This window comes from Kitasatospora misakiensis, from assembly GCF_042656005.1.
GTDB lineage: Bacteria > Actinomycetota > Actinomycetes > Streptomycetales > Streptomycetaceae > Kitasatospora > Kitasatospora misakiensis.
On record NZ_JBHSOF010000021.1, the window covers coordinates 1 to 55,069 of the forward strand.

Here is a 55,069-nt window from a genome sequence, read left to right on the forward strand (position 1 = left end):
GCACCTGCATGCCCGGCTCGTCCGCGATGTCGTCCGGACCGTAGTGGTCCACGAATGCCCAGGCGCCGACCATCCGGCGGCCCAGGTTGGGGAGGAGGCGGCGGACGACCGTGCTGCCGCCGAGGGCGGTCTCGCGCGGGGCGAGGAGTTCGTGGACGGGGCCGCCCGGGGTGTCGGTGCGGCCGCCGCGGACCGTCGGGGCAGGGTCAGGCATGGTGGGCTCCGTTGGTGGCGCGCGGGGCGGCCGGGACGATGGGGGTGCCGGCGGAGACGGCCCGGGTGACGGGGGTCCGGTCGGCGATGTCGAGCAGGCGGGCGCGCTGGGCTTCGTCGAGGTCGCCGACGAGGTCGATCCGCCGGGTGATGCGGACGGCCTTCTCGGGGCCCTTCTCGTAGCCGAGGTGGACGCGCACGGTGGTCAGCGGCCACTGCTTGCGCTGGGCGTACATCCGCAGGGTGATCGCGGTGCACGAGCCGAGGGCGGAGAGCAGCAGGCCGACCGGGGTGGTGGCGGTGTCGGCGCCGCCGGCCGACTCGGGCTCGTCGGCGGTCAGCCGGTGGCGGCCGGAGCGGATGTCGATGCGGTAGTCGTCGGCGGTGCTGGTGGCGACGGCGGCCGCGGCGCGGACGAACTCGGCGGGCACGGTGGACTCGCCGGCCTCGGCAGCGTCCGGGGCTCCCCCGGCGGGCCCGGCGGTCTCGGCGGTCACAGGCCGAACCGCTCGTGCTGGGCGGCCGGGACGAGGTCGTGGTACTCCGGGTGCTTGGTCAGCCAGCCGCGGATGAAGGGGCAGTACGGGAGCACGGCCAGCTCGCGGGCGCGGGCGTCGTCGAGCGCGGCGCGGGCGAGGATGCCGCCGAGGCCCTGGCCGCCGAAGCGCGGGTCGATCTCGGTGTGGATGAAGGCGATCTCGTCGTCGTGGCGGAAGTACTCGGCGAAACCGGCGAGTTCACCGTCGGCGGTGATCTCGTAGCGGGACTTCTCGGGGTTGTCGGCGACGATGGTGGTCGTCATGGCGTACTCCTCGGGGGTCGATCCCTGGCGTCGGATTTAATTTAGCATTCAACTACCTGGGGATCAAGACCGCCGGACGAGGAGTCCGGCGGTCGCCGTACGGGCGGTCGGTGCCCGCACGAAGGGCCCGCACGAAGGGCCCGCACGAAGGGCTCAGGAGAGCGTGATCGGCGGGGGCAGCGGGTGGCAGCCGTCCCAGGATGCCGCCTGCCAGGGCGGGCAGGAGGTGGGACGCGCGGGGAGGGTCGGGAGCGGGCGCGGCGGCACGGTCCACTGGCTCGGGTCGGGGCCCTCGCCGGGGTCGGCGGGCGGCTTGGGTACGGCGGGCGGCGCCTTGGGACTGGCGGGCGCGGGCGGCGCGGGCGGAGCGGAAGCAGGCGGAGCCGCCGACGGCTGGGCGGGCGGGGCGGCCTTCGAGGGCGACGCCGGGCGCGGGGCAGCCGGCGTCGGCGGGCGGCTCGCGGGACGGGCGGGCGTCGGGGTACCGGACGGCGGCGCCGGCTCGGGGGCGGCGGGCGGCGGAACCTCCGCAGCGGCGGGCGCCGCAGTCTCCGGCGTGGGTGCCGACGGGGTCGTCGGAGCAGCGGTCGGAGTGGCGGTCGGAGCAGCGGCCGGCGAGGTGGTCGGCGAGCCGGTGGGGGCCGGTTCCGCGGCGCCGGAACCGCTCATCGCCCAGGCGCCCGCGCCGACGAGTGCGACGGCGCAGAGGCCCGCCGCCGCCACGCCGACCGCTATCCTCCGCCGCCGGATCGCGCCGTCCGCACCGGCGACTCCACCTCCGCCCCCGGTCTCGTCCTGATCCTGGTCCTGCTCCTGCTTCCGCAGTTCGTCCTGCACCGCGCCCGCCCACCTGTTCGATCATCGTTCGGAATGCGCGGATGCTAGCAGTGCCCACGAAGCGCTCCCGCCGGCATGTCAGTCCTGCGGGCACGGGGTGGCGGTGACACCGGCTCGCCCGGCGGCGGCGCGCCGCAGGCCCGGGGCGAGGAGGGCGGTGACGGCCAGCGAGGCCGCGGCCGTGCCCGCCATCGCGGTGGCGGCCGAGGTCAGTTCGGCGAGCGCGCCCGCCACCGCCGCGCCGACCCCCTGCGTCGCCAGCATCCCGGCACTGTGCAGGCCGAGCGCCTGCCCGCTCAGTTCGGGCGGGGTCAGCGCCACCAGCCGTTCCTGGAGCAGCAGCCCCGCCGCGTACCCGACGGTGGCCACCGCGACCAGGGCCGCCGCGACCGGCAGTTCCGGTTGCAGCGCGAATCCCAGGTACGGCGCGGCGAGCAGCACGCACAGCGGGACGGCCAGCCGCTCCCGCCACCGGACCGGCAGCACCCGGCCGGCGAGGACGTCCCCGACCAGCATGCCGAGCGCGCCGACCGCGAACAGCAGGCCCGCCGCGTCCGGCCGGTACGGCACGTAGAGCGCCTCGACGCCCACGACCAGCCCGTTCGGCACCCAGAGCGCGAGGTAGACGGACCGGCGCGGGGCTGAGGACCAGAGCCGCGCGTTGGCCCGCCACGTCCCAGCGAGGGACGGACGCCCGGCGGCCCGGGGCGGGCGCCGCCGCAGCCCGGCGCGGGCCACGCCGGCGGACAGCAGGTGCAGGGCGGTGGCCGCGAGCAGCGTGCCGGACGGCGAGAGGGCGGCCAGCAGGGCGCCGCCGAGCGCGAAGCCGTCGATCTGGACGAGGCCGGCGGCGAGGTTGAGGGCGGAGCGGCCCAGCAGGTAGCCGTCCCGGGTCAGCAGTTCGTGGAGCAGCCCGTAGCGCACCCCGCCGCCCGCCGCGCCCGCGACCCCGAGGGCGAGCAGCACCGGGAACAGTGCCGCCACCGGCAGTCCGGGCAGGGCCTGGACGGCCGTGCCGAGGGCGAGCAGCAGGCCGAGCCCGGCCAGCGCGGCGCGCGGCGGGAACCGGTCGGCCGAGGACAGGACGGTGGCCGCGCCGAGCAGTTGGGCGAACGCGGGGCCGAACATGGCGAGCGCGGCGAGCAGCGGCGAGTCGGTCCGCCGGAACACCAGGACGGCGAGCGCCAGTCCGGCGACCGTCTGGGCCGCAGTCTGGGCGGCGGCGTACAGGAACAGCGCGGTGAACTCGCGGTCGCGGAACAGCTCTCGGTAGGTGCGCATGCGGCGGAGTCTTTCCGGCGCGGGCGGCGGGGCGTTAGGTTTTCGCCGGGGTGCGAAAGGTGGCGGGGAGGTACGGGGAGCCACCGGGAAGGAACGGGGAGGTACGGGACATGGGCTGGTGGCGGGTGGACGCGGACACCCTCGCGGGGAGCCGGTTCGTGGTGTCCCCGCTGGCCGAGACGGTCGCCGCGCTGAAGACCCTGCACCGGGGCGCGGGCACCCACCCGGGCGAACGGCGGTGGCTCGCCACCGCGCTCCCCCGCTACCGGGAGCGACTGGCCGCCGACCCGGTGACCGCCGCGCTCGTCCGGGCCGCGTTGGCCCCGCGTTGGAACGCGACGTTCATGACGCCGACGCCGAAGCCGACACCGACGCCGGCCCCGACGCCGGACGATGTGGAGGGCCGAGCCGGTGGCGCCCTGTTCGCACGGGAGTTGGCGGAGGTCCGGGCGACGCCGCCGGCCGTCGTCCGGGCCGACCTGGTCGAGGCGCTGGGCGTCGGCACCGACGACGCCCTGCCGCCGCCGCTGCGGCGGCGCGAGGACCTCGCCGAGCGGGCGGCCGAACTGCTGTCCTGGGTGTGGTCGGAGACCGTCGAGCCGGACTGGCCGCGCCGCCGGCGGATCATCGAGGCGGACATCCTGGCCCGCACCGCCGTCCTCGGCACCGGCGGCTGGGCGGCGGCGCTGGGCGACCTGCGCCCGGGGATGCGCTGGCTCGGCGGCGACCGGCTGCGGATCGGCGGCGCGCCGGGCAGCGCGCCGCGCGAACTCGCCGCCGTCGAGCTGCTGTTCGCCCCCGTCACGCCGGACCAGAGCTGGCTCTGCTGGGACGTGCCGGCGGTCGACGGACGACGCGGGCCGCCCGGTCGCCGGTACGCGGTGGTCTACCCGTGCTCGGGCGTGCTGGTCGACGAGGCCCGCCGTCCGGTGCCGAGGGCGCTGGCCGCCCTGCTGGGGCCGGGCCGGGTCGAACTGCTCGCCCTGCTCGACACGCCGAAGACCACCAGCCAACTGGTGGCGCTGACCGGGCTACCGCTCGGTTCGGTCGGCCGCCACCTGCGGATCCTGCGCGAGGCCGGGCTCACCCTGCGCCGCCGGGCGGGCCGCTCGGTGCTCTACCACCGCACCCCGGCCGGCCAGGTCCTGCTGGACGCGGTGCCGGCGGTGCCACCCGGGTCTTAGGTCACCTCCCACGACGCGTCAGAGCACGGCGAGCCGGTCCACCAGCAGTTCCACCCTGTGCTCGGTGTACTCCGGCGGCAGTCGTCCCGCGCGGGTCAGGGTGGCCAGCCCGTGCAGGGCGGCCCAGAACGTCTCGGTGAACAGTGCCGGGTGGACCCCGTCCCCGGCGACCTCGCCGAGGCTCTCCAGCAGGGCGGCGAAGGCGTCCTTCAGCGGCTCGGGGGTGTCCTCGCGCGCGAACGCCAGGCCGCCGTCGAGTCGGAACATGGCGTCGTAGACCGCCGGGTTGCGTTCCGCGAAGTCGAGGTAGGCGCGGGCCAGGGCGGCGACCCTGGCGCGGGGGCCGTCCGCGGCGGCGGTGGCGGCCCGCAGCGCCGCGGCCATCTCGGCGGCACCCTCCAGGGCGACGGCGCCGATGATCTCGCGCTTGCCGCGGAAATGGCTGTAGAGGACGGGCTGGCTGTATTCGATGCGCTCGGCGAGCCGGCGGGTGGTGACCGCGTCCCAGCCCTGCTGCTCGGCGAGTTCGCGGGCCGTGGCCACGATGAGGCGCTCGCGGTCCGCGCGTTCGCGCTGCTTGCGTTCCTGTACCGACATGGGTCGATCCTAGCACCGCTAGACAATCGAGCGGCAGCAGGTCTAGCGTTGCCTCATCGGATAGCAGCGCTAGATCCCAGGAGGGGTCACCATGCTCAACGCACTTGAGGTCTTCACCACCGTGGTCGTCGGCGTGATGGTGGGCGTGGAGTTCTCCGTCGCCTTCGTCGTCAACCCGATCCTCGCCGGGCTGCCCGAGGAGGCCGGCGTGCTCGGCCGCGCCCACGGGGGTCGGATGCTCGGCGCCCTGATGCCGGTCTGGTACATCACCTCGCTCGTGCTGAGCGCGGTCTGGGCCGTCGCCGGTCGGCACGAACCCGGCGCCGGCCTGGTCGTCGTCGCCGCCGCCCTGCTGATCGTGAGTGTGCTCATGTCGGTGCTGCTGCTCGTCCCGATCAACAACCGCAGCAAGACGTGGACGGCCGAGAACCGGCCCGCGGACTGGAAGGAGCAGCAGAACCGCTGGGACCGCTTCCACTACCTCCGCGTCGCCGTCATCGTCGCCGCCTTCGCCCTGCTGGCCGCGGCCCTCGCCTGAGCCTGAGCCCACGGGCGACGGCGCCGGACCGCCCTACGCCCCGTCGGCGGCGCGGCGGGCCGCCTTGACCCGGGCGGCCAGGTCGGCGGCGGGGATGCGGCGGAGGATGGTGCCGTGGCGCGCGGCCAGCGCGTCGGCCGGGTCCGGGGAGGACTCGACGACGTCGAGCACCAGCATGCTGTGGCCGTCCTCCACCTCCTCGCTCAGCACGATCAGGCCGGCGCCGCCCTCCTGGTCGCGCCAGGTCTCGGCGGCGTTGCCGAGCACCGTCCCGGCCGCCCAGCCCAGCAGGACGCCGATCGGGCCGGCGAGCAGCCCGGCGAGCCCGCCGACCACCCCCGCGCCGACGGTCGGCGCGCCGGCGCCGCGCACCTGGCTGGCCGGGAAGTCCAGGGTGCCGTCGGCCTCGCGCTCGACGATCGCGGACTGCCGCAGGCCGGGCAGGTGCGCGGCCTCGTCGAAGGCGGCGAGGCAGTCGGCGCCGTCCCTGAAGTCGAGCAGCAGGACGTGGTGGTTCTCGCTCATGGTCGCGACGGCTCCTCGCTCGGGGGTGGGCCCGGGGCGGCCGGGGACGCCTCAGGACCAGTCCAGCATGGTCCGGGAACGGGCCGACCGCCCTGCGCTGGTCGACCGTCCGGGGTCCTCCGACTCCGGCCCTCCCTCGGGGAGCGGACTCAGTCGGCGGGGTAGGCGCGGCGCACGGTCCCCTTGTAGTCCGCCAGCAGGTAGCCGCTGTTGTGGTACTCGTCGGACAGGTAGACCCGGATGCACGCATAGCCGTCGGACCACATGTCGATCAGCAGGTAACGGCTGGTCGGGTTCTTGACGTTGAGGCTCTCGTCGGCCTTCTTCAGCAGGGCCGGGATGGTGTCCCAGTCGTACTGCGCGAGGTCGACCGGCTTGTCCTGGCCCATCGACCCACCGACGCGCTTGGCGATGTTGCCGTTGCGGTAGTCGTACCAGTCGTAGCCGCGCCCGTCGGCCGTGGGGACCTGGGCGCTCGCGTACTCGGGGTAGACGGAGAGCCGCTTGACCTTGGTGGTGCCGCTCTGCGCGGTGATCGCCGCGACGACGGTGCGCACACCGTCCGGGGTCAGCAGGTCCTTGGTGGTCTTGGGCGGCGTGCTCGGCGAGGGCTTCACGGTGGGCGCGGTGGGCGCGGTGGAGGTGGTGGCGGTCGCCGGCGGGTTGGCTCCCGGGCCGGTGGGCGCGGCCGTGCCGGGCGATGCCGGGGGGCCGCCCGGGTCGGTGGAGACGGTCGTGCCCTTGGGTGCGGCGCCCGGGTCCGTGACGCCGCCGTCCCCGCCCGGCCGGAGGTTCCAGGCCAGCACGCTCGCCAGGGCCACCCCGGCGACGGCGAGGGTGACGGTGGCGCCGCTGCGGCGGCGGGCCGGCGGCTGCGGAGGCTCGGCGGGGCCGGTCGCGCCCAGGTACTGCGTCCCGGTGCTGTCGAACTGCCCTCCCCCGGTGGCGGGTTCGGCGTGGTCGGGCTGCGGCCGGCCGAAGCCGGTGGCCGGCTCACCGTCGAACGTGGGCTGCGGCCGGCCGAACCCGGAGACGTGCTCCGGGCCGCCGGGCGGGCGGGCGAAGTCCAGGGAGGTCGGCGCCCAGGACGGCTGCGCCGACGCCGCGCCGGGACCGGCGGTCGCCTCGGCGGCGGCGAGCGCCTGGTCGAGCTGGACGGCGTCGGGCCGTACCGCCGGGTCCCGGGCGAGCACCGCGGCCAGCACCGGCCCCAGCGAACCCGAACGGGTGGGCGGCGGCAGCGGCTCGTCCAGGACCGCCGCGAGGGTCGCCAGCGTGGTGCCGCGGCGCAGCGGGTGGTGGCCCTCGACGGCGACGTACAGCAGCATGCCCAGCGACCACAGGTCGGAGGACGGGTTGCCCTCCTCGCCGCGGATCCGCTCGGGGGCTATGTACTCGGGCGAGCCGATCAGCGCGCCGGTGGCGGTCAGCGCGGTGGTGGCGTCCTGCATCGCGGCGATGCCGAAGTCGGTGAGGACGGGCGTGCCGTCGGCGCGGAGCAGCACGTTGCCGGGCTTGACGTCGCGGTGCTGGATGCCGGCCGCGTGGGCGGCGCGCAGCGCGGAGAGCACACCGCGGCCGATCCGGGCGGCCTCCGGGACGGTCAGCGGGCCCCGGGCGATCCGGTCGGCGAGGCTGCCGCCGGTGACCAGTTCCATGACCAGCCAGGGGTGGGGGTGACCGGGGGTGTCGACGATGTGGTGGATCACCGCGACGTTCGGATGCTGGAGGCGGGCGAGTGCGCGGGCCTCGCGGAGCACGCGCTCGCGCAGTTCGTAGGCGGCGGTGGGGTCCGCCGCGGCCATCGCCGGGTCCGGCGGGCGGACCTCCTTGAGCGCCACCTCGCGGTGCAGCATGGTGTCCCGGGCGCGCCAGACCAGGCCCATGCCTCCGCCGCCGAGACGTTCCATCAGTTCGAAGCGGTTGTCAATGAGCCGCGTCTCCGGCCCCCCAGTGTTCATGGCGGACATCGTAGGGGGCCGTCGGCCGGGTCGGGCCGACCGGCCGGGGCGGACGAACTGTCCGTGGACGCCCGGTCCTTACCGGAGTTGGGCTCGGCACCGCGGCGGGGTAGGGGGCAGGGGCGGTGAACGGGGATGGTGAACCGGGACGGGGCGGAGTGCGGGGAGGTGGGGCGCGAGCGGCGGGGCGGACGCCGGTGCGCCGCGCCGTCGCGCTCCCACTCCCTCCCGAGCGGACCGGCGGCGGGCGTTCCGCACCGGGCACGGGCGGGTAGGGGCCGCCGGGAGCGCGGGAAAGGCCAGGTCGGCGGGGACAGGACGGCGTGGTGGGCTCCTCCGACCCGGGGACGCCGACGAGTTGCCGCAGGTCGCGGTGCTGGACGGTGCCGGACGGTCCCGAACGGTGCCGGACGGTAGCCCGCTGACGCCCGGGCCGGTCCTCGCCGCGCCCCGGACCCGTTCATCCCCTCGTCGAAGGAGACCCCTCAGGTGCACCGCTCGTCCCTCCCCTCGCCCCTCCCCGAGACCCCGGTCGTCGGCAGAACCTCCGTCGGTGTGCCCGTCGGCGGCGCCCTCGTCACCGACACGCTCGGCCGGGTCCTGCTGCTGCGCCGCTCGGACGGCCGCTGGGAGCTGCCGTCCGCGGCCGTCCGGCCGGACGAGGACCCGGCGGAGGCCGCCGTCAGGGCGCTGGCCGAGGCCTGCGGGGTGGCCGCCTCGGCGGGACACCGGGTCGGGGTGTTCGAGGACGGGACGGAACCGGCGCTGCGCCACGTGTACGCGCTGTCGGCGCACGTGCCCGGCGCGCTGGACCGGCTCGTGCTCCCCCGGCACACCACGCACGGCTGGTTCTTCACGGACAACCTGCCCGGGATCACGCCCGAGACCGTGCGCTTCCTGCGGGCCCACGGCCCCGCCCGGCCGCATCTGCCGCGCGCCCAGTGGCTGGCCACCACCCCGCGCTCGTGGCTCTGCACGGTCGCCGTGGTGACCGCCCCGGACGGGCGGCTGCTGATGGTGAAACCGCGGCTGCGGAAGCCGAACCGGCGGCCGGACGCCGGACTGTGGAACTTCCCCGGTGGCGTCCTCGACACCCACGAGGACTCGCCGACCGGGGCGGCCCGCGAGCTGCGGGAGGAGACCGGGCTGGACCGGTCGGCCGGGCCGCTGCTCGCGGTGTTCTGGCGGCACCCCGCGCCGGGATCGGACCACCCGATCGTCCAGTTCTTCCACGACTTCGGCACCGCCGACCCCGGGACGGTCCGGCTCTCCTGCCAGGACGGGGAGGTCACCGACTGGGCCTGGTTCCGCCCCGACGGCGGGGAGTTGGACGCCGCGGCCGGCCCCGACCGCGCGAACCGGGCCCGGCAGGCACTCGCCGCCCGCACGACCGGGCGCACCGTCACGGGCACCCGGCCCGACGCGCCGGCGGCCACCGGCTGAGACCTCCGCCCGAACCGCCCGAACCGCTCGAACCGCTCGAACCGCTCGGGCCGCTCGGGCCGACCCCCCGGCCTCGGGCCGTCACACCCGTCCCACTCGAAGGAGTGAGCGATGCGTGGCGCACCGAACGGCGGGGTAGCGTCACCGGCCGTGGAGGAGATCCGACCGATCCGACCGTTCGTCAACCCGTCTCTCCTGGAGGCGTCGGCACCCGGCCCCGCCCCGGGCCTGGTCTGGTACGCCGCCTACGGCTCGAACATGCACGCCGAGCGGCTCGCCTGCTACCTGCGCGGCGGCCGGCCGGTCGACGGCGCCCGGGACTACCCCGGCTGCCGGGACGGCCGGGCGCCCGAGCGGTCGGTGCCGGTGCGGCTGCCCGGGCTGCTCTACTTCGCCCTGGAGTCCCGGGTCTGGGGCGGTGGCATGGCGTTCTACGATCCGCACGGGCGCGGCACGGCGCCCGCCCGCGCCTATCTGCTGACCGCCGGGCAGTTCAGCGACATCGCCGCCCAGGAGATGGGCGGCGGACCGGGCGCGGACCTCGATCTGGGCACCGTGCTGCGGACCGGCCGCGACCCGCAGGGGCCCGGCCGCTACCAGACCCTGGTCTGCCCCGGCACGTTGGACGGCGTGCCGGTGCTCACCTTCACCGCCCCGTGGGCGCTCGCCGAGGCCGAGCTGAACGCCCCGCGCGCCCGCTACCTGCGAAGCATCGCCGCCGGGCTGGCCGACGCGCACGGCTGGTCCGGGCGCCGGACGGCCGCCTATCTGAGCACCCGCCCGGGCGCCGCCGGGCACTGGACCGTCGACGCGCTGCTCGCCGCGCTCGCCTCGCGCACCGGAGGATGAGCCTCCACGACGGGTTCCGGCCGCGGTGTCATGACCATCCGTCATCATCTTGTGCTTATCGGCCAATTCGGTGGGCAAACGGCCGTTCGATGACGGATGATCGGCACGCGGGCCGCTTCGACCGGGCGGTGCCGGGCGAAAGGACGGGGGCAGGAACGGCATGGAGGCGATGCGGGTCTTCGCATTGGTGGCGGCGACCGTCACCACCGGACTGACCGCCGGACTCTTCTACACCTACGCCTGTTCGGTGACACCGGGGTTGGGCACCACCGGGGACCTCATGGTCGCCCAGGTGATGCAGCGGCTCAACGTGGCGATCCTCAACGGGTGGTTCCTGCTGGGCTTCGTCGGGGCACTGGTGTTCACGGCGGTGGCCGTCGTGCTGCACCTGCCGAGCGACGGGCGCCAGGTGCTGCCGGCCGCGGTCGGCGCACTGGTCTGCTACACCGCCTCGCTGGTGGTGACCAGGGTGGTGAACCTCCCGCTGAACCAGGCCCTGGCGGACGCCGGGCAGCCGGGGCGGTTCGGGCGGTCCGGACAGCCGGTGCGGATGTGCGGCCGGTTCCGCACCCGGTGGGTGCGGTGGAACGCGGCCCGGGCCCTGCTGTCCACGGCCGCGCTGGGCTTCCTCTGCTGGGCCCTGGTGCTGCACTGCCACATGCGGCCCAGCTAAAGCTCGGCAGGAGCGGCACGTTCCTGAACGCACGGTCCATGAACGCCCGCCCGCTCCTCAGCCGGCCGCCAGGACGACCGTGGTCGGGGGCGCCGTCCGCGCCGCGCCGCCCGTAGACTCGGCCCCGGCCACCTCCCCGACCGTCGGCTCGACGACCCCGAAGGTCTCGCCGGCCTCGGCGGAGGCCGCCAGTCGCCGGTGCTCCTGAGGCGTCAGCCCGCGCACCCGCTTGAACGCGGTGCTGAGCGCGAACGCGTCTCCGTAGCCGACCCGGCGGGCCACCGCCGCGACCGTCAGCCCCGGGTCGCGCAGCAGATCCGCGGCCACCGCCAGCCGCCAGTTCGCCAGGTACGCCATCGGCGGCTCGCCGACCAGGGAGGTGAACCGCCGGGCCAGCCCGGCCCGGGAGACCCCGACCTCGGCGGCCAGCGCCGCCACCGTCCACGACCGGGCCGGATCGTCGTGCAGCAGCCGCAGCGCCGGGCCGACCACCTCGTCGGCCTGGGCGAGCAGCCAGCCGGGCGCCTCGCCCTCCGGGGCGGCGAGCCAGCTGCGCAGCACCCCGACCACCAGCAGGTCCAGCAGCCGGTCCAGCACCACCTCCTGCCCCGGCTCGGCCCGGGTGACCTCGGTGGCGAGCAGCCGGACCAGGGTGTCCTCGGTGCTGTCCACCCCGGCGGGCCGCACCAGCAGCGTCGGCAGGTGGGCCAGCAGCCGGCGCCCGATCTCGTGCTCGGCCAGGTAGGTGCCGGACAGCATGACCGACGGGCGCTCGTCGCCCTGCCGGGTCTCGCCCCAGGTCCGCACGCCCAGTGCCATCGAGGTGGCGACGCTGACGCCGTCCCGGGAGCAGATCTGCCCCGGGCCGATCAGGATGTCCGGCTCGGTCGGCGGCTGGTCGGCGACGGTGTACGCGTCCGGTCCGCGCAGCAGGGCGAGGTCCCCGGGACGCACCAGCACCGGCTCCGCGCCGTCGGGAATGATCCAGGCCTCGCCGTCCAGCATGGTGATCAACGACAGCGGCGCGCGGTCCTCGATCCGCAGGGCCCACGGTGTGCTGAGGACCGAGCGCAGCAGGAACGCGCCACGGGCCTTGGGGCCGTCGAGCAGCCCGGTCAGGGTGTCCATGAGCGGACAGCCTAGACGGGACGGCGGTGCGATGATCAGTCTCATGTGACGCGAGGTCAGCGGGCGCTCGATCCGCGGTGGAGGAGGAGCGCGCGGGTGAGGGCGACGGCGGCGGCCGTGCAGAGCACCGTGCGGGCGATGTTGGCCGTGGTCCACGTCTGGGCGAAGGCCTCGCGGACGGCGGCGAAGTCGGTGATGGCGGCGGGGTCGCCGGCCGCGGCGAGCCGGTCGTTGAGCGGGACGTTGACGGCGGAGGTGAGGACGAGCGCGGCGAAGTAGAGCAGTGTCGCCACCGCCGCCCAGAGGGTGGCGGCGCGCCGGCCGGAGCGGTGCAGCAGCCACGTCCCGACGGCGGGCATCGCGAGGGCGCCGACGAAGACGGCGCCGAAGACCGGGTTGAGGATGGACGCGTTGATGTGCTGCATCGCGGTCACGAAGGTGCGGTCGTCGCCGGCGGCGAGGCCGGGCATGACGGCGACGTCGAAGGCGAAGAAGAGACCGGACATCAGACCCGTCGCGACGGTGGCGGTGGCCAGCACCGGGCCGATCGCGCGGGAGACGGTGGTGGTCGCGGCGGTCGCCGCGGCGAGGTCACGGACGGGGGCGGTGCCGAGGGCGGCAGACATCGGTGGGCTCCAGGTGGGGTGACGCGGGGGGTGGACCGGCGGCCCGGGGACCGCGCGTGGCGGGCGGATCCCCGGACCGGGAAGAGCGGCAGGGTTCAGACGTTCCAGACGCCGGAAGCCGCCGTGGCGCGGGCGTAGTCCGCGAAGTCGCGCGCCGGGCGGCCCAGCGCCCGCCGGACGCCGTCCGCCAGGTGCGCGTTGCGGCCGTCCAGGATCATCGTGAACAGGTCGGCGAACTCGCCCGGCAGACCGACCGTGGCCAGCACCGCGCGGTACTCCTCCACGCTGACCGCCGTGAAGCGGATCTCGCGCCCGGTCGCCGCCGACAGCTCGGCCGCGACGTCCACGAAGGAGAGCAGCCGCGGGCCGGTCAGTTCGTAGACCTCGCCGTCGTGGCCGTCCTCGGTGAGCGCCGCCACGGCGACGTCCGCGATGTCGTCCGCGTCGACGAAGGGCTCGACCGCCGCCCCGACCGGCAGCGCCAGTTCGCCCGACAGCACCGGCTCCAGGAAGAACGCCTCGGAGAAGTTCTGGGAGAACCAGGCGCAGCGGACCACGGTCCAGCCGGTGCCGGCGGCGGCGACCGCCTGCTCGGCGGCCTGCGCGGCCTCCTCGCCACGGCCGGAGAGCAGCACCAGTTGGCGGACGCCGGCCTTGGCCGCGTGCCGGGCGAAGGCGTCGACCGTCTCGACGGCGCCGGGGAAGGCGAGGTCGGGGTAGTAGGCGAGGTAGGCGGCGGTGACGCCGTCCAGCGCGGCGTCCCAGGTGGTGTCGTCCTCCCAGTCGAACGGGACCGGCGCGGTGCGCGAGCCGATCCGGGCGGTGTGGCCGAGCGCGGTGAGGCGCTCGGCCACCCGCCAGCCGGTCTTGCCGGTCCCGCCGGTGACCAGGACGGTGCGGGGGGCGCCGGCGGTACCGGCGGTGGTGCCGGTGGCGGCGGTCGAAGTGCGGGGCTGCTGGGTGCTGTTCGTGTTCTCGTTCATGGGCATCAGTCAACTCCGCGCGCCGCCGCCCCGACATGGTCGTCGCGCTCAGCCGCATGTGTGCGCGTCTACGGCCTCGCTTCGGCCTCGCGGCTGTTGCGGCTACGGCCTCGCGACCGGTGGCCGGACGGCCGTGACCACGGTGGCGTCGAGGTCCTCGTCGTAGCCGAGGACGGCGCTGAGGCCGGCCGCGGTGGCCACGCCGAGGGCGGCGTCGGCCTGCTGGTCGCTGGTCTCGAACAGCAGCGCGCCGCCCGGGGCCAGCCAGTGCGGGGCCTCGGCGGCCACCCGGCGCAGCACGTCGAGGCCGTCGGCGCCGCCGTCCAGGGCCGGGCGGGCCTCGTGCACCCGGGCCTCGGCCGGGAGGAGTTCGATGTCGGCGGTGGGCACGTAGGGGACGTTGGCGAGCAGCACGTCCACCCGGCCGCGCAGGTCGGCCGGCAGGGCGTCGAAGAGGTCGCCGCAGAACACCTCGGCGCCTGTCGTGGTGAGGTCGGCGAGGTTGCGGCGGGCGCAGCGGACGGCGGCCGGGTCGACGTCGGCAGCGAAGAGCCGGACGGGGTGCCCGACGGTGGCGGCGAGCGCCGCGCCGAGGGCTCCGCTGCCGCAGCAGAGATCGACGACCAGGGCGTTCGCGGGCGCGAGTGCGACGGCGGTGCGGACCAGGAACTCGCTGCGCCGGCGGGGCACGAAGACCCCGGGGTCGACGGCGATCCGCAGGCCGGCGAACTCGGCCCAGCCGGCGACGTGTTCGAGCGGACGGCCGGCGGCGCGGTCGCGGACCATGGCGGCCAGTTCGGCGGGGGTCGCGGCGGCGGCGAGCAGGATGCGCGCCTCGTCCTCGGCGAAGACGCAGCCGGCGGCGCGCAGCCGGGCGGTCACGGACGAGCGGAGGGAGGCGGACGGGTGGACAGACAAGGGAACCCCTAGGAGCACAGGTGGGAGGACATCGTCCGAACCCGGGGCTCTCCACGCGTACGTCGCCGGACGGCGGACGCTCTCGCGCGGTACGACCGGCACTAGGGCCGGGCGTGCACCTGCGCGAGGGCGTCGTGGTCGCGGCCGGGGAGCACCCGATCCGGCACAGCGGTCATGGGTTCTCACCTCCCCGTTCTTCGCGTTCCTCTACGGCGTCCGTCACCCTACCGCACCCGGTGCGGGCCCAGCACGGGCCCGGGTGCGGCCCACCGGCAGGGTCCGGCGGGCCGCACCCGGTCGCGGCTCAGAGGCCGGCCGTCGTCGGTCAGATGCCGTTGGCGAAGTTCTTGAACGCCGCCCGGGTGCCCTCGCCCGCGATGCCGTCGATCGCGCCGCTGTAGCCCCAGCCGCCGTCCCTCAGCAGGCGCTGCAGCGCCTTGACCGTCTCGGTGCCGGGGATGCCGTCGATCGCGCCGGGGTAGCCCCAGTTCTCCCTGAGGTTGCGCTGGAACGCCTTCCAGCTCTCGGTGCCGAGTTGGCCGTCGATGCTGCCGTTGTAACCCCAGAACTGCTTCAGCCAGTTCTGCACGTTCTTGGCCTGGGCGGAGCTCAGCCCGAAGTTCTGGACCGCGAGCACGCGCAGGGCGCCGTCGGCCGGCCGGACGGACGCGGCGGCCGGGGCGGCCGGGGCCGCAGCAGCGGTGCCCGCGGCGGCCACGCCGCCGATGGTGATGCCCAGGGCCACGCCGAGTGCGACGAGCGGCCTCGTCATCGTCATGGATCGCATGTGGTGTTCCCCCTTCGGGTGGTGGGGCGGCGTCCTTCGGGTCGGCCCGGGTCGGCCCGGCGCCGGCGGAAGGAGCCGGTTCGTCATCGCACCGCTGGTGCGCGCACTCCTGCACGCACCACGTGACCGTTCGGTCACTGACGGTGCGTATTCGACGCTAGCCCCCGGCGACGGGCGAGGTCGAGCGGGTATCCGGCCAGCCGGCCGCGGGCCGTGCGCGGGTCGCCCACCAGCAAGGACGCCGACCGACCCGCTCCCGCCCCGGGGCCGCCGGCCTCCCGGCAGCTCACCCCGCGTGGCTGGTTCGCACCCAGAGCGTCCGGCGCGCGAACGGGGCGCGAGCCCCGCGTGATACACCGATCAGATGACGACCTCCCGGGCGCCCGGCGCCGTGCTCTGCGACATCGACGGTGTGATCCGTTTCTTCGACCACCGCGAGGTGGACCGCCTGGAGGCGGCGGCCGAACTCGCCCCAGGCACGACCTACGGGGTGGCGTTCGCGGAGGAGTTGCTGCGTCGACTGGTGCTCGGCGGGCTGAGCCGGACGGAGTGGACGGCGGAGATCGCCCGGGGCCTGGGCCGTGACGTATCGGCCGAGCACGCGGCGACACTGGCGGCCGCGTTCACCGGATGCCCGGTCCGCGCCGATCCGGAGGTGGTGGACCTGCTGAGGCGCGCGAAGCGCCGGGCGCCCGTGCTGCTGGTGACCAACGCGACGCTGTGGCTGGAGGAGGATCTGGCAGCGCTCGGGCTGGCCGATCTGGCGGAGGGGGTCGTCAACAGCGCCCGGGTCGGGGCGGCCAAGCCGGATCCGGCGATCTACCGGGTCGCGGCGGAGCGGGCCGGGGCTGCGGCGGAGCACTGCCTGTTCGTGGACGACAGCGCGACCAATGTGGCGGCGGCCGGCCGGCTCGGCATGTCGGCCGTACACTTCCGGGAGGCGGCTGACCTCGCGAGGGCGCTCGCGCCGCTGTGGGACCAGCCACAGGACTGAGGACATGCGACGGCGCCGCCCGCCCCGCCCCTCACGGGGAAGGGACGGGCGGCGCCGTCGATGTGCGGCTGTCGGCTCGCGGCCGTCAGCGCGTGACGTCAGTGGATGACCGTCACTTCGCGACCGTCAGAAGTGGCGGCCGGACTCGCGCTCGGCCTTCTCCAGCTGGTTGATGCGGTTCTGGATGGCGTTGGCCTGGGCGCGCGCCTTGGCCGCCTCCGCGTGCGCACCGTAGTGGTCCAGCGTGTTGGCCTTCTGGCGCAGGTCGGCGACCTGCTGGCGCAGCTCGTTGATGTTCACGGTGATCGAGGCCGCCGAGGCGGGCTGGGCGGTGGCGACCTGGCCCACGGTGGCCAGGGCGCCGCCGGCCAGGGCCGCGGTCAGGACGAGGGCGGAAATGCGTCGACGCATGGTGCTTCCTTACGGTCGTACGTGGTTCACTGATGGGAAATCATGAGTTAACCCGTCAGTAACCATGATGACATGATCTTGCACCTCCGCCCCCCTGAGCCCCCCTGGGCCGCCCCCGCCAGCCCGGCGGCGGGCCCGGCGACGCACCCGGCGTCAGCCGGTCGTGGACGCACCGCCTTCCGGCTGAACGGCGCAGACCGCACTCGCGGCCGAGCCGGCGAAACCGAGGAAACTGCCGAGAACCTGACGACAGACGGCCGCCTCCTGCTCGTTGTGCGGGCCCTCGGCGGCGGCCGGCTGGGCGGCGGCCAGCGGCAGGGCCAGCAGCGGGGCGGCGAGCAGCAGAACGGAGCCGACGGCGCGGGCGACGGACTTGGCGAAGGTCATGACGGACCCCTTCCGGGTGGGCAAACGGGACGAGCCATTGCCTACCGGACGCGGCGCCCCGGCCGTCGGACACTGCGCCGTTGGTGAGCGTGTCCCGGACAAAACGAGCCGGGACCGGCTGCCCCGGACAGCCGCCCAGGCGGCTGCTAGGCAAGGTGCCTGTCAGGTGGTACAATTCGGACACAATGGGGCATTGCAGTTATGCCAACTGTCCAACTTCTGGCAGCTCAACAAGTTCTCCAGCGGGTCGCCGAGTATGCGCGGCTGTCGGACGACGACGCCAAGGACCCCGAACTTCGCGGCGAGAACGTCGCCATCCAGCTTGACGAGTGCGCCAACTTTCGCACCACCAGGTCGGATTGGCAGCACGTAGCCAGCTTCCACGACAACGACATCTCCGCCTCCTCCTACAGCAGCGAGGCGCGAGAGGACTTCGACAAGCTCATGGCGCTGGTGCGCGCCAGCGGTGTCGACGTCATCCTCTGCATCGAGGTAACTCAGCCATTCCGTAAGCCACTTGAGGCCGAGCAGCTCATCGACCTCGTATGGTCCAAGCAGACGAGCTTCCATGCGGTGGTGACCACCCGTGGTGGCTACTACGACCTCCGCACCAGCGTCGGCCGCAAGGCCCTGCGCGACGCAGTGAACACCGCGGCTGGCGAGAGCGACAACATCTCGGACCGCGTGAGGTCGAAGAAGGCTGCTCAGGCTCGCCAGGGCTTGCCGAACGGAGGCCCCCGGGCCTACGGCTTCGAGCCGGACGGCATCACCCACGTTCCACACGAGCGCGAGGTCTGGTTGGAGGCCCGCCGCCGCATCCTCCAGGGAGAGGGCCCGCGCTGGATCGTTGTCGACTTCAACGAGCGGGGCATCCCGACTACGCACGGCAAGAAGTGGCAGTGGGAGACGCTGGCGCGCCTGATGAAGAGTCCGCGGTACATGGGCAAGCGCGAGCACCGTGGCGTCCTGTACGACGCGGTGTGGGACGGGTTCGTGACCCCTGAAGAGTGGGAAGAACTCCAGCTCTGTCTGAGGCTGAAGCAGCGCTTCACCAACATCAACGGTGCCCCGTACAAGTACCTGCTGCGAGGTTTCGCGGTCTGCGGTAAGTGCGGCTTGAAGCTCTACGGCAAGAGGAAGTGCGACCCCAGGGAGACTGTCCCGAAGCCGCGCTACTACTGCAAGCACCTGAACGACGACGGTTCCAGGCGCGGATGCGGAGGAGTGCTGAGGCTTGCAGAACCGCTGGAGGACTTCGTCACCGAGGCGATCCTCTATCGCTTCGACAGCGAGGACTTCGCGCGCGCCTTGGCCGAGGTTCGGACGACTTGAAGGCGGCACTCGCGGAGCACCAGGCCAAGAAGCAGAAGGTGGACGTGCTCATAGCCGAGTACTACGGGGAGAACCCGGATGGATTGAGCCGTGAGCAGTTCGTCTTGGCGAAGGCGTCGGCAGAGGCGAGCCTCCAGGCCTGCGACCGGACGGTCGAAAAGCTCAGCACGAAGCACTCGATGGTGACGGTACCGGCGGGAACGGCACTACGCGAAGCATGGGCCAGAACGCCGGACCTCGGGTGGCGCCGCCAGATCGTCGGCCTGGCGTTGGATAAGGTGATTGTCCACCCAGGTGGCGGCAAGTATTGCTACAAGCGGTGGATTTTCGACAGCAGCAAGATTGAGATCACCTGGAAGGTGTGACTCGAGCCCTGGGGCCAGCGAAGATGGCCGCTCTTTGGAGTGCTGACTCATCGGCGATCTTCTCCGGCAATCCCTGGGCGCTTGTAGACTGGCAAACAAAGGCTTTGACTAGCTCGGACACATTATCCTGGTGTCGGAATTTTGGTTTGACTGTGCGGGAGCGCGCCATGACGGGGTTCCTCTTAATTAATTTTATCGCCATCTCGGTAATCTGCCTAGAGTTGGAACGGGCTCCATATGCGCGGATGGCGAATTGCCCTATAATGCCCAGTAATGAAACAGCTTCCCCCAGAGGACCCAAGAACTCAGCGCGCACCGGTCGGTCAGTACCGCGAGCCGCGGTCGGTTCGCCTGTCAGACCACCGGTACCGCCAACTCCAGGCGGAAGTGGAAGATCTGGGTGTCTCTCGCCAGGACATCATCGACGTTGCCCTGCGCGAGTACTTTGAGAGCCGATACAAGCAGGAGGGGTAGCCCGGCGGTCGCTGACTGCGCCCGGCTCGGTGGTGCGTCCGGGATGAGCAGTTGAGCGTGCCCCTGGTGGACTGTGCGCTGCTGGCGGGCCCGCCCCTCAGCCCAACTGCCGACCAGGGCCAGCTGCGCGCCGCCAAAATGCCTCGCGCTCTCCCCGCCGTCCTTGGTATAACTCTCCGTGAAGCCAAGCAGGGCGCGCGAGCGCACCTGCCGCTGCCGTACCCCTCCGGGCCAATCTGAGTGTTGAGCCAGTCGGGGTCGTGTCGATGCTCCTCTCCGCCACCGACAGCGGGGATGGCAGCTCCTCGTACACACGTAGGCGGATGAAGGCCATGATCAGGTGGGCACGATCCTGTGTGCCGGTTGCTCCACCCGTTTCTTACTGAGTTCCCGTGGTAGTCGGGCATTGGGACTCAGTCCAGACCACTTCGTCTGTGGTCGGACTGAGCCTGCCCTGTGCCTGCTGGTTCGACCACCCACCCCAAGGGAGCGTCGTACCGGTGGACTCCATCCTCAACAACTGGCTGCTGGCAGGTGCCGGCGTGCTGGGCATCCTCTTTTACGTCGTCAAGGGCGTGCTGGACCAGGTTCCGAGCGTCCTGGAGTCCTGGAGCACCGTTCGGCGGGCTTGGCGCCGCGCGAACGAGGATGAGGACGAGCAGGAGTAGGCAGCAGCCGTCGGCCGGGTAGCGCGAGCGCCTACCCGGCCCCGCTGCTCCACGTTGTCACGGCCTGCCCCGTGTCTGCTCCGATCGGTAACATCATCGGGCGAACACTGAGCTTGTGGAGGGGCGGGCGTGACGGACCAGTCAGCGCGGACACAGCAGATTCACCCAGCTGCCTTCGGTGCCCTGTACGAGGCGTTGTCGGTCATCTATCACTACAAGAAGGACCTGGAGAAGTTCCTCCGCACGCGCTCGGCCCGCTATCCCGAGCTGGTGGTTGGCCTCGACTTCGACGGCTACAAGCGGGCCTTCGCGGAAGAGTTCGTGGACCGGCTCCAAGCGGGCGAGGGAAAGTACCGGGACCTCACGCTTGAGATCATGATCGAAGTCGCCGAGATGGACAGCTTCCCTAAGGGCTGTCCCGTTACTCCGGAGTGGTGGCATCATGATCTGCATGACCGTAGACCGAAAGGCCCATACCGCGTAGGCGGCCCGGCAGGCTCCGCGCCTGTCAGCGACATGAGCCGCGCGCCTGGGGTGATCCGCCGCCACGCCGGATCCAATGGCTCTCGACTCGCACCAGCATGGCGATACATCGGCTTGAGAGACTCTCGGCTGACTACTACGTGTACCCCGGCGCCACGGATCGGGCGTTGCGGCGATACCGGGCGTTCTCCTTGCCAGTGGGGTGCCGCCCCTTGTATCCGCAGGACGCGGAGTGCTCGTGCCGTGGGTGTTCCTTCGACGATGTGCGGCATGCTCGGGATGTTCTCGACGAAGTTCTTCGGGAACTGCCCGCCCGCGCTCGTGAGGAGCTGAGACGCCGTGTGGCGGTGCTGGACGCGGCCTACGTCCAACGCACTCTGCCGGATCCCTTCGCTGATCAACGACAGTGGCGCTCCGACCTCTGGTGGCGTCGCCGTCTCGCCGGCGGCAGGGAGGGGACGTGAGTCGCCCACAGATCCCTTTCGCAGTGAGATGATCACTGCCATGGCTGGCGTGATCGCAGCATCGGACCCGTCCTGGATAGCCCCGTTCACGGGCCTGAGCCCACGAGTGTTCCGCAAACTGATCACCGTGCTGCGCCGCGAAGGGGCCGACCGGGCCCGACCGGGTCGCCCGTGGTCACTGCCGTTGGAGGACCGAGTCCTGCTGGTCGCCGCCTACTGGCGAACCAATCTGACGCTGCGCCAGCTGGCTCCGTTGTTCGGCGTCTCGAAGTCGGCGGCCGACCGGATCGTCGACCACGCCGGGCCTCTGCTTGCGCTCAAGCAGAGGCAGCGGTTTCGTCACGGCACTGTACTCATCGTGGACGGAACCCTCGTACCCACCCACGACCACAGCGTCGCCGAGCAGTCCAAGAACTACAGGTACTCCACCAACCACCAGGTCGTCGTCGACGCCCACACCCGCCTGGTCGTGGCGATTGGCCAGCCCCTCCCTGGCAACCGGAACGACTGCAAGGCGTGGGAGGAATCCGGCGCCAAAGCCGCCGTCGGCAGAACGACCACGATCGCCGACGGCGGCTACCCGGGTACCGGCCTGGTCATCCCGCACCGCAGACCGCGCGGCGGAGAGCTGACCGAGTGGCAGGTCGAGCACAACCGCGAGCACAAGCAGGTCCACGCCCGCGTCGAGCACGTCTTCGCCCGGATGAAGACCTGGAAGATCCTGCGCGACTGCCGACTCAAGGGCGACGGAGTCCACCACGCCATGCTCGGAATCGCCCGCCTGCACAACCTGCTCCAGGCAGCGTAGGGAGTTCACTGGCGGCCACAGCAACCCTGCCTCGATCTTTCAAAGATCAGTTACGGGACAGCCCTTAGTTGATGTCTTTTCGGGTCGAAGCGCACGGACTTCTGCGCGCCCATGGTGTGATGCCTTACTGGTCGGGAGAGCGGGATTGGGTCGCCGATCTATGGCGAAGATCAGCGCAGCGCCTACGATTGCGAAGCGACGATCCGGTTGGTCAGGTTGATCGTTGCGACGTACCAGTAGAAGACCCACTCCAGGTACAGCTCGGGGTCGTAGTCCTTCTGCTGCTTGGCGTCCTGGTGGCGGATGCCGAACTGGTTGGCGATCTGGAACAGCGCGCCCCCGTCCTTGCTTTGCAGTTGCTCCTTGATGAGCCCGCGCCGCCGCTCCAAGATGCCAGCGAGCGCGACAACAGCCAATCGGCGGTCCATCTCAGAAGCGCCCCGAGCCCTGAACTGGGTAAGGGCGTGCTCCAGTTCCATGCCATCCGCGTCGTGCACATTCTCGGCTGCGCGCACCGTCGTGACAAGATCCTCAATCGGGCCGGAAGCCGCCGTCTCCAACCGGCCGTTCTCCGTGAGGGTCAACCCCAGCGCGCTCTGGGAGAGCACTTGGTTGACCTGCCACCGGTAGATTTCCAAGCCGCGGTCGGCAGAGTATGAATGCTGGTAGTGGTATCCGCAGCCAGCGTGACCGTGAAGTGTGCGTCGCTTCGGCCGGCGGACTTGATCCGCCAGATATTCGATGATGTCGCACAGGTCATCAAGGCTGTAGTCCTTGATGTGTCCGAACAGCGGCCAGAGGCCATCGCGGCCAAGCTCTTGGTGAATTGTCTTGGCTGGATTCGGCCCGAGAGTGCCCTCATAGTCGTCATCGACGCACAGCTCACCGAACGCCCAGGAGAAGTACCCGGTACTGGCCAGTTTGTCGAAGACGGCGGCGAAGCGACGCGCAGTGGTCGGGAGATCGGTCAAGGAAGGCGTCTGAGGTGCAGTGCGCCGCTCGGACCAGTACGGGAGTCGGGGCGTGGGGATTGGAAACGCATCCACTCCCGTGCTCAGCTTCTTGATCCAGTCCCTGCGTGAGATCGAAGTGGACTTGTCCTGTAGGTCGATGAAGCCGCTGCGCGCGTGCTCCTGGATGCTACGGAACTCGTCCAGCGGCTCTGAAGACGTGAACGCCTCCAGGAGGAAGAGTTCACACTCGTCGCCCCAGTTGGTGACGTGGAAGCTGGGAGCCTCACAGGCCTCGATGAGGCGGTCGAGTTCGGTCTTGATGATCTGGCGTGGCCAGGCAGCCTCGAAGCGGCGGGAGCGAAAGCGGGAGTCGAGCGTCACAGGCGCAAGTCTGACAGAGCCGCCCAACTGGTACATCTGCGTTTCGAGTTGGGAGGCTGGTCGGGTGGGCTGATGTTGCTCGGCTGATCTGGATGAACTTCCGGTCGAAGCGGAAGTCGCGCCAGGTCTTCGAGCCGGTCGGCGACCCGGAGGTCCATCCACCCCCTCGACCAGTAGCTTCGCCACCGCCTGCCGCCAGCCGAGGCCCGGAACGAGGGCGGTCTGCTTCTGGACGATCCGAGCTTGGTAGGTAGTGGTTGGCTTACGCTGGTTGTGGGTGGCCGTGGTGGCTACCACCCTCTGATTTCAGAGGTACCTAATCCAGCAGTCGCCCAGCCGGCCGTCCGGGGCCCGTCCGGGCTCAGCCCATGGACTTGGCGCCGTCGATGGACTCGCGCAGGATGTCGGCGTGGCCCGCGTGCTGCGCCGTCTCGGCGATGAGGTGGAGCAGGACCCGGCGGGCGGACCAGCGGGCGCCGGGCTCGAACCACGGCGCCGTCGGCAGGGGGTGCGAGGCGTCGAGGTCGGGAAGGGCGGCGATCAGCTCGTCGGTGCGGCGGGCCGTCTCCTCGTACTCGGCGAGCACACCGGCGAGCGTCTCGCCGGGCAGCAGCCGGAACTCGTCGGCGCGCTGCTCCAGGTCGGCCCCGGTCATGTTCGCGAAGTCGGGCATCGCGGAGGGGCCCTCCAGGATAAAGCCCACCCAGACGCGCTCGCAGGCCGTGACGTGCTTGACGAGGCCCCCCAGACACAGCTCGCCGGCGGTGCTCCGCTGCCCGGCCTGCTCGTCCGTCAGGTCACGGGTGGTGAAGCGCAGGAAGTAGCGCACCCGGCCGATCTGCTCCAGCAGGTCGGCGCGCTCACCGGTGGCGGCGACGGTGGTGGTGGTCGTGGTGCTGTTCATGGTCTCCGCCTTCGTGGGTGCTTTGGTCCGCCGGGTCGTTCCGTCCGACGTGTTCCACGATAGAAGCCATGTAGGTCAGATGATGGCCTAGATGAAGACGGATTCCGAGCACACCGACACCGGGCCGGGCCGGGCCGGGCCGCCGGGGAAGTCGGCGGCCCGGCCCGGTGGTCCAACGGTGCGGGTACAGGAGGGTGACGGTGCGTCGGGTCAGTCCGCCGCGCAGGAGGCGCCCGGTGAGGCCAGCACCCGCGCGGCGCAGCGGTGGCCGCGCGCGGCGGCCTCGCGCAGACCGGCCGCGTCCGGGCCCGCGCCGGCCAGCCGCCCCGTCAGCCGCCCCGTCAGCCGCCCGTCCAGGAACGCCGCCAGGAAGCCGGCGGCGAAGGCGTCGCCCGCGCCGGTGAGGTCGCGGACCTCGCCGACCGGCGGGACGGGCACGGTGAACGGCTCCTCCCCCGGCACGTCGATCGTGGTGGCGTCCGCCCCGGACTTGGTGACCACCGTGGTGGCCGTCAGCCGGGCGCGCTCCGGACCGGGCCGGCCGTCGACGAGCAGCCCCAGGTAGGCGGACTCCGCCCGGTTGGCGAACAGCAGGGTGGGCGCGAGCTCGGCGGCCAGGGCCAGGAAGCGCTCGCGGCCGAATCCCTCCAGCATGCCGGTGGAGGAGGCGTCCAGCGAGGTCGTGCCGCCGGCCGCGCGGACCCGGCGCAGCGCGTCGACGGCGGTCGTGCCGACCGGCTCGCCGTCGAAGGAGTAGGCGGGCACGTGCAGATGGGTCAGTCCGGCCAGCCAGGCGTCCGGCACGGTCTCCAGCAGGGTGGCCGCGCCCCGGTCGGGCAGCATGGTGCGCTCGCCCTCGTCGTCGATGAGGACGACGATGCTGCCGGTCCGGCCGCGGTGCGTGACCCGGACGTCCACGCCGTGGCCGGCCAGTTCGGCGGCCAGGCCGCTGCCGGCCGGGTCGTCGCCGACGCAGCCGAGGAAGCGGGTCGGGTACTGGCCGGCGGCGAAGGCGGCGACGTTGGCGGCGCTGCCGCCGCGCTGCCGGAAGACCCGGGCGGCGGAGTCGGTGCCGTGGCGCAGCGGTCCGGCCACCCAGACGACGATGTCCTCCACGAGGTCGCCGAGCACTCCGAGCATCGGTCAGGCCTCGCTTCGGGCGGCGGCCAGCGCGGTGGCGATCTCCCCGCCCAGCCGGACGTTGCCCCGGTAGACCTCGATGTTCACCTCCAGGCTGCGGCCCTGGGTGTCGCGCTGGATGAAGTCCAGCAGGAACGGCGTGGAGGCGTTGCCCTTGATGCCCCGGGCGTCGGCCTCGGCCCAGGCGCGGGTCAGCAGCGCCTCCAGCTCCTGCGGGGGCAGCTGCTTGGCCGGGTCGACCGGGTTGGCGATCAGGACGGCCTGCGGCAGCTCCAGGCCGTCGCGGGCCTCGATGACCTTCGCCGCCTCCTCGGGGGTGTCGACCCGGTAGGCGATCTCGTGGCCGGAGTCGGTGATGTAGAAGCCGGGGTAGCGGCGGGTGCGGTAGCCGATGACGGGGATGTTGAGGGTCTCGAAGCGCTCCAGGGTGGCCCGGATGTCGAGGATCGACTTCACGCCGGCGCTGATCACGGTGACCGGGATGGCGGCCAGGGTGGTCAGGTCGGCGGACTCGTCAAAGCTCTCGGAGGCGCCGAAGTGGACGCCGCCCAGGCCGCCGGTGGAGAAGACCCGGATGCCGGCGCGGTGGGCGAGGAACGCGGTGGCGGCGACCGTGGTGCCGCCGTGCCGGCCGAGCGCGGCGACCACCGGGAGGTCGCGCAGGCTCGCCTTGTCGAGGTCGTCGGCCCCGGACAGCTCCTCGATCTGCGCGGTGGACAGGCCGACCGTCGGCACGCCCGCGTAGACGCCGATGGTGGCCGGGACGACGCCGGTGGACCGCAGCCGCTCCTCCGCCTCCAGCGCGACCTCCAGGTTCCGCGGCCGGGGCAGCCCGTGGGTGAAGATCGTCGACTCCAGGGCGACGACGGGGGCGCCGGCGGCGACGGCCTCGGCGACGTCCTCGGAGATGTGGATGGGAAGTCCGGTCATGGCGTGTGCTCCCTGTGAGGCGGCCACCACGGTGTGGCAGCGGTGGGCTCAGCCTAGGGAGCGCTCACATCGGGATCCAGAATGAATACCGGCCCTTCTCATAGACTTTGGGCTATGAGTCTCACCCTGCGTCAGCTGGAGGTCTTCCTCACGGTGGCCGACACCCTGCACTTCGGCCGGGCCGCCGAACGCCTGCACATCTCGCAGCCGACGGTCAGCCAGGAGGTCGCCCGGCTGGAGCGGACCGTCGGGGTGGAGCTGTTCGACCGCAGCCGGCGCTCGGTGCGGCTGACCTCCGCCGGGGAGGTGATGGCCGCCGAGTCCGCCCGGCTGCTCGCCCAGGCCGGGACCCTGCTCGCCCGGGTGCGGCTGCACGAGGAGACCAGGCTCGGCACGGCCCGGATCGTCGCCTCCCCGACGGTGGTCAACCGGCTGCTGCCGGCCGTGGTCAGCCGGGCCGAACGGGAGCTGCCCGAACTGGTCCTGGCCGAGCTGTCGGTGGACACCGGCCGGGTCTCGCCGACGCTGGCCGGGGAGCTCGCCGACCTCGGTCTCGGCCGCTTCCTCGACGACGTCCCCGGCTACCGGCGGGAGCGGATCGCCGACGAGCCGGTGCACGTCGCGCTCAGCCGGGACCACCCGCTGGCCGGGCGGGCGGCCGTCCGGCTGGACGAACTCGGCGACCTGCCGCTGCTGCTGTGGCCGCGCGAACAGAGCCCGCGCTACTACGACCACGTGCTGGCGCTGTGCGCCGAACGGGGGGTGGAGCCGCCGGTGCTGGTCGGCCCGGCCCGGATCGTCGGCTCCCGGCTCTACCTGCTGTCGCAGAGCCGGGCCTTCTCGCTGGTGCCCGCCTCGATCACCGGCCACCTCACCGAGGACGTGGTCACCGTGCGGCTGGCCGGCCGGGCCACCCTGCCGCTGGAGCTCCAGTGGCGGCTGGACGACCGCCGCCCCGGGCTCGCCGCGCTGCGCGAGCTGATCCGGGAGGAGGCGGCCGTCCTGGAGGCGTGCTGAGCGTCGACCCCCCGCGCCGTCAGAACCGCAGCGACCAGCGGGTGATGGTGCCGGGGAAGTAGCCGCCGACGTCGGTCACCCGGAGCCGCCAGACGCCGGCGGCGGTGTGCGCGGAGGCGTCGACGCCGTAGACGGCCGCGAGGTCCGTCCTGGCCTCGCCGATGTCGGTGCCGTGCAGCAGGAACACCGCGCCGTCGGGGGCCACCAGTTCGACCTTGAGGTCGCCGCTCCACCAGTAGGCGATGTCCACGGAGACGTCCAGGTCACGGGGGGCCTTGCCGGACACCCCGGTGACGGTGACCGGCGCCTCGACCGTGCCGACCCCGTCGAACGGCACCGGCGCCGGGGAGGCGAAGAGCGGGCCGCGCGGCCGGTTCGGCACCGTACCGGTGTACAGCAGGCGGTCCGGGGAGCCCGGGCCCAGGTCGTGCAGCGAGCCGACGGTCGCCGCCGAGGTCAGCGCCGCCGCCACCTGGGCGGGGGTGGCGGTCCGGTGGGACGACAGGTACAGCGCGACGGCGCCCGCCACGTGCGGGGCGGCCATCGACGTCCCCGACATGGCGATGCCCAGACCGCCGATGTCGACCACGTGCCACACCGAGGTGATGTCCACCCCCGGCGCGTAGAGGTCCACCAGGGGGCCGTAGTTGGAGAACGAGGCCTGGACGTCGCCCCGGTCCGTCGCCCCGACGGTGATCGCGCTCGGCACCCGGGCCGGGGAGTGCTCGCTCGCGTCGACGCTCTGGTTACCGGCGGCGACCGTGTAGGTCAGGCCCGCGGCGACGGACCCCGCGACCGCCGCGTCCAGCGCCGGGTCCGGGTCGCTGCCCAGGCTCATGTTGACCACGGCCGGGCGGACGGCGTGCTTGGTGACCCAGTCGATGCCGGCGACCACCTGCTCCGTGGTGCCCTCGCCCTCGTCGTTCAGCACCCGCACGGCGACGATCTTCGCGGCCTTCGCCACCCCGAAGGAACTGCTGGCCACCGTCCCCGCGACGTGCGTGCCGTGGCCGTGGCCGTCGTCCGCGACGGTGTCGCCGTCGATCGCGTCGTAGCCGTAGGAGGCCCGCCCCGCGAACTCCTCCGCGGTGATCCGCACCCCGGTGTCCACGATGTACGCCGTCACCCCGGCGCCCGCCGTGTCCGGGTAGGTGTAGCGGTCGTCGTACGGGAAGCGGCGCTGGTCGATCCGGTCCAGCCCCCAGGACTCCGGCGAGGCCTGGACGCCGTCGGCCCGCACCCGGCGGTTCTGCGAGACCAGCGCCACCGCCGGATCGGCGGCCAGCCGGCGCGCCTGCCCGGGCGTGAGCGCCGCCGAGAAGCCGGGCAGCGCCGCGTCGTAACTGCGGCGCACCGTGCCGCCGTACGCGCGGGCCAGCGCCGACGCCCCGGCCGCCACCGAACCGCCCTTCGCCGCCGGGGACTTCAGCACCACCAGATAGGTGCCGGGCACCGCGTCCGGCGATCCCGTGCCCTGGACCACCCCCTCCGGGACCGCCGCCGAGGCGGCCAGCACCCCGCCCGCGCCGACCACCAGTGCGGCGGCCGTGCCGAGCACCGCGCAGACCCTGCGCAGCCGATGCCGTAGAACCATGATCCGTCCCCCTCCGATGTCGGTCGTCCCCCGACCTCAAAGACTGATTGACCATCAACTCGATGGCAATGTGGCTAGGTTGTCCTTCGTCGACGACCGTTTCGAAGTGGGTGAGCACGATGCGCGCCCGCGCCTCGGCCGTCGCCCGGGCGAGCACGGCGGCGACCAGGTCGTCGTCCAGGCGGACCTTCGACCGAGACACCGTCAGATGACAGAGTGCGCAGTACTTCCCGTCGATTCGCCCACCCGTCCGGTCCGTGCGAGAGTCGAACTCGAACAGTTCGGGGTGCGACCGCGGCCCCGCCGAGGGAGGTTCCGATGAGCACACCCCGTCCGGTCGACGTCCCGGCAGACTTCGCCGCCTCCTACGGCGCCAACGGCGCCACCGAACGTCGCTGGGTCCGCGAACTGCCGCTCCTCGCCGCCGATTTCCTCGACCGATGGGACCTCGCCCCCGACGGCCCGGCCGCCCACGGCATGGCCTCCCTGGTACTGCCGGTCCGTCGGCCGGACGGCGCCCGCGCCGTGCTGCGGCTGCAGCAGGTCCGCCCCGAGACGGCCGGAGTGGCGGCCGGACTGCGCGCCTGGCGCGGCGAAGGCGCCGTCCTGCTGCTCGACCACGACGAGGAGAGCGGCACCCAGTTGCTCGAACGCCTCGACGCGACCCGCTCACTGAGCACGGTGACCGACGACGACGCCGCGCTGGAGCTCCTCGCCGCGCTGGCGGCCCGGCTGACCGCCGTCCCCGCGCCGCCGGGGCTGCGCCGGCTCGGCGACATCGCCGCCGCGATGCTGGCGGAGGCGCCCGGCGCGGCCCCGTCGCTCGCCGACCCGGACGAACGCCGACTGCTGCTGGACTGCGCGGCGGCGACGGGCGCGCTGCTCGACGAGCCCGGCGACCGGCTGCTGCACTGGGACCTGCACGACGGCAACGTGCTCGCCGGCGGGCGCGAACCGTGGCTCGTCATCGACCCCGAACCACTCGCCGGCGACCCGGGGTTCGAGCTCCTCCCCGCCATCGACCAGCGCTGGGACGCCGTCCTGGCCGGCGCCGACGCCGAACGCACCGTGCTCCGCCGCTTCGACCTGCTGACCGAGGCCCTGGAGCTGGACCGCCCCCGCGCGGCCGGCTGGACCCTCGCCCGCGTCCTGCAGAACGGCCTGTGGGACATCGAGGACGGCCGGCCCGCCCTGGAGCCCACCCAGATCGCCGTCGCCACCACCCTCCTCCGCCACCGCTGCGGGTAGCCCCGACGACCGCGCGCGCGACCTGGACCGCCCGCGGTCCAGGCCCTGACGTGCCGGCGTCGGCGCCCCGCGCCGGCGGGCTGACCGGCACGCACCGCCACCGCGCGCCACCCCGCCGCACGCGAGGGCGCGCACGGGGGCGCAAGGGGCGCACGGACGAGTGTCTGTCATCGGCCACCCGGCCCACGGCCGGAACCGGCCGGATGACTCGCCGGTTGCACTCCCGTGAACCACCTCCGCCGCGCACTTCGCGGTACCGCACACCTCGTCACCCGGCTCTGCTCCGCCGTCGAGCGCCTCGACGCCCGCGTCGACGCCGCCCTGCGAGCCCGGCTGCGCCCGCTCGTCACCCGCCTGGCCGCCCTGCTGCAACGGATGGCCGCCGCCAACTGCAGCGACGCGCTCACCCGCCACCTCCCCTGCCGCGCGGCCCGCGAGCGCGAACGGAACCGGAGCCTGAACCGGAGCCGCGACCGCGCGGCCGTCGACTGCTCCGCCGTCGACTGCCCCGCCCCGCTGGACGACTGACGCCCCGGCGGACCTCACAGGAACGTCCACCGGGGCTCAGGCACGACTCAGGCACGACTCAGGCCCGGCAGAGCCCCGTCGCCCAGTCGACGGTGGCCGTCGCCCGGGAGTACTGCCACTCGGGGGCGAGCAGGTCGCGGTCGAGCTGGGCGGCCGCGTCGCGGTCCTCGACGATGTAGCCGAAGTCCTGCAGCCAGGCCGGGTAGAGGTTCTTCGACCCGATGTAGAAGGCCGAGTCGTCCACCGCGACCAGCTTGTGGTGCAGCGCGTACGGCTTGCCGTCGGCCCAGGTGGCGGTGGGCGCGGCGCGGAAGGTGGCGAGCTGGAGGTTGCCGCACATCGTGGCGGTGGCCTTCCCCTGGTCGCCGGTGAGCGCGGTGAGCCGGGCCTTGAGCACGCCGCTGATCTCGGCGAGGGACTTGATCTGCGAGTAGCCGCCGCTGCCGATCGTGCCCCGGTTGGCCGGGTCGCTGACCACGATCCGCACCTTCACGCCGTCGGCGAGCTTGGCCGCGAGCGTGTCGTAGAGGCGGGAGTCGTAGCGGGCCAGCGGCGGGCAGGTGGCGTTCATGTCCTACTGGGAGATCTCGACGTGCTGCCGCGCGCTGCCGACGAGGGCGCGCAGGGCGTTCTCCTCGGGGTTGACCGTCTCGTAGTCGCGGTCGGCGTTGGTGTTGTCGTGCAGGGTCAGCGGGCTGCACCTGGCGTCCGCCGCCCCGGCGACCGGGCCGGGCAGGTAGGCGGACTCGGCGTCCACGTCCTTGATGCCGACGCCGAGGCCGCCGACGGCGATCACCGGGACGTCGCCGGTGGCGGCGGCCGGCGGGTTGAGTTCGCGCTCGATCGACGGGCGGCCGGCGCCGCCGTCCGAGGAGGCGAACCAGGCGCTGTCGAACACACCGGTGCGGCCGCAGGTCCACTCCCAGAGGGTGTCCAGGTAGCGGGCGGCGGAGGTCGCGGCGGGGCCGTTCAGCGCGAGGTCGACGTCCGACACGGGGTGGGTGGTGTCGAGGTAGTCGTTCTTCCAGCCGTTGATGCCGCCGGAGATGACGGTGCGTCCGTCGACGACCAGGATCTTGGAGTGGTTCCAGGAGAACGCGGTGCGCGAGGCGGTCATCGAGGCGATGTTCAGGCTGACCGAGCCGGCCGCCGGGCCGAGCTTGGCGACCAGTTCGTCCCGGTAGCGGAAGGGCAGCACATTGGCGTGGTAGACCGGCGCGGCGCCGACCAGGATCCGCACGACGGGGCGGTGGCCGGCGGCGACGGCGGCCTTCAGACCGGCGACCAGGGCGTCCTCGAAGCCGCCGTCCGGGAACGGCGCGAGGGTGGAGATGTCGACGGGACGACGGCGAGCAGGGTGGTTGCAGCGGCGGCGGCGAGAGCGGTGCGCAGCGCGCGACCGGAGCGGCGGGAGCCGGGTCGGGACACGTGATGTTCCTTCAGAGCATGGCGGGCGGTGGGTGGTTCACCCGTCGGACGCCGCAACATTACCCAGAAGTAACATCCTGTCCAATGTGCCCATGACAATGAGCCACCGGGCCTGATTCCCACCCGCCGACCGGCCCCCGCCGTTCGTCCCCCCGCCGTTCGTCCCCCGCCGTTCGTCAGGCCGACGTGGTGTGAACCCTCCAAGATCGACTGGTGATCGTTGTCCCCGTGAGCAGCACCGCCCCGCGCCCGTACCGCCCCAGACTTGGCAGCACGCGGCGGCCCCGACCGGACCCCGCGCCCCTGTTCCAGCCTGTTCCAGCCGTCCCCGAGCCGTCCCCGAGCCGACCCCAGCCGCGCTCGGCCGACCCCTAGGACTTCCATCGTGACCCGGCGCGTTCTCACCCCCCGCAACCGAGGCTTCCTGTTCCTCGACTCCCACCCGGCGGGCTGCCGGCAGCTGGTCACCGACATGTGGCAGGCCTGCCCCGCCCCCACCGACGCGCCGGCGGACGGCGCCGGGCCGGTGGCCCTGGTCATCGGCTCCTCCGCCGGCTACGGCCTTGCCGCCACCCTCGCCGGACTCAAGCGCGCGGGCATCCGCGGCATCGCCGTGTCCTTCGAGAAGGCCCCCACCGAGCGCCGCACCGCCACCGCGGGCTGGTACCGCACCGCCGCCACCGCCGACCTCGCCCGCGCCGCCGGGCGGGACGTGGTGTTCCTCAACGGCGACGCCTTCTCCGACCTGATGAAGGACCAGGTCGCCGACCTCCTGAAGGAGCGCTTCGGCGGCCGGCTGGACTACCTGATCTACTCGGTCGCCGCGCCCCGCCGCACCGACCCCGACACCGGCACCACGTACGCCTCCGTCCTCAAGCCGATCGGCCGGGCGAACCGCACCAAGACCCTGCTCTTCGACGACGCCGGCGCCCCCGAGGTCCGCGAGGTGGAGACCGGACCGGCCGAGGGCGACGACGTCGAGCAGACCGTCGCCGTGATGGGCGGCGCGGACTGGGAGCGCTGGATCGACCACCTGGCCGGCCGGGGCCTGCTCGCCGACGGTTTCACCACCGCCGCCCTCTCCTACATCGGCTCGCCGCTGACCGAGGCGATCTACCGGCAGGGCACGATCGGCGTGGCCAAGGCCCACCTGGAGGCCACCGCCCGGACCCTGGACGAGCGCCTCGGCACGACGGTCGGCGGACGGGCCGTGACCTCCGTGAACGGCGCCGCCGTCACCCAGTCCTCCACCGCCATCCCCGGCATCGCCCTCTACACCGGTCTGCTGCGCGGCGCCCTCGGCGAGGGCGTGGTCCCGCCCGTCCACCAGCTCGCCGCCCTGTGGGACCAGCTCACCGGCGCCGCCCCGCTCGCGCTGGACGAGGAGGGCCGGATCCGGCTGGACACCTGGGAGCTCACCGAGGACGTCCAGGCGGCCGTCGCCGAGCGCTGGGAGGCGGCCAGCACCGACACCATCGCCGAGCTCGCCGACCTCGACTGGTTCCGCGCCGAGGTCCAGCGGCTCTACGGCTTCGCCGTCCCGGGCATCGACTACGCCGAGCCCGTCTCCACCGATGTCCCCTGGCCCGGCCACGCCGCCTGACGCCCCCTCAGCCGGAGCATGTGGGCGGGCCCGCCGCGAACCGGGCGGCGGGCCCGCACCCCACCGGCGCTACAGGGTGCGCGTCAGGTGAGTGGTGAGCAGCCGGGTGAAGCGGGCCGGGTCGGGCAGGTCGCCGCCCTCGGCGAGCAGCGCGCCGCCGTACACCAGCTCGGCGATCTCGGGCAGCGCCGGGTCGGCGGGATCGGTCGCGTGCGCCGTGCGCAGGCCGGTGATCAGCGGGTGGCTGGGGTTGAGCTCCAGGGTGCGCCTGACCGGGGGCATCTCCTGCCCGGTCGCCCGGAACATCTTCTCCAGCGTCGGCGAGATGTCGTCGGCGTCACCGACGATGCAGGCGGCGGAGGTCGTCAGCCGCGACGACAGCCGGACCTGCTTCACCTGCTCGGCCAGCGCCGTCGTCAGCCACGGCAGCAGGGCGACGAAGTCCTGCTCGCGCTTCGACCGCTCGGAGTCCGCCTCCTGGTCGCCGTCGGCCGGCTCGTCGAGGTCGACCTGGCCCTTGGCGATGGACTGCAGCCGGTGGCCGTCGAAGGCCGGGATCCGGTCGGCCCAGATCTCGTCGATCGGGTCGCTGAGGAGCAGCACCTCGTACCCCTTGGCGGTGAAGGCCTCCATGTGGGGGGAGTTCTCCACCGTCGCGCGGGTCTCGCCGGTCAGGTAGTAGATCGCGTCCTGGCCGTCCTTCATCCGCTCGACGTACGCGCGCAGGGTGGTGGGCCGCTCCGCGTCGTGCGTGGAGGGGAGCGACACCAGCTCCAGCAGGGCCTGCGTGTTGTCGGTGTCCTCGACCAGGCCCTCCTTCAGCACCCGGCCGAACTGGTCCCACAGCTTGCCGTAGCGCTCGGCGTCGTTGGCCTGCGTGGTCTTGATCGCGCCGAGGACCTTCTTGACCAGGCGCCGCCGCACGGCCTGGATCTGGCGGTCGTGCTGCAGGATCTCGCGGGAGATGTTCAGCGACAGGTCGTGGGCGTCCACCACCCCCTTGACGAAGCGCAGGTAGTTCGGCATCAGCGCTTCGCAGTCGTCCATGATGAACACCCGCTTGACGTACAACTGCACGCCCCGCTTGGTCTCGCGGGAGAACAGGTCGAACGGCGCCTGCGCGGGGACGAACAGCAGCGCCTCGTACTCGAAGGTGCCCTCGGCCCGCATGTGGATGGTCTCGGCGGGGGCGAGCCAGTCGTGGCTGATCTGCTGGTAGAACTCGGTGTACTCGGCCTCGGTCACCTCGCTGCGCGGCCTGGCCCACAGCGCCTTCATCGAGTTGAGCGTCTCGACGGCGGCGTCGCCGTCGTTCTCGGTTCCGGTGGCGCCCTCGGTCTGCTCGGCGGCCATCCGGATCGGCCAGCGGATGAAGTCCGAGTACTGCTTGACGATCTGGCGGATCTTCCACCCGGCCAGGTAGTCGGCCAGACCGTCCTCACCGTCCACGGGCTTGAGGTGCAGGGTGACCGAGGTGCCCACCGGCAGGCCGTCGACGGCCTGGAGCTCGTAGGTGCCCTCGCCGTCGGACTCCCACCGCGTACCGGCGTCGGTGCCGGCCCGCCGGGTACGCAGGGTGACCTTGTCCGCGACCATGAACGCGGAGTAGAAGCCGACGCCGAACTGCCCGATCAGGCTCTGCGCCGCGGCGGCGTCCTGGGACTCCTTGATCTTCTCCAGCAGGCCGGCGGTACCGGACTTGGCGATGGTGCCGATCAGGTCCACGAGGTCGTCGCGGCTCATGCCGATCCCGTTGTCACGGACGGTCAGCGTGCGGGCGTCCCGGTCGACCTCCAGGGCGATGTGCAGATCGGAGATGTCGGCCTGGACGGTGGAGTCGGCCAGCGATTCCAGCCGCAGCTTGTCCAAGGCGTCGGAGGCGTTCGAGATCAGCTCGCGCAGGAAGATGTCCTTGTTCGAGTAGATCGAGTGGATCACCAGCCGGAGCAACTGCCGGGTCTCGGCCTGGAATTCCAGCGTCTCGACACTACTGGCCACTCTGGGGTCCCCTTTCAGGACGGAGGCATGGCTGACGGGCGCGACACGGGCCCGGGCGGATCCGTACCGGCACCGGAATGGTAGGCGCCCGGACGGCCCCACCGCTGGGACTCCCCCTTACCGCCTGGAGCACGGTGGCGACCCCGACCTCCCCCGGCGTGCCGGAGCGGGGCGCGGGTGGCACCGGACCGTACCGTCGGCGCATGTCCTTCGGTCTGCTCGCGGCGCTGGCCGCCGCCCTGCTCACCGGGTCCGCCACCGTGCTCCAGGCGGTCGGGGCCCGTCGTGCCGCGGCCGGGGAGCCGCCCGGCGGGGCCGCCGCGCTGGCCGGGGCGTTCCGGCAGTGGCCGTTCCTCGCGGGTGTCGGGATGGACATGCTCGGCTTCGGCGCCGAACTCCTCGCCCTGGGCCGGCTCCCGCTGTACGAGGTCGAGGCGGTCCTGGCGTCCGCGCTCGCCGTGACCGCCGTCGGCGCCGCCCGGGTGCTGCACGTGCGGCTGCGGCGCAGCGAGTGGGCCGGGGTGGCCGCCGTCTGCGTGGGGCTCTGCGTCCTCGCCGTGAGCGCCGGGCGCGACGGCCCCGGCCGCGGCGGCACGGCACTGCGGCTCGGCGTGCTGCTCGCCTCGGTGCTGCTGATCGGCGCGGGCTGGGCCGTCGTCCGCTACGCCGGCGGTCGCCGCGCCCCGCTGCTGGGCCTGGTGGCCGGCCTGCAGTTCGGCGTGGTCGGCATCGCCGTGCGCGTCCTGCCCGACGCCCGGCTGCCCGACCTTTTCGCCGAACCGGCCGCCTACGCGATCGCCCTGGCCGGCCTCGGCGGGTTCGCCGCCCTCACCTGGGCCATGCAGAACGGCTCGGTCACGGCGGCGACGGCGGCCATGGTGCTCGGCGAGACCCTGGGCCCGGCCGTCATCGGCGTCCTGCTGCTCGGCGACCACACCCGCCACGACGCCACCCCCCTCGCCGTCACCGGCTTCGCGGCGGCCGTCCTCGGCGCCCTCACCCTGGCCCGCTTCGGCGACGCCGAACAACCCGCCCCGGCCGGTACGGCGCACTGAGCGCCCGGTCCGCCTTCGTCGCCGTGCCCTTTCGGGCCGCCCCGCGACTCGGGCTGAACCTGCTGTCACACCCAGAGCGTTTCTTCGGTATCCGTTCAGATCACTCGAAGGAGCGCCCATCGCCATGGGAAAGCGTCGCAAGCTCAGCCCCCCGAGCCGGGCCCGCCTGGCGGTCCTCACCACGGCCATGGCCGGCGGTGCGGTGTTCGCCTCCGGCACGGCCCATGCCGAGCCCGCCCCCAACCTCGCCTCCGTCAAGGAGCAGGTGGACCGGCTGAACGAGGAGGCCGAGCAGGCGACCGAGCGCTACAACGGCTTCCAGGAGAGGCAGCAGAAGCTCCAGGGCGAGGCCAACCGGATCCAGGAGAAGGTGGCCCGCGGCCAGGAGGCGATGAACGAACTGCGCACCCAGCTCGGTGTGGTGGCCGCCGAGCAGTACCGCAACAACGGCATGGACCCGGGCATTCAGCTGATGCTCGACTCCGACCCGGCCGCCTACCTGGGGCGCGCCTCGGTGCAGAACCAGGTCGCCGGCTCCGAGACGAACCTGCTCAAGCAGGCCCAGGGCGAACAGCGCAAGCTCGACCAGGAGCGCGCCGAGGCCACCGCCACCCTCGCCGAACTCGACGCCGTCGGCGCCTCGCTCGGGGCGCAGAAGAACGAGGTCCAGGCCAAGCTCGCGCAGGCCCAGACCCTGCTGAACCGGCTCAGCGCCGACGAGCGGGCCAAGATCAACGCCCAGGAGTCCGCCGACAAGGCCAAGGCCGCCGCCCAGCAGGCCGCCGCCGCGGAGCGTGCCAAGGCCGCCGCGAAGGAGGCCGCCGACAAGGCCAAGGCCGCGGCCCAGCCGGCCTCCTCCGCCCCCGCCGCGAACACCCCGGCACCGGCACCGGCGGCCGCCGGTGGACGCGCCGCCACCATCGTGCAGTTCGCCTACGCCCAGCTCGGCAAGCCCTACGGCTGGAGCAAGACCGGCCCCAACAGCTTCGACTGCTCCGGCCTCACCGGCGCCGCCTACCGCGCGGCCGACATCAAGCTCCCCCGGATCTCCCAGGACCAGTGGAAGGTCGGCACCCGCATCGCCCGCGGCGACCTCCAGCCCGGCGACCTGGTCTTCTTCTACGACGACCTGCACCACGTGGGCATCTACATCGGCGACGGCAAGATGATCCACGCGCCCCGGACCGGCAAGAACATCGAGGTGCTCCCGATCGGCGTCATGCCCTACATGGGCGCCGTCCGGCCGTAGGGCCTGTCCGGCCGTAGCGGCGGCTCGCGCGGCGTCCCCGGGGACGCCGCGCGACCGTTCAGCGCGCCACGCGGTAGCGGAGGTGGATGACGCGGGAGGTGAAGGTGTGGGTCTCCAGGAGTTCGAGGTCCACCCGCTCCTCGTCCCGCGCGAAGTACGGGATGCCGCCGCCGACCAGTACCGGGTAGACCCTGGGCCGGTACTCGTCGATCAGGCCCGCCGCCGCCACCGACGCGGCGAGGGTCGCGCCGCCGATCGCGATGTCCCCCTCCCCCGGCTCGGCCCGCAGCCGGGCGATCTCCTCCGCGACGGTGCCGGTGGCCGGCCGGGCGTTGCCCCGCACCTGGGACAGCGTGGTGGAGAACACCACCTTCGGGAGCGGGTTCCAGAGCGCGGCCCACTCGCGCTCGATGTCGTCGAACGAATCCGGGTCGGTGGTCTCCCAGTAGCGCATCGTCTCGTACAGCCGGCGTCCCATCAGATGGACGCCGACCTCGCGGATCTCGTCGATGGCGAAGCGGAAGACCTCCTCGTCCGGATCCGTCCAGGTGAAGCCGCCGTCGGGCCCGACGATGTAGCCGTCGAGCGAGATGCCCATCGAATAGATCACACGGCGCATCAGTGCTCCTCCTCCGGTACCGGGGTTCGACAGTACGGCGGCGGGGCGGGCGGGCCCGGTACGGCTCGCGGAAGGCGGTGCTGCTCCGGCGGGGCGGCGGGACGGCGGGACGGTCAGCCGATGGTGACCTTGAGGATCTTGTCGGAGCCGTCCGGCTGGTTGCCGTTGTTGTCCGCGTTGGTGGTGGTCAGCCAGAGCTGGTCGGCGCCGGGGACCTTGGCGACGGTGCGCAGCCGGCCGTAGGTGCCGACGTAGTAGGAGGTCGGGGTCGAGACCGACTCGGTGTCGCCGTTGATCGGGATGCGGTACATCCGGGTGCCGCGCAGCGCCGCCAGGTAGATGACGTTGCGGACGATGGCGATGCCGCTCGGGGAGGCGAGGTTGACCGGCCAGGTGGCTTTGGGGTTGGTCATGCCGGCGGTGCCGCAGGTGCCCTCGCAGGTCGGCCAGCCGTAGTTGGCGCCCGGCTTGATCAGGTTGAGCTCGTCGTACTTGGAGTCGCCGAACTCGGCCTCCCAGAGCCGCCCGTTGCGGTCGAAGGCGAGGCCCTGCGGGTTGCGGTGGCCGAGGCTGTAGACGTGGTTGTCGAACGGGTTGCCGGGCGCGGGCTTGCCCGCGGTGGTCATCCGCAGGATCTTCCCGTTGAGGGAGTTCCGGTCCTGCGCGAGGGCGGGGGTCTGGCCGTCGCCGGTGGTGGCGTAGAGGTAGCCGTCCGGGCCGAAGGCCAGCCGGCCGCCGTTGTGGTAGCGGTTCTTCTTGATGCCCTGGAGCAGGACGGTGTAGCCGGAGAGCGTGCTGCCGTCGTACGTCATGCGGGCGATGCGGTTGCCCTCGGCGGCGGTGTGCATGAAGTACACGTGGTGGTTGGTGGACCAGTTGGGGTCCACGGCCACGCCCAGCAGCCCGCCCTCGCCGTCGGTGGTGACGGTGTTGGGCACGGTGCCGATCTGGGTCCTGGTCCCGCTCCGGGTCTGCTTGAAGACCTTGAAGCCGTCCCGTTCGGTGACCAGGGCGGCGGCGCCGTCCGGCAGCCAGGCGATGCCCCAGGGGACGGTCCAGCCGCCGCTGAGCGTGGTCGGCGAACCGGGGACGCCGCCGTCGGCCGGGCAGGCGCCGGTGGTGAAGGAGACCGCGGCGGAGGCGGGCGAGACGCCGCCGGCGGCGTCCTTGGCGACCACGGTCAGGCTGAACGGGGCGTCGCAGGCCAGGCCGGTGACGGTGGCGGTGGTGGCGGGTGGGGTGCCGGTGACGGTGGCCAGCACGGCGGCGCCGCTGCGGACCTCGTAGGCCACCACGCCCTTGTCGTCGCCGGCGGCCCCCCAGCCGAGCGTGGCGGAGGTGGCGGTGACGCCGGAGACGGTGGGGGCGCCGGGGGCGCTCGGCGGCGGGTCGCTGCTGACGCCGGTGGTGCAGTCGACCGCGACGCTCGCCGGGGAGGCGTTGCCGGCCGCGTCGCGGGCGATCACGGTGAGGTTGTAGGTGGTGCTGGGGGCGAGGCCGGTGAGCACCCTGGTGGTCGTGGTGCCGGGGGTCTCGGCGAGCTTGTTGCCGTGTTCGTAGAGGTCGTACGCGGTGACCCCGACGTTGTCGGTGGCCGCCGACCAGCCGAGGGTCAGGCTGGTGGGGCCGATGTCGGTGCAGCGTGGTTCGCCGGGACGGCTCGGCGCGGTGGAGTCGGCGGTGGCGCCGACGGTCAGCCGGTCGAGGTTGGGGCCGCCGTTGGCGGTGGTCGCGGTGGCGCGCACGGTGTTGGTCCCGGGCCGGAGCGGCGCGTCGACCGTCCTGGTCGCCCAGGTGTCCCAGTTCGCGGTGGCCGGGAAGGAGACGCCGGAGGCGATCACGGTGCCGTTGACGGAGATGTCCATCGGCCGGTCGACGGCGGTGCCGTTGGCGTACCGGAAGGTCAGCGGGGCGGTGCCGGCCGTGGTGGCGCTGACGCCGAACTCGACGGAGGAGCCGGCGACGTTGGTGTAGTCGACGAAGCCCGTCCCGGAGTACCCGGTGTGGTTGGTGGCCACGGCGCCCCGGGTGATGACGGCGTCCTCGGCCTGGTAGTCGACGCCCGGGGCGGCGTCCGGGGCGGCGTCCGGGGCGTAGCTCTCCGCCGCGTGGCGGCTTCCGGTGGCGGCCTGGGCCGGGGGGACGGCCAGGGTGCCGATGATCAGTACGGCGACGGTGAGGCCCGCGCCGCCGGCGGATGTCAGGCGCATCCGGTCCTCCTGGGGGGTCGGGGTCGGGGTCGGGTCAGCGGACGGCGATCCGGTCGAGGTTGGGGCCGCCGTCTGCGGTGGTCGAGGTGAGCCGGACGGTGTTGGCCCCGGCCTTCAGCGAGACCGGCAGGGTGGTGGTCGCCCAGGTGTCCCAGTTCGCGGTCGGCGGGAAGGGGTGCCCGGCGGCGATCCGGGTGCCGTTGACGGTGATGTCCATCGGCCGGGCGGCGGCGGTGCCGTTGGCGTGGCGCAGGTCGAGGGAGGCCGTCGAGGCGGCGCCCGCCTGGATCGTCCACTCGGCGTAACTGCCGGGCGTGTTCTCCAGGTTGACGAACCCGGCGCCGCTGTGGCCGGCGTGGTCGGTGTCGACGCTGCCCCGGGAGATCCGCGCCTCGTCGACCCGGTAGACCCCGGTGGGCCCGGAGACCAGCTGGTAGCCGCGCATCGCGGAGGTCAGCAGGTAGCAGTCCTGGAGCGAGCCGGAGGTGTCGCCGAGCGAGCGGTAGATGCCCCACTTGGGCCGCACCCGGTCGGCGAGGAAGGTGTCGACGCCGGTCCGCTCGACGTCGACGACGGTGGCGCCGGCGCTGCGCAGGATCCACCGGACCGCACCGGCGGAACCGTCGCCCACCGTGATCCGAAAGTCCACGTCCACCCAGCGGTCGTGCAGCGGGTCGAGGCTGGTGCGCCCCACCAGGACGCCGCTGATGGGGAGTTGGAGTTCGATGGTCTGCGCTCCGGCGACCCGGCGCAGCGACTGGACGACGATCGGGGAGGTGCCGTTGCCGGGCTGCTTCATCTGCATGATGTGGGTGAAGCTGGTGGTCGCCTTCAGCGCCGACGGGATGTACATCGAGTAGGTGGTCCGCCAGGTCTGGCCGGACCGCCACTCCAGGAAGCCGCCGCCCGCCGGGCTCCGCATGCCGGTGACCTCGTGCCGCTGGCGGTCGGTGGCGGAGTCGCGGTCCACCGTGTGCATGGTCCAGCGGTAGGTGTCGTTGTCGACGCGGATGTGCGGATGGCCGGCGGGGTGGGAGTCGGCGCGGTCGTCCTCGATCGTCTCGAAGGCGGCGAGGCCGTCGGCCGCGGCGGACGGCGCCCAGCGCTGCTGCCAGCTGGAGACGCTGAGGGCTGCGGAGGCGGAGGCGGCGGCGGCCGTGGTGGCGTTGGCGGTGCGCGGGAGTGCGGCGGTGGCGGCGGCGGTGAGCGCGGCGCCGAGGACGGTTCGACGAGTGGGCCTGTTCACGTGGCTCCTTGCGGTCGGGGGGCGGGTGATCGCCGGAGAGCAGCAGGAGGAGAGGGGGCGCGGCAGGGTGGGGGAAGCCCGGGGACGGACGGACCGTCAGGGCGGGTGACGTACAGAATTCCGGCGTGAGGGTGCACGGTCAAGAGATATCGTTAGGAAACTTTCCCAATTATCAGCGGCGGCGGGCCGGACATCCCTGCCCGACCGGCGTTCGAACGGCCGGTGACGGTTCTGCGGTCGACCGGTCACGGGCCGGTCCCGGTCCGGGAGTTGGCGGTTCCGTCGCCGGGTGGCCGGGTACCTCCGGGGCGGGTCGGGGCGGGTCGGGGCCTACCGAGACCGAGGGGGACCATGGCGCTGTACTGCGAACTGTGCGGCACCCGCGCGGACGGGGCCGAACGGCTCGACGTCTACTGTCCGGGCGAGTACTGCGGCACCGATCTGCGGGCCGGGTCGGACGCCGGTGTGCGGGCCTGGTGCGAACCGCCCCGCCGGTTCGGGGTGGCCGGCGGCACGGTCTTCACGGACCTCCTCGTGTACAACGCCGGGCCGCGCCCTACGGGCTTCCACATCGAACCGGTCGAACCCGTCCAGGGGCGGCTGGACTTCGACCGGCAGGCCGCCGAGGCGCCGCTGCCGCCCGGCGCGACCCGCCGGGTCGAGCTGCGCTGGACCGTGCCGTTCGACTTCGTCGGGCTGGGCCTCGACATCGCCTCCCGGTTCGGCGTGCCCGGCGCCGACCTGGCGGGCCGGGTGCAGGGCGCGCGGTACTCGCGGTTCGGCGTCGCGCTGCGGGTCGCCGCGACCTCGGCCCGCCAGGGGGCGGCCTGCGCGGCGTTCGCGGTGGACGTGCCCGGGCAGCTCGACGTCGACCCGGGCGACGACGACGGCAGCGGGCATAACGGGAACGGGCAGAGCGGGAACGGACCCGGGGGCGGGAACGCCGAGGGCGGGAACGACTGGGGCGGGCGCGGCGGGGGCGGTCGGCCCGCGCCCGGGCGGCGGCCGTCCCCGGGGCAGCGGCAGCGGCCGGACGGTCGGACCGGCGGGGGCTGCGGGCCGCTGGTGATCGCGGTGCTGGTGGCGGTCGTGGCGGTGCTCGTCGCGGTCGTCCTGGTGCTCGGTGTCGGCCGGGGCAGCGGCAGTCCCTCGGCGGGATCCGGCGATACCGTCCCCTCCCAGCCCAGTCCGGCTCCGGTCACCTCGGTCGTGACCGTCACCTCGGCCGCCTCCCCGAGCGAGCGGCCCGGCACCGGGACTGGAACCGGGAACGGGAACAACGGCGGGGGAAAGGTGAAGCCCTCACCTTCCCCCTCCCCCTCGCCGCGAACGACGTCCCCCTCCCCCTCGCCCCGAACGGTCGTGCTCCCGCCCCTGGCCGGGCTGGGCCAGGCCGACGCCGAGGCGAAGCTCAAGGCCCTCGGGCTGCGTTCGACCGCCCGGACCGTCACCGCCGGCCGGCTGCCCGCACTCCAGGTGCTCGCCACCGAACCGGCCGCCGGGGCCGAGGTGCCCGTGGGCGCCTCCGTCGTGCTGCGGGTGTCGGACGGCCGGGCAGCGGTTCCCGACATCGCGGGCCTGACCCGCGCCGACGCCGAGAAGTTCCTCCGGGACCTCCACTTCACCAAGGTCACGGCCTCCGGCACCGAGGACCGCAGCAAGCCCGTGAACCAGGCCCTGCGCACGGACCCGGCCGCAGGCACGGTGGTGCCCCTGGACTCCCCGATCACGCTCTGGTACGCGGCCAAACCGATCATCCGCTGAGCCGCTCCACCGGCCCAACACCGACCGGCCGGCGGCGCGGCGGCGGCGGCGGCGATTCCCTCGGAAAATCGATTGCACCTCCCGAACGACGCGTCTACGGTGCTGCCCATGGGTACTCTGTGACATCCCCCGCGCGACGGCGTTGAGCTTCGCTCCGCCACCCCGCGCTGCCTCCATCCGTGCTTCCGGTCCTCCCCCAGCGCTGCCGCCTGCCCTACGGCGTCCGGCTCCGGCGGGGTGCCCCGACGCGCGCGGATGCGTCCGTCCGTCCGTTCCTATCGGCCCGGCCCGGCCCACCCCGGCTCAGCCCCGCCGAGAACAGGGGACTTCACCTTGATCACCCCATCACGCACCACCAACACCACCACCATCACCACCTCGCAGCTCACCCTCCAGAACGTCACCCGCCGCTACGACGACCGCGTCGTGCTGGACGGCGTGTCCTTCAGCCTCAAGCCGGGCGAGCGGGCCGGGGTGATCGGCGACAACGGCGCCGGGAAGTCGACCCTCCTGCGCCTGATCGCTGGTCAGGACCAGCCGGACAACGGCGAGTTGACCGTCGTCGCCCCCGGCGGCATCGGCCACCTCGCCCAGTCCCTGGACCTGCCGGCCCGGGCCACCGTTCAGGACGCGGTGGATCTGGCGCTCGCGGACCTCCGGGCCTTGGAGGCCCGGATGCGCGGCGCCGAGGCCGGGCTCGCGGACCTCACCGGGCCCGAGCTCGCCACCGCGCTGGCCGCGTACGCCGACCTGCTCGCCCGGTACGAGGCGCGGGCCGGCTACCAGGCGGACGCCCGGGTGGACGTCGCCCTGCACGGGCTCGGCCTGCCGGGCCCAGGGCCCGTCTTCAAGCCCCCGTCGTCCGCCCGGAGGGCGGGCGGGGCGGCGTTGGGGTGCGTGCATCGGCGGCGCCGAGGAGGGAGTCCATGCGGAGCATCGGCGACTGACGAGAAGCCGTCGAGGTGCGTGCCCCGGCGTCGCCCCGCAGGCGGGGGTTTGAAGACGGGCCCTGGCGCGGGACCGGGCGCTGGGTACGCTGTCGGGCGGCGAGCGGTCGCGGTTGGCGCTGGCCGCGACGCTGGCGTCCCGGCCGGAGTTACTGCTGCTGGACGAGCCGACCAACGATCTGGACGACCGGGCGGTGGCCTGGCTGGAGGCGCACCTGCGCGCCCACCGGGGCACCGTGCTCGCGGTCACCCACGACCGGGTGTTCCTGGAGCGGGTCGCCACCACGATCCTGGAGGTCGGCGAGGGCCGGGTGACCCGTCATGGCGACGGCTACGCCGGGTATCTCACCGCCAAGGCGGCCGAACGGCGCCGCCGGCTCCAGGAGTACGAGGACTGGCGGGCCGAGCTGGACCGCAACCGCCGGCTGGCCGCCGCCAACTCGTTCCGGCTGGAGGGGATTCCACGCAAACTGCCGTTCGCCGTGTTCGGCCACGGCGGCTTCCGGGCGCGCAGTCGCGGCCACGGCGCGATGGTCCGGATCCGCAACGCGAAGGAGCGGGTCGAGCGGCTGACGAGCAGTCCGGTCAGCCCGCCGCCGGAGCCGTTGGTGTTCGCCGCCCTCCTGGCGACCGCCGACGGGCCGGACACCCGACCGGCCGCGGAGCTGACCGGCGTCCGCGTCGGGGACCGGCTGGCCGTGCCGTCGCTGCGCCTCGGCGGCGGGGAGCGGCTGCTGGTCACCGGACCGAACGGCGCGGGCAAGACGACGCTGATGCGGGTGCTGGCGGGAGAGCTGGTCCCCGACGAGGGGTCGGTCCGCACCCGGGGCCGGGTCGGCCACCTCCGGCAGGAGGAGACGCCGTGGCCCGGCGAGCTGACGCTCGCGGAGGCGTTCGCCGCGGGCCGCGAGGGCGACCGGGACGAGCACACCGAACAGCTGCTGTCGCTCGGCCTGTTCGGCCCGGCCGACCTGCGCCTGAGGGTGGGCGAGCTGTCCTACGGCCAGCGGCGCCGGATCGAACTGGCCCGGCTGGTCGCCGAGCCGGTCGACCTGGTGCTGCTGGACGAGCCCACCAACCACCTCTCCCCCGCCCTCGTGGAGGAGTTGGAGGCGGCGCTGGCGGACTTCCGGGGCACGGTCGTCGTCGTCAGCCACGACCGCCGGCTGCGCGACCGCTTCGCCGGCGAGCACCTGGAGCTGGACGGCGGACGCGTCACCCGCCTGCCAGAGGCCGCGACGGCGCCGGCCGGCGGCGGTCACGGGTAAGCGCCCACCGGACCGCGGCCCGGTGGGGCGTACCCACCGGGCCGCGGCGCGCCGGGCGAACCGTCAGGCGGACGCCTGACCGGCGAGCACCTCGTTGACCAGCTCGCGCGCCTCCTCCTGGACCCGGGCGAGGTGCTCGGGGCCCTGGAAGGACTCCGCGTAGATCTTGTAGACGTCCTCCGTACCCGACGGGCGGGCCGCGAACCAGGCGCTCTCGGTGCACACCTTGATGCCGCCGATGGCCGCGCCGTTGCCCGGGGCCTCGGTGAGGACGGCGGTGACCGGCTCGCCGGCGAGGTCCCCGGCCTTGACCTGCTCGGCCGACAGGCGGGAGAGCAGCGCCTTCTGCTCACGGTCCGCCGGGGCGTCCACGCGGGCGTACGCGGGGGCGCCGAAGCGGTCCGTCAGGTCGCGGTAGTACTCGCTGGGGGTGCGGCCGGTCACGGCGGTGATCTCGGCGGCCAGCAGGGCGAGCAGGATGCCGTCCTTGTCCGTGGTCCACACCCCGCCGTCGCGGCGCAGGAAGGACGCGCCGGCCGACTCCTCGCCGCCGAACGCGATCGAGCCCTCCAGCAGGCCGTCGACGAACCACTTGAAGCCCACCGGGACCTCGACGAGTTCGCGCCGGAGGTCGGCGGCGACCCGGTCGAGCATCGAGGAGGACACCAGCGTCTTGCCCACGGCCGCGTCGGCCGGCCAGTCGGCGCGGTGGCGGTAGAGGTAGTCGACGGCCACCGCGAGGTAGTGGTTGGGGTTCATCAGGCCGCCGTCGGGGGTGACGATGCCGTGCCGGTCGGCGTCGGCGTCGTTGCCGGTGGCGATGGCGTACTCGTCGCGGCGGGCGATCAGCGAGGCCATCGCGGCGGGCGAGGAGCAGTCCATCCGGATCTTGCCGTCCCAGTCCAGCGTCATGAAGCGCCAGGTCGGGTCGGTGACCGGGTTGACCACGGTGAGGTCGAGGCGGTGGGTCTCGGCGATCCGGCCCCAGTAGGCGACGGAGGCGCCGCCCAGCGGGTCGGCGCCGATCCGCAGGCCGGCGGAGCGGATCGCGTCCAGGTCGAGGACCGAGACGAGGTCCTCGGTGTAGGTGGTGACGTAGTCGTGGCGGCCGGTGGTCGCCGCGGCCAGGGCGCGCGCGTACGGCACCCGCTTGACGCCGCGCAGGCCCTCGCGGATCAGGGCGTTGGCACGGTCCTGGATCCAGCCGGTGGCCTCGGAGCCGGCCGGGCCGCCGCTCGGCGGGTTGTACTTGAAGCCGCCGTCGCGGGGCGGGTTGTGCGAGGGGGTGACGACGATGCCGTCGGCGAGCGACTGCGGGCTGCGCCGGTTGTGGGTGAGGATCGCGTGCGAGACGGCGGGGGTCGGGGTGTAGCCGTCGGCGCTGTCCAGCAGGACGGTCACGCCGTTCGCCGCCAGCACCTCGACGGCGGTGGCCTTGGCCGGCTCGGACAGCGCGTGGCTGTCGGCGCCGAGGTACAGCGGGCCGGTGACGCCCTGGGCGGTCCGGTACTCGCAGATCGCCTGGGTGGTGGCGGCGATGTGGTCCTCGTTGAACGCCGCGTCCAGCGAGGAGCCGCGGTGGCCCGAGGTGCCGAACGCGACCCGCTGGCCCGGCTCCTCCGGGTCCGGGTGCAGCGTGTAGTAGGCCGTCACCAGCCTCGCCACGTCCACCAGGTCGCCTGGCTGCGCCGGCTGACCGGCCCGTGCGTGTGCCATCGTCTTCTCCCACTGGATGTCTCGCCGTGCGCCGGCCCCGCGGCCCGGCGCTTCCTGCCCCGTGCTCACCGATCGTAGCCAGTGCACGACCGCTCTCCGAACCGGGGCGCGGGGCCGCGTCGACACCCGGGCCGACGGGTGACGGGACGCGGACCGGGCCGACGATTCACGGGACGGGACGGGCGGCGGGGCCTCAGGCCGGGAGCTGCTGCCGGTAGGGCTCCAGGGCGGGCGCGACGACGGTGGCGAGGAACTCCGTCACTTCGTAGACGGCCAGCCCCTCGACGGCGAACGGGTCGGTGCGGACGAGCGCCTCGATCGCCGCCCGGTCCTCCCCGACGGCGAGGATGATGCCACCGTCACGGGGCACCTTGCGCCCGGAGGCCAGGAAGGTCCCGTCCGCGTAATGACGGTTCAGCCACTCGACGTGCGCCGGCAGGAGCGCGTCGACGCGGTCGAGCGGCACGGTGTAGGTCAGCTCCAGAACGAACATGCGGCCGAGCCTATCCGTACCGCCCGGCCGCCCCGGGCGGGGTGCGGCTCCGGGGCGGCCGGGCGGTCCGAGGGTGGGCGAGGATGGATTCGAACCATCACAGCCGAAGCGGGGGCTTTACAGGCCCTTGGGCTCTCCCAGGCCCAGCTCGCCCTCGGTCGTCGTCGTCATTCCTTGATCCCGACGACCCCCACTCTCTCCCGGCCGTCGTGCGCGGACAACCGGTTTTCCGGCCACCGCGAATCCTCTGCCTACGCACCCTCGGGCCGTTGCCCGCCCTGGTCCGGGATGTGACGACGGGCCGGGGCGGGTGTCCGGATCTCGACGCCACCCTTCATGGTATAGACCACCCTCCGCACTCCGGACGGTCGACGCCGCCGGAGCGGCCGACCCCGAGCCGTTCAGGCACGGACCTTGTCCACGCGCCGACCGCGATACAACACTGCTCATATGACGATTGATCGGAGAAATCTGAAATGAGCGAGTCAGCCCTGCCCCGCCGCACTGTGATCGCCGGTGCGGCGGCCGCCGTCGTCGGGTGGAACACGGTGGACCGCGCCTGGGCCGTCGAGACCCCCGCCACCGAGGCCCCCACCGAGGCCCCCGCCGACGGAGCCGCCGCCGACGCGCTCGCGGCGCCGCCCCGGCTGGACGGCACGCTGGTGGCCGACGGCGGGACGCTGGCCCGGTTCGGCGGGGACTTCGGGCACCTGGTGACCGCCGCCCCGCGCGCCGTGCTGCGGCCGGGCTCCGTGCGCGACGTCGCCACGCTGGTCGCCTTCGCCCGCCGCCACCGCATCCCGGTCGCGATGAACGGCCAGAGCGGCACCGGCAGCGCCGCGGAGCTGGAGTCGCACTCCAGCTACGGCCAGGCCGAGGTGCGCGGCGGCGTCGCGATCGACGCCCGCGGACTGGACCGGATCATCCGGATCACCCCCGGCCGCGCCGTCGTGGAGGCGGGCGTCACCTGGGCGCGGCTGACCGACGCCGCCCTCGCCCAGGGTTGGATGCCGCCCTGCCTGACGGACTACCTGCACCTGTCGGTGGGCGGCACGCTGAGCGTCGGCGGCATCGGCGGCGGTGTGCAGCGGTACGGCTTCCAGACGGACACGGTCGAGTCGGTGGACGTGGTCACCGGCACCGGCGAGCTGGTGACCGCCTCGGCGCACGAGAACCGCGAGCTGTTCGAGGCCGTGCTGGGCGGCGGCGGGCAGGTCGGCCTCATCGTCCGGGCCACCCTGCGCCTGGTGCGGGCGCGCGAGCGGGCGCTGGTCGTCAACCTGTACTACGACGACCTGTCCGCCTACCTCGCGGACCAGGAGAAGGTGATGCTGGAGCGGCGCTTCGACCTCCAGGTCGGCGACGCGTCGCTCAACGCGGCCGGGACCGGCTGGCGCTACAAGGTCGAGGGCGTCGTCCACTACGACGGCACCGCCGCGCCGGACCGGGCGGAGCTGGTGCGCGGCCTGCGCTGCGTCGCGGCCGACACGACCTTCGTCGACCAGACGGCGCGCGAGTACGCGTACCGGGTGGACGCCTTCGCCGACTACCTGCAGGCGGCCGGCCTCTGGTCGCAGCCCAAGCCCTGGATGAGCCTGTTCCTGCCCGCCTCGACCACCGAAACGTTCATGCGCGAGGCCTCCGCGCTGCTGACCCAGGAGGACCTGGGCGCCGGCCTCCTGCTCTTCTACCCGTTCCGCACCGACGTGTTCACCCGCCCGATGACCGTCATGCCGGACGAGCCGGTCGGCTTCCACTTCGACCTGCTCTGCTTCCCGACCCCGGGCGCCGACCACGCCGCCGCGCTGCGGCGCAACCGCCGGCTGTACGACCGGGCGGTGCAGCTGGGCGGCAAGCGGTACCTGATCGGGGCGATCCCGGGTCTCACCCGCGCCGACTGGCGGCGCCACTACGGCTCCCGCTGGGGGCGCGCGGTGGCCGCCAAGCACCGCTTCGACCCGGCCGGGATCCTGACCCCGGGCCAGGGCATCCACTCCTGACGGCCCGCCGCCCGGTGCTCACCGCGGACCCGTGCTCGCCGCGGCGGCGAGCACGGGTCCGCGGCGGGCACCGGCACGGTCACACCAAGCGGCGCATCCCCGCGGCCGTCCGCAGATGCCGGAAGGTCGCCACATCGGGTGTCCCGACCCGCAGCTCGTAAGGGTCATTCGCTGCACTCACGCATTACAGCATACCGACGGCGGCCACCCCGGGACCAGGGGGCACCGGAGCCGACGCAACCCCGCCGAGCGGCCACGCAACCCGGCGCTCCCCTCGCCCACTTGGGCAACTGTCGCGGGCCGAGCGGCCCCACCGCCGCGTTACGGTGGGGGCCATGAGCTACCGCCACCCCGACCGCGAGCAGATCCGGATCGAGCACGTCCTGACCGCCCTCGGCAACCCCGTCCGCCTCTCCGCCGTCCGGGTCCTGAACGGCGGCGGCGCGCACAACTGCGGGAGCGTGCTCACCGCGATCGGCATCACCGCCAAGTCGACGATGACCCACCACTGGCGGGTCCTGCGCGACAGCGGGGTCATCCACCAGCAGCCGTCCGGCCGGGAGAACCTCCTGCGCCTGCGCCGCGAGGACCTCGACGCCCGCTACCCCGGCCTCCTCGACGCCGTCCTCTCCGGAGCCCACGACGACGAGCGCCACGGCGAGGCCGACTGAACTCCGGCCGCCCCAGAACGGTCCGGGGCCGGGCGGCATGTGGCGTGCCGTCCGGCCCCGGACCGTTCACCCCCGGGACGCTCTTGTGGATGTCAGGCGGCTACCAGGTCGCGCCGGCCGGCTGGCGGGTCGTGGCGTTCAGCCGGTTGAAGAGGTTGGTCAGGCTGATCCACAGCACCAGCGAGGCCAACTGCTTCTCGTCGAAGTGCGCCGCCGCCGCGTTCCAGACGTCGTCCGGCACCACGGCACGGTCCGCGAGCCGCGTCACGTGCTCGGACAGCTCCAGCGCCGCCCGCTCCGCGTCCGTGAAGAACGGCGCCTCCCGCCAGGCCGCCACCGCGTGCAGGCGCTCGTCGGTCTCACCGTTCTTCTTCGCGCTCGCGATGCCGCCCACCACGCAGTAGCTGCATCCGTTGATCTGGCTCGCCCGCAGGTGGACCAGCTCCAGCAGCCCCTCCGGCACGCCGCCCTTCTTCGCCGCCTTGACGACCCCGAGGATCGCCGGCAGCGCCTCCGGGATCACCACGGCCGGGTTCGCCATCCGCGCGTCGTTCATGAGCTGTCCTCTTCCGTTCGTCGTCCTGCTCGGTCACTGCACTGACGGGGGCCGACGGAGGAATGTGACAGCCGCGGTGGTCCTTCTTCGCGAGGCCGCCGCAGTCGGACTTCCACAAGTTCGTCACAAGGAGCGCCGGGCCCCTCGCCCCGGCGGCCGTGCCCGGGCAGCATCGTGGCAGGGCATCGGGGAGGTGCCCGGGGACGCGATCGAGGGGGCTGCGATGAACGCGCGCATCAAGGACGCGAGGCCGCCCGGTGGATTCCGACGGATCGCCGGACCGGTCGTCCGCGTGGTGACGCAGGCCCTGTTCCTGCTGACCGGACTGGCCACCACCGTGCTCGGCTTCACCTGGTTCGTCGACGGCTACCACGCGGTGGGCGCCCACCGCCACGCCCCGGCCTGCGGCACGGCGGCGGCCACGCCCGGCACGGACTGCGTCCTGCACGAGAGCGGCAAGGTGACGGCGCGGAAGGTCAACCGGAACGAAGACAGCACCACCTACTCGCTGACCGTGACACGCGAGAAGGCCCCCAAGCACACCTACGACGTCGGCAAGGCCTTCTACAACGACGCGAAGGTCGGCACGGACGTGGACCTGGCGATCTTCCGGGGGCGGGTGGTCGAGCTCTCCTACCACGGGCACCGCGCCGAGAACCCGATCACGCCCTGGCTGACCTCCTTCAAGGTGGCCCTGCTGGCCGGCCTGGGCACGCTCCTCACCGCCCACGGCCTGACCTGGTGGCGTTCCGGCGCGAATTCGGTCCCCGTCGTCGCGGGCGGCTTCACCGCCTTCGTCTCGTTCTTCGGCGCCCTCGTCCTCATGTCGACACAGTGGGCGCTCGCCCTCACCCTCGGCCTCTCCGTCCTCGGCTGGCTGCTCCTGACCGCCGCGACCACGGCGGCCACCATGGACGGCTGACCCTCCCGGCCCCGGCCCGGCGGGGGGGTACGGAGGGTGACAGTGTGACAGGTGGTGTGCGACGCTTCGTCCGCGCTTGAGTGCGGTGTGGCGGGGGCGCGGTGTGGTGGGGAAGCGGGGGTGGTCGTGTGCGAGGGTCCGGCGTGGTGCTGGTCGTCGGCGGGCTGACGCTCGCGGCCGCGGGGCTGCGTGCGGACGGCGGGCTGCTGGGTTCGGGCGGTTCGGCGCCGGTCGGAGCCGTCGGTCTGGTCGTGCTGCTGGCGTTCGGATGGGCGGTGGCGATCGGGCGGTTCACCGCGCGGTTCTGGACGGAGGTCCGCCACCTGACCGGGCCGACGCCGTGGGCCGAGCGGCTGCGGGCGGCCGCCGGGGCGCTGCTGGCCGTGGCCACCCTCGCGGTACCGGTACTGATGGTGGTCTTCCACCTCCGCAGCGGCTCCGCCGATGCCCCGCTCCCGGGTGACGCCCCGCCGCCCGCCCCTGAGGTGGCCGCGTCCGCCCCGCCCGGCGCGCCCGTCACGATGGGCGAGCCGACGGACACGGTGGCCCGCGTGCTGGTCACCGGATCGCTGGTGGCGCTGGCGCTCGTCCTGCTGGCGCTGCTGGTGGCGGCCGTGCTCCGCGTCCGGTGGCGTCGGCGGTCGCGCCCGGCCGGGCTCACCGCGGTCGCCGGCGCGGTGCCGGAGCCGGCCGAGGACGCCCTGGCCGCCGCCGTGGACACCGGTCGGCGAGCGCTGCACGGGGACGATCCGCGGACGGCGGTGATCGCCTGTTACGCGGCGATGGAGGCCGCGCTGGCGGAGTCCGGTGTGCCGCGCCGGGACTGCGACAGTCCGACCGAACTGCTGGAGCGGGCCGTCGCCGACCACCGGGTCGACGGCCGGCACGCGTACGCGCTGACCGGGCTGTTCCGCGAGGCCCGCTACTCGACCCACCCGATGGACGACGCGCACGTGCGCCGGGCCCGTTCCGCGCTGGACGCGCTCGCCGCCGGGCTGGCGGAGCCGGACGCGCGCCAGGAGCCGTTGGTCGGCGCCGCCGGGGAGCCGCGATGAGCGCCCGCCGCGCCCGCCGCGTCGACCGCCTCACCGAGGGGCAGCCGCCGCGCGAGGTCGACCTGGCCGCGCCCGGGTCGGTCCGGCACAGCCTGCTGGAGCTGGGGTTCGTCGCCCTCCTGGCCGAACTCCTCTTCGGCCTGGTCGGCGGCCTGCCGGCGGCGGGCGCCGGTGCCGTCCTGCTCACCGTCGCCGGCCTGGCCGCCGGCTGGTACGTGGCCGGTGCGGGGGCCCGGCGCGAGGGTCTGGGCCACCGGCTCCGGAAGCCGCTGATGGACTCCCGCGCACCCGGGCTCGGCGACTGGCGCTGGACCGTCCGCCAGGCCCTGGAGCCGGAGGGCGACGGCCGGCCGCTCCGCTCCCGGCTCCAACGGCTGTACGCCGCACGGCTGTCCGAGCTCTACGGGCTGTCGCTCACCGCCGACCGGGGCCCGGTCGCCGAGTTGGTCGGCCCCGAGCTGTGGCCGTGGATCGACCCCGAGTCGGCGGCTCCGACCGCGACCGTCCCGGCGCCGGTGCTGCTCGCGCTCGTCGAGCGCTTGGAGTCGCTCCGGGCGGTCCCGGGGCGGTCCCCCGCTCCCTCCGGGGACCAGCGGGACCCGCGCCCGCCGGACCGCCCGCCGGCGCCGTGACCGGGCGGCCCCGTCCCCACCGGAGGCCGCGCCGCCGGGCCGTTCCGAACCGCTTTTGTCAGGAGATCAGATGACCGCCGCCCCGCAGGACACCGCCGAGCCGACGACCGACCCGAGGATCGCTCCGAGGATCGCCCCGGCCGCGCCCGCCGCGCTGACGCCGCAGCAGGCCGGCGAGCGCGCCCGCGCGGTGCTCGCCGAGATCGAGCGGGCGGTGGTCGGCAAGCCGGAGGCGCTCCGGCTGGTCATGCTGGGCGTCCTGGCCGGCGGGCACGTGCTGATCGAGGACCTGCCCGGCCTCGGGAAGACCCTGCTGGCCCGCTCCTTCGCGACCACCCTGGGCCTGGACTTCCGCCGGATCCAGTTCACCCCCGACCTCCTGCCCTCGGACGTCACCGGGGCGCCCTTCTACGACGCGCGCACCGGCGAGATGGTCTTCCGGCCCGGCCCGCTCTTCACCCAACTGCTGCTCGCCGACGAGATCAACCGGACCCCGCCCAAGACCCAGGCGGCGCTGCTGGAGGCGATGGCCGAGGAGCAGGTGTCGGTCGACGGGTCCACCCGCCGGCTGCCGCAGCCCTTCGCGGTGATCGCCACCGCCAACCCGATCGAGTACGAGGGCACCTACGCGCTGCCCGAGGCGCAGTTGGACCGGTTCCTGCTGCGGGTGCGGATGGGGTACCTGTCCACCGGTCTGGAGGCGGCCATGCTCCGGGCCCGGCTGCACCGGTCGGCCCCCGAACCGGTGCTCACCGCCGTCGCCGACCCCGCCGAGCTGCTGGCGATGCGGGCGGCGGTGGAGCGCGTCGAGGTGGACGACGACCTGGTGGACTACGTGGTCGCGCTGGTGACGGCGACCCGGGAGGACCAGCAGATCCAGGTCGGCGCCTCACCGCGCGGCGGGCTGGCGCTGCTCCAACTGGCCCGGGCGCGGGCGATGCTGGAGGGCCGCGACTACCTGACGCCCGAGGACGTGAAAGCGCTGGCCGTACCCGCGCTGGCCCACCGGGTCACGCTCCAGCCGGAGTTGTGGGTGCGGCAGGTCGAGGCGGACGAGGTGGTGGCGCGGCTGGTCGGCTCGGTGCCGGCCCCGCGCACCGTGCCGCGGCCGGCCGACGGGACGGACGGGACGGACGGCACGCGGTGAGCGGCATCGACACTCCGGATGCGACCGCCGCAGCAGCGACGGCCGCGAACGCGGCCCAGGCGCG

Annotated in this window: 53 protein-coding genes, 1 tRNA gene and 4 pseudogenes (1 of these 58 cut by a window edge); 27 read left to right on the forward strand and 31 right to left on the reverse strand. The window is 73.4% G+C overall.

The window, feature by feature from the left end; translation table 11 throughout:
- The 5 genes and pseudogenes from ACFP3U_RS17650 to ACFP3U_RS17670 all read right to left on the reverse strand — a co-directional run.
- A pseudogene (locus ACFP3U_RS17650) lies at positions 1-214 on the reverse strand (pirin family protein); the annotation flags it as partial.
- Positions 207-710: an OsmC family protein gene (locus ACFP3U_RS17655; RefSeq protein WP_380226493.1), complete on the reverse strand. Its 504-nt coding sequence runs from the start codon at positions 708-710 to the stop codon at positions 207-209. The gene ACFP3U_RS17655 and the pseudogene ACFP3U_RS17650, both read right to left, overlap by 8 nt.
- Positions 707-1,015 carry a GNAT family N-acetyltransferase gene (locus tag ACFP3U_RS17660; RefSeq protein ID WP_380226494.1) on the reverse strand — a complete coding sequence of 103 codons (309 nt, stop codon included), beginning with the start codon at positions 1,013-1,015 and terminating at the stop codon, positions 707-709. Before ACFP3U_RS17660 ends, ACFP3U_RS17655 begins: the two co-directional genes overlap by 4 nt.
- 153 nt (positions 1,016-1,168) lie before the next feature.
- Positions 1,169-1,852, reverse strand: a complete 684-nt coding sequence (locus tag ACFP3U_RS17665; RefSeq protein WP_380226495.1) for a hypothetical protein — start codon at positions 1,850-1,852, stop codon at positions 1,169-1,171.
- Between the two features lie 78 nt (positions 1,853-1,930).
- Positions 1,931-3,133 (reverse strand): MFS transporter, encoded by a 1,203-nt coding sequence (locus tag ACFP3U_RS17670; RefSeq protein WP_380226496.1) that lies wholly within the window; start codon positions 3,131-3,133, stop codon positions 1,931-1,933.
- A 110-nt stretch (positions 3,134-3,243) separates the two neighbouring features.
- On the opposite strand from ACFP3U_RS17670, the gene ACFP3U_RS17675 reads away from it, so the two are divergent.
- Positions 3,244-4,317, forward strand: coding sequence for an ArsR/SmtB family transcription factor (locus ACFP3U_RS17675; RefSeq protein ID WP_380226497.1), 1,074 nt, complete (start codon positions 3,244-3,246; stop codon positions 4,315-4,317).
- An 18-nt stretch (positions 4,318-4,335) separates the two neighbouring features.
- Here the strand turns inward: ACFP3U_RS17675 and ACFP3U_RS17680 are convergent, their stop codons facing one another.
- Positions 4,336-4,914: a TetR/AcrR family transcriptional regulator gene (locus ACFP3U_RS17680; protein WP_380226498.1), complete on the reverse strand. Its 579-nt coding sequence runs from the start codon at positions 4,912-4,914 to the stop codon at positions 4,336-4,338.
- A 91-nt stretch (positions 4,915-5,005) separates the two neighbouring features.
- Here ACFP3U_RS17680 and ACFP3U_RS17685 point away from each other — a divergent pair, with 91 nt between their 5' ends.
- Positions 5,006-5,452 carry an anthrone oxygenase family protein gene (locus ACFP3U_RS17685; protein ID WP_380226499.1) on the forward strand — a complete coding sequence of 149 codons (447 nt, stop codon included), beginning with the start codon at positions 5,006-5,008 and terminating at the stop codon, positions 5,450-5,452.
- A 33-nt stretch (positions 5,453-5,485) separates the two neighbouring features.
- Here the strand turns inward: ACFP3U_RS17685 and ACFP3U_RS17690 are convergent, their stop codons facing one another.
- Together ACFP3U_RS17690 and ACFP3U_RS17695 are read right to left on the reverse strand one after the other, a co-directional pair.
- A complete protein-coding gene (locus tag ACFP3U_RS17690) occupies positions 5,486-5,977 on the reverse strand; it encodes a histidine kinase (RefSeq protein ID WP_380226500.1) in 492 nt (163 codons plus the stop codon).
- A gap of 149 nt (positions 5,978-6,126) precedes the next feature.
- Positions 6,127-7,938 carry a serine/threonine-protein kinase gene (locus ACFP3U_RS17695; RefSeq protein ID WP_380226501.1) on the reverse strand — a complete coding sequence of 604 codons (1,812 nt, stop codon included), beginning with the start codon at positions 7,936-7,938 and terminating at the stop codon, positions 6,127-6,129.
- Positions 7,939-8,427: 489 nt separating this feature from the next.
- Between ACFP3U_RS17695 and ACFP3U_RS17700 the strand changes: the two genes are divergently transcribed.
- From ACFP3U_RS17700 to ACFP3U_RS17710, 3 genes are all read left to right on the forward strand, one after another.
- A complete protein-coding gene (locus ACFP3U_RS17700) occupies positions 8,428-9,381 on the forward strand; it encodes an NUDIX hydrolase (RefSeq protein ID WP_380226502.1) in 954 nt (317 codons plus the stop codon).
- Between the two features lie 150 nt (positions 9,382-9,531).
- The gene (locus tag ACFP3U_RS17705; protein WP_380226503.1) at positions 9,532-10,230 is read left to right on the forward strand and encodes a histone deacetylase; all 699 of its coding nucleotides are present in this window, start codon (positions 9,532-9,534) and stop codon (positions 10,228-10,230) included.
- Between the two features lie 160 nt (positions 10,231-10,390).
- Positions 10,391-10,903 carry an anthrone oxygenase family protein gene (locus ACFP3U_RS17710; protein WP_380226504.1) on the forward strand — a complete coding sequence of 171 codons (513 nt, stop codon included), beginning with the start codon at positions 10,391-10,393 and terminating at the stop codon, positions 10,901-10,903.
- A 57-nt stretch (positions 10,904-10,960) separates the two neighbouring features.
- Here ACFP3U_RS17710 and ACFP3U_RS17715 read toward each other — a convergent pair whose 3' ends face one another.
- From ACFP3U_RS17715 to ACFP3U_RS17735, 5 genes are all read right to left on the reverse strand, one after another.
- Positions 10,961-12,031 carry an AraC family transcriptional regulator gene (locus tag ACFP3U_RS17715; protein ID WP_380226505.1) on the reverse strand — a complete coding sequence of 357 codons (1,071 nt, stop codon included), beginning with the start codon at positions 12,029-12,031 and terminating at the stop codon, positions 10,961-10,963.
- A gap of 56 nt (positions 12,032-12,087) precedes the next feature.
- Complete coding sequence (locus ACFP3U_RS17720) at positions 12,088-12,657, reverse strand: anthrone oxygenase family protein (protein WP_380226506.1); 570 nt, start codon at positions 12,655-12,657, stop codon at positions 12,088-12,090.
- Positions 12,658-12,752: 95 nt separating this feature from the next.
- On the reverse strand, positions 12,753-13,640 hold the full coding sequence (locus tag ACFP3U_RS17725) for a Rossmann-fold NAD(P)-binding domain-containing protein (protein ID WP_380226507.1): 888 nt from the start codon (positions 13,638-13,640) through the stop codon (positions 12,753-12,755).
- Between the two features lie 102 nt (positions 13,641-13,742).
- A complete protein-coding gene (locus ACFP3U_RS17730) occupies positions 13,743-14,558 on the reverse strand; it encodes a putative protein N(5)-glutamine methyltransferase (protein ID WP_380226508.1) in 816 nt (271 codons plus the stop codon).
- 325 nt (positions 14,559-14,883) lie between these two features.
- Entirely contained in the window at positions 14,884-15,345 is a 462-nt protein-coding gene (locus ACFP3U_RS17735) for a peptidoglycan-binding domain-containing protein (RefSeq protein WP_380226509.1), read from the reverse strand.
- Between the two features lie 364 nt (positions 15,346-15,709).
- Here ACFP3U_RS17735 and ACFP3U_RS17740 point away from each other — a divergent pair, with 364 nt between their 5' ends.
- Positions 15,710-16,339 (forward strand): HAD family hydrolase, encoded by a 630-nt coding sequence (locus tag ACFP3U_RS17740; protein WP_380226510.1) that lies wholly within the window; start codon positions 15,710-15,712, stop codon positions 16,337-16,339.
- Between the two features lie 126 nt (positions 16,340-16,465).
- Here ACFP3U_RS17740 and ACFP3U_RS17745 read toward each other — a convergent pair whose 3' ends face one another.
- Complete coding sequence (locus tag ACFP3U_RS17745; RefSeq protein WP_380226511.1) at positions 16,466-16,750, reverse strand: hypothetical protein; 285 nt, start codon at positions 16,748-16,750, stop codon at positions 16,466-16,468.
- A 153-nt stretch (positions 16,751-16,903) separates the two neighbouring features.
- On the reverse strand, positions 16,904-17,137 hold the full coding sequence (locus tag ACFP3U_RS17750; protein WP_380226512.1) for a hypothetical protein: 234 nt from the start codon (positions 17,135-17,137) through the stop codon (positions 16,904-16,906).
- A gap of 201 nt (positions 17,138-17,338) precedes the next feature.
- On the opposite strand from ACFP3U_RS17750, the gene ACFP3U_RS17755 reads away from it, so the two are divergent.
- From ACFP3U_RS17755 to ACFP3U_RS17775, 5 genes are all read left to right on the forward strand, one after another.
- Entirely contained in the window at positions 17,339-18,469 is a 1,131-nt protein-coding gene (locus ACFP3U_RS17755) for a recombinase family protein (protein ID WP_380226513.1), read from the forward strand.
- On the forward strand, positions 18,466-18,834 hold the full coding sequence (locus tag ACFP3U_RS17760) for a hypothetical protein (RefSeq protein ID WP_380226514.1): 369 nt from the start codon (positions 18,466-18,468) through the stop codon (positions 18,832-18,834). The genes ACFP3U_RS17755 and ACFP3U_RS17760 overlap by 4 nt, the downstream gene beginning before the upstream one ends.
- A 974-nt stretch (positions 18,835-19,808) precedes the next feature.
- Positions 19,809-19,976, forward strand: coding sequence for a hypothetical protein (locus ACFP3U_RS17765; RefSeq protein WP_380226515.1), 168 nt, complete (start codon positions 19,809-19,811; stop codon positions 19,974-19,976).
- 129 nt (positions 19,977-20,105) lie between these two features.
- Positions 20,106-20,792, forward strand: a complete 687-nt coding sequence (locus tag ACFP3U_RS17770; protein WP_380226516.1) for a hypothetical protein — start codon at positions 20,106-20,108, stop codon at positions 20,790-20,792.
- A gap of 171 nt (positions 20,793-20,963) precedes the next feature.
- Entirely contained in the window at positions 20,964-21,731 is a 768-nt protein-coding gene (locus ACFP3U_RS17775) for a transposase (RefSeq protein ID WP_380226517.1), read from the forward strand.
- 182 nt (positions 21,732-21,913) lie between these two features.
- On the opposite strand, the gene ACFP3U_RS17780 is transcribed toward ACFP3U_RS17775, so the two are convergent.
- The 4 genes from ACFP3U_RS17780 to ACFP3U_RS17795 form a co-directional block, all read right to left on the reverse strand.
- Positions 21,914-23,065: a hypothetical protein gene (locus ACFP3U_RS17780; protein WP_380226518.1), complete on the reverse strand. Its 1,152-nt coding sequence runs from the start codon at positions 23,063-23,065 to the stop codon at positions 21,914-21,916.
- A 361-nt stretch (positions 23,066-23,426) separates the two neighbouring features.
- Positions 23,427-23,969, reverse strand: a complete 543-nt coding sequence (locus ACFP3U_RS17785) for a DinB family protein (RefSeq protein ID WP_380226519.1) — start codon at positions 23,967-23,969, stop codon at positions 23,427-23,429.
- Between the two features lie 210 nt (positions 23,970-24,179).
- Positions 24,180-25,109 (reverse strand): carbohydrate kinase family protein, encoded by a 930-nt coding sequence (locus ACFP3U_RS17790; protein ID WP_380226520.1) that lies wholly within the window; start codon positions 25,107-25,109, stop codon positions 24,180-24,182.
- A gap of 3 nt (positions 25,110-25,112) precedes the next feature.
- Positions 25,113-26,039 carry a pseudouridine-5'-phosphate glycosidase gene (locus tag ACFP3U_RS17795; RefSeq protein ID WP_380226521.1) on the reverse strand — a complete coding sequence of 309 codons (927 nt, stop codon included), beginning with the start codon at positions 26,037-26,039 and terminating at the stop codon, positions 25,113-25,115.
- Between the two features lie 114 nt (positions 26,040-26,153).
- On the opposite strand from ACFP3U_RS17795, the gene ACFP3U_RS17800 reads away from it, so the two are divergent.
- A complete protein-coding gene (locus tag ACFP3U_RS17800; RefSeq protein ID WP_380226522.1) occupies positions 26,154-27,056 on the forward strand; it encodes a LysR family transcriptional regulator in 903 nt (300 codons plus the stop codon).
- A 19-nt stretch (positions 27,057-27,075) separates the two neighbouring features.
- Here the strand turns inward: ACFP3U_RS17800 and ACFP3U_RS17805 are convergent, their stop codons facing one another.
- Positions 27,076-28,650 (reverse strand): S8 family peptidase, encoded by a 1,575-nt coding sequence (locus ACFP3U_RS17805; protein WP_380226523.1) that lies wholly within the window; start codon positions 28,648-28,650, stop codon positions 27,076-27,078.
- 318 nt (positions 28,651-28,968) lie between these two features.
- On the opposite strand from ACFP3U_RS17805, the gene ACFP3U_RS17810 reads away from it, so the two are divergent.
- Positions 28,969-29,898, forward strand: coding sequence for an aminoglycoside phosphotransferase family protein (locus ACFP3U_RS17810; RefSeq protein WP_380226524.1), 930 nt, complete (start codon positions 28,969-28,971; stop codon positions 29,896-29,898).
- 225 nt (positions 29,899-30,123) lie between these two features.
- On the forward strand, positions 30,124-30,426 hold the full coding sequence (locus ACFP3U_RS17815) for a hypothetical protein (RefSeq protein WP_380226525.1): 303 nt from the start codon (positions 30,124-30,126) through the stop codon (positions 30,424-30,426).
- A gap of 58 nt (positions 30,427-30,484) precedes the next feature.
- Here the strand turns inward: ACFP3U_RS17815 and ACFP3U_RS17820 are convergent, their stop codons facing one another.
- Positions 30,485-30,997, reverse strand: a complete 513-nt coding sequence (locus tag ACFP3U_RS17820; RefSeq protein WP_380226526.1) for a phospholipase D-like domain-containing protein — start codon at positions 30,995-30,997, stop codon at positions 30,485-30,487.
- A gap of 3 nt (positions 30,998-31,000) precedes the next feature.
- Positions 31,001-31,666, reverse strand: a complete 666-nt coding sequence (locus ACFP3U_RS17825) for a phospholipase D-like domain-containing protein (protein ID WP_380226527.1) — start codon at positions 31,664-31,666, stop codon at positions 31,001-31,003.
- Between the two features lie 573 nt (positions 31,667-32,239).
- On the opposite strand from ACFP3U_RS17825, the gene fabV reads away from it, so the two are divergent.
- Entirely contained in the window at positions 32,240-33,457 is a 1,218-nt protein-coding gene (gene fabV / locus ACFP3U_RS17830) for an enoyl-[acyl-carrier-protein] reductase FabV (protein WP_380226528.1), read from the forward strand.
- 69 nt (positions 33,458-33,526) lie between these two features.
- Here fabV and htpG read toward each other — a convergent pair whose 3' ends face one another.
- Positions 33,527-35,455, reverse strand: coding sequence for a molecular chaperone HtpG (htpG, locus tag ACFP3U_RS17835; RefSeq protein ID WP_380226529.1), 1,929 nt, complete (start codon positions 35,453-35,455; stop codon positions 33,527-33,529).
- A gap of 203 nt (positions 35,456-35,658) precedes the next feature.
- Here htpG and ACFP3U_RS17840 point away from each other — a divergent pair, with 203 nt between their 5' ends.
- Positions 35,659-36,510: a hypothetical protein gene (locus ACFP3U_RS17840; RefSeq protein WP_380226530.1), complete on the forward strand. Its 852-nt coding sequence runs from the start codon at positions 35,659-35,661 to the stop codon at positions 36,508-36,510.
- A 124-nt stretch (positions 36,511-36,634) separates the two neighbouring features.
- On the forward strand, positions 36,635-37,759 hold the full coding sequence (locus ACFP3U_RS17845) for a C40 family peptidase (RefSeq protein WP_380226531.1): 1,125 nt from the start codon (positions 36,635-36,637) through the stop codon (positions 37,757-37,759).
- 58 nt (positions 37,760-37,817) lie between these two features.
- Here ACFP3U_RS17845 and ACFP3U_RS17850 read toward each other — a convergent pair whose 3' ends face one another.
- The 4 genes and pseudogenes from ACFP3U_RS17850 to ACFP3U_RS17865 all read right to left on the reverse strand — a co-directional run.
- Entirely contained in the window at positions 37,818-38,378 is a 561-nt protein-coding gene (locus ACFP3U_RS17850) for a dihydrofolate reductase family protein (protein WP_380226532.1), read from the reverse strand.
- Positions 38,379-38,491: 113 nt separating this feature from the next.
- Positions 38,492-40,588 carry a PQQ-dependent sugar dehydrogenase gene (locus tag ACFP3U_RS17855; protein WP_380226533.1) on the reverse strand — a complete coding sequence of 699 codons (2,097 nt, stop codon included), beginning with the start codon at positions 40,586-40,588 and terminating at the stop codon, positions 38,492-38,494.
- Between the two features lie 34 nt (positions 40,589-40,622).
- The gene (locus ACFP3U_RS17860) at positions 40,623-41,033 is read right to left on the reverse strand and encodes a carbohydrate-binding protein (RefSeq protein ID WP_380226596.1); all 411 of its coding nucleotides are present in this window, start codon (positions 41,031-41,033) and stop codon (positions 40,623-40,625) included.
- Positions 41,013-41,834 (reverse strand): annotated as a pseudogene (locus tag ACFP3U_RS17865) (hypothetical protein); the annotation flags it as partial. The gene ACFP3U_RS17860 and the pseudogene ACFP3U_RS17865, both read right to left, overlap by 21 nt.
- Positions 41,835-42,185: 351 nt before the next feature.
- On the opposite strand from ACFP3U_RS17865, the gene ACFP3U_RS17870 reads away from it, so the two are divergent.
- From ACFP3U_RS17870 to ACFP3U_RS17880, 3 genes and pseudogenes are all read left to right on the forward strand, one after another.
- Positions 42,186-43,598 (forward strand): PASTA domain-containing protein, encoded by a 1,413-nt coding sequence (locus tag ACFP3U_RS17870; RefSeq protein WP_380226534.1) that lies wholly within the window; start codon positions 42,186-42,188, stop codon positions 43,596-43,598.
- A 369-nt stretch (positions 43,599-43,967) separates the two neighbouring features.
- Positions 43,968-44,429 (forward strand): annotated as a pseudogene (locus ACFP3U_RS17875) (ATP-binding cassette domain-containing protein); the annotation flags it as partial.
- A 175-nt stretch (positions 44,430-44,604) separates the two neighbouring features.
- Positions 44,605-45,813: pseudogene (locus tag ACFP3U_RS17880) on the forward strand (ATP-binding cassette domain-containing protein); the annotation flags it as partial.
- A gap of 63 nt (positions 45,814-45,876) precedes the next feature.
- On the opposite strand, the gene pgm reads toward ACFP3U_RS17880, so the two are convergent.
- From pgm to ACFP3U_RS17895, 3 genes are all read right to left on the reverse strand, one after another.
- A complete protein-coding gene (gene pgm / locus ACFP3U_RS17885) occupies positions 45,877-47,529 on the reverse strand; it encodes a phosphoglucomutase (alpha-D-glucose-1,6-bisphosphate-dependent) (protein WP_380226535.1) in 1,653 nt (550 codons plus the stop codon).
- Between the two features lie 193 nt (positions 47,530-47,722).
- Positions 47,723-48,022 carry a YciI family protein gene (locus tag ACFP3U_RS17890; RefSeq protein WP_380226536.1) on the reverse strand — a complete coding sequence of 100 codons (300 nt, stop codon included), beginning with the start codon at positions 48,020-48,022 and terminating at the stop codon, positions 47,723-47,725.
- A gap of 74 nt (positions 48,023-48,096) precedes the next feature.
- Positions 48,097-48,176, reverse strand: a tRNA-Tyr gene (locus ACFP3U_RS17895).
- Positions 48,177-48,498: 322 nt separating this feature from the next.
- On the opposite strand from ACFP3U_RS17895, the gene ACFP3U_RS17900 reads away from it, so the two are divergent.
- The gene (locus ACFP3U_RS17900; protein ID WP_380226537.1) at positions 48,499-50,022 is read left to right on the forward strand and encodes an FAD-binding protein; all 1,524 of its coding nucleotides are present in this window, start codon (positions 48,499-48,501) and stop codon (positions 50,020-50,022) included.
- Positions 50,023-50,357: 335 nt separating this feature from the next.
- Positions 50,358-50,693 (forward strand): ArsR/SmtB family transcription factor, encoded by a 336-nt coding sequence (locus ACFP3U_RS17905; RefSeq protein WP_380226538.1) that lies wholly within the window; start codon positions 50,358-50,360, stop codon positions 50,691-50,693.
- A 100-nt stretch (positions 50,694-50,793) separates the two neighbouring features.
- Here ACFP3U_RS17905 and ACFP3U_RS17910 read toward each other — a convergent pair whose 3' ends face one another.
- Positions 50,794-51,249, reverse strand: coding sequence for a carboxymuconolactone decarboxylase family protein (locus tag ACFP3U_RS17910; protein ID WP_380226539.1), 456 nt, complete (start codon positions 51,247-51,249; stop codon positions 50,794-50,796).
- 223 nt (positions 51,250-51,472) lie between these two features.
- Here ACFP3U_RS17910 and ACFP3U_RS17915 point away from each other — a divergent pair, with 223 nt between their 5' ends.
- The 5 genes from ACFP3U_RS17915 to ACFP3U_RS17935 all read left to right on the forward strand — a co-directional run.
- A complete protein-coding gene (locus ACFP3U_RS17915; RefSeq protein ID WP_380226540.1) occupies positions 51,473-52,171 on the forward strand; it encodes a hypothetical protein in 699 nt (232 codons plus the stop codon).
- A 128-nt stretch (positions 52,172-52,299) separates the two neighbouring features.
- Positions 52,300-53,226, forward strand: coding sequence for a DUF4129 domain-containing protein (locus ACFP3U_RS17920; protein ID WP_380226541.1), 927 nt, complete (start codon positions 52,300-52,302; stop codon positions 53,224-53,226).
- A complete protein-coding gene (locus ACFP3U_RS17925; protein ID WP_380226542.1) occupies positions 53,223-53,858 on the forward strand; it encodes a hypothetical protein in 636 nt (211 codons plus the stop codon). Before ACFP3U_RS17920 ends, ACFP3U_RS17925 begins: the two co-directional genes overlap by 4 nt.
- A 70-nt stretch (positions 53,859-53,928) precedes the next feature.
- The gene (locus ACFP3U_RS17930; RefSeq protein WP_380226543.1) at positions 53,929-55,005 is read left to right on the forward strand and encodes an AAA family ATPase; all 1,077 of its coding nucleotides are present in this window, start codon (positions 53,929-53,931) and stop codon (positions 55,003-55,005) included.
- Positions 55,002-55,069 carry the 5' portion of a DUF58 domain-containing protein gene (locus ACFP3U_RS17935; RefSeq protein WP_380226544.1) on the forward strand. 1,534 nt of this gene lie beyond the right edge of the window, so the window shows 68 of its 1,602 coding nt (coding positions 1-68); the start codon lies at positions 55,002-55,004; its stop codon lies beyond the right edge, outside the window. The genes ACFP3U_RS17930 and ACFP3U_RS17935 overlap by 4 nt, the downstream gene beginning before the upstream one ends.

Bases quoted from the DNA above. Each gene is read 5' to 3' on its own strand.
- ACFP3U_RS17660 (WP_380226494.1), bottom strand. From the start codon at position 1,015: ATGACGACCACCATCGTCGCCGACAACCCCGAGAAGTCCCGCTACGAG.
- ACFP3U_RS17670 (WP_380226496.1), bottom strand. From the start codon at position 3,133: ATGCGCACCTACCGAGAGCTGTTCCGCGACCGCGAGTTCACCGCGCTG.
- ACFP3U_RS17675 (WP_380226497.1), top strand. From the start codon at position 3,244: ATGGGCTGGTGGCGGGTGGACGCGGACACCCTCGCGGGGAGCCGGTTC.
- ACFP3U_RS17680 (WP_380226498.1), bottom strand. From the start codon at position 4,914: ATGTCGGTACAGGAACGCAAGCAGCGCGAACGCGCGGACCGCGAGCGC.
- ACFP3U_RS17685 (WP_380226499.1), top strand. From the start codon at position 5,006: ATGCTCAACGCACTTGAGGTCTTCACCACCGTGGTCGTCGGCGTGATG.
- ACFP3U_RS17690 (WP_380226500.1), bottom strand. From the start codon at position 5,977: ATGAGCGAGAACCACCACGTCCTGCTGCTCGACTTCAGGGACGGCGCC.
- ACFP3U_RS17695 (WP_380226501.1), bottom strand. From the start codon at position 7,938: ATGAACACTGGGGGGCCGGAGACGCGGCTCATTGACAACCGCTTCGAA.
- ACFP3U_RS17710 (WP_380226504.1), top strand. From the start codon at position 10,391: ATGGAGGCGATGCGGGTCTTCGCATTGGTGGCGGCGACCGTCACCACC.
- ACFP3U_RS17715 (WP_380226505.1), bottom strand. From the start codon at position 12,031: ATGGACACCCTGACCGGGCTGCTCGACGGCCCCAAGGCCCGTGGCGCG.
- ACFP3U_RS17720 (WP_380226506.1), bottom strand. From the start codon at position 12,657: ATGTCTGCCGCCCTCGGCACCGCCCCCGTCCGTGACCTCGCCGCGGCG.
- ACFP3U_RS17725 (WP_380226507.1), bottom strand. From the start codon at position 13,640: ATGAACGAGAACACGAACAGCACCCAGCAGCCCCGCACTTCGACCGCC.
- ACFP3U_RS17735 (WP_380226509.1), bottom strand. From the start codon at position 15,345: ATGCGATCCATGACGATGACGAGGCCGCTCGTCGCACTCGGCGTGGCC.
- ACFP3U_RS17740 (WP_380226510.1), top strand. From the start codon at position 15,710: ATGACGACCTCCCGGGCGCCCGGCGCCGTGCTCTGCGACATCGACGGT.
- ACFP3U_RS17745 (WP_380226511.1), bottom strand. From the start codon at position 16,750: ATGCGTCGACGCATTTCCGCCCTCGTCCTGACCGCGGCCCTGGCCGGC.
- ACFP3U_RS17750 (WP_380226512.1), bottom strand. From the start codon at position 17,137: ATGACCTTCGCCAAGTCCGTCGCCCGCGCCGTCGGCTCCGTTCTGCTG.
- ACFP3U_RS17755 (WP_380226513.1), top strand. From the start codon at position 17,339: ATGCCAACTGTCCAACTTCTGGCAGCTCAACAAGTTCTCCAGCGGGTC.
- ACFP3U_RS17775 (WP_380226517.1), top strand. From the start codon at position 20,964: ATGGCTGGCGTGATCGCAGCATCGGACCCGTCCTGGATAGCCCCGTTC.
- ACFP3U_RS17785 (WP_380226519.1), bottom strand. From the start codon at position 23,969: ATGAACAGCACCACGACCACCACCACCGTCGCCGCCACCGGTGAGCGC.
- ACFP3U_RS17790 (WP_380226520.1), bottom strand. From the start codon at position 25,109: ATGCTCGGAGTGCTCGGCGACCTCGTGGAGGACATCGTCGTCTGGGTG.
- ACFP3U_RS17795 (WP_380226521.1), bottom strand. From the start codon at position 26,039: ATGACCGGACTTCCCATCCACATCTCCGAGGACGTCGCCGAGGCCGTC.
- ACFP3U_RS17800 (WP_380226522.1), top strand. From the start codon at position 26,154: ATGAGTCTCACCCTGCGTCAGCTGGAGGTCTTCCTCACGGTGGCCGAC.
- ACFP3U_RS17805 (WP_380226523.1), bottom strand. From the start codon at position 28,650: ATGGTTCTACGGCATCGGCTGCGCAGGGTCTGCGCGGTGCTCGGCACG.
- ACFP3U_RS17810 (WP_380226524.1), top strand. From the start codon at position 28,969: ATGAGCACACCCCGTCCGGTCGACGTCCCGGCAGACTTCGCCGCCTCC.
- ACFP3U_RS17820 (WP_380226526.1), bottom strand. From the start codon at position 30,997: ATGAACGCCACCTGCCCGCCGCTGGCCCGCTACGACTCCCGCCTCTAC.
- ACFP3U_RS17840 (WP_380226530.1), top strand. From the start codon at position 35,659: ATGTCCTTCGGTCTGCTCGCGGCGCTGGCCGCCGCCCTGCTCACCGGG.
- ACFP3U_RS17845 (WP_380226531.1), top strand. From the start codon at position 36,635: ATGGGAAAGCGTCGCAAGCTCAGCCCCCCGAGCCGGGCCCGCCTGGCG.
- ACFP3U_RS17850 (WP_380226532.1), bottom strand. From the start codon at position 38,378: ATGCGCCGTGTGATCTATTCGATGGGCATCTCGCTCGACGGCTACATC.
- ACFP3U_RS17855 (WP_380226533.1), bottom strand. From the start codon at position 40,588: ATGCGCCTGACATCCGCCGGCGGCGCGGGCCTCACCGTCGCCGTACTG.
- ACFP3U_RS17860 (WP_380226596.1), bottom strand. From the start codon at position 41,033: ATGCGCGGCTACCAGCTGGTCTCCGGGCCCACCGGGGTCTACCGGGTC.
- ACFP3U_RS17870 (WP_380226534.1), top strand. From the start codon at position 42,186: ATGGCGCTGTACTGCGAACTGTGCGGCACCCGCGCGGACGGGGCCGAA.
- pgm (WP_380226535.1), bottom strand. From the start codon at position 47,529: ATGGCACACGCACGGGCCGGTCAGCCGGCGCAGCCAGGCGACCTGGTG.
- ACFP3U_RS17890 (WP_380226536.1), bottom strand. From the start codon at position 48,022: ATGTTCGTTCTGGAGCTGACCTACACCGTGCCGCTCGACCGCGTCGAC.
- ACFP3U_RS17900 (WP_380226537.1), top strand. From the start codon at position 48,499: ATGAGCGAGTCAGCCCTGCCCCGCCGCACTGTGATCGCCGGTGCGGCG.
- ACFP3U_RS17905 (WP_380226538.1), top strand. From the start codon at position 50,358: ATGAGCTACCGCCACCCCGACCGCGAGCAGATCCGGATCGAGCACGTC.
- ACFP3U_RS17910 (WP_380226539.1), bottom strand. From the start codon at position 51,249: ATGAACGACGCGCGGATGGCGAACCCGGCCGTGGTGATCCCGGAGGCG.
- ACFP3U_RS17915 (WP_380226540.1), top strand. From the start codon at position 51,473: ATGAACGCGCGCATCAAGGACGCGAGGCCGCCCGGTGGATTCCGACGG.
- ACFP3U_RS17925 (WP_380226542.1), top strand. From the start codon at position 53,223: ATGAGCGCCCGCCGCGCCCGCCGCGTCGACCGCCTCACCGAGGGGCAG.
- ACFP3U_RS17930 (WP_380226543.1), top strand. From the start codon at position 53,929: ATGACCGCCGCCCCGCAGGACACCGCCGAGCCGACGACCGACCCGAGG.